Annotated in this window: 57 protein-coding genes and 1 pseudogene (2 of these 58 only partly in view); 19 read left to right on the forward strand and 39 right to left on the reverse strand. The window is 54.6% G+C overall.

The window, feature by feature from the left end:
• Window positions 1-122: the 5' end (the start) of an NAD-dependent epimerase/dehydratase family protein gene (locus B9K09_RS00235; RefSeq protein WP_087514891.1), read on the reverse strand. The gene continues 844 nt to the left of window position 1, outside the view; only the first 122 of its 966 coding nucleotides appear in the window; its start codon is at window positions 120-122; its stop codon lies off the left edge, out of view.
• A gap of 191 nt (window positions 123-313) precedes the next feature.
• On the opposite strand from B9K09_RS00235, the gene B9K09_RS00240 reads away from it, so the two are divergent.
• Window positions 314-1708: a pitrilysin family protein gene (locus B9K09_RS00240; protein ID WP_087514892.1), complete on the forward strand. Its 1395-nt coding sequence runs from the start codon at window positions 314-316 to the stop codon at window positions 1706-1708.
• A gap of 173 nt (window positions 1709-1881) precedes the next feature.
• The gene (locus B9K09_RS00245) at window positions 1882-2895 is read left to right on the forward strand and encodes a DUF5924 family protein (protein WP_087514893.1); all 1014 of its coding nucleotides are present in this window, start codon (window positions 1882-1884) and stop codon (window positions 2893-2895) included.
• A 28-nt stretch (window positions 2896-2923) separates the two neighbouring features.
• On the opposite strand, the gene B9K09_RS00250 is transcribed toward B9K09_RS00245, so the two are convergent.
• The 6 genes from B9K09_RS00250 to B9K09_RS00275 form a co-directional block, all read right to left on the reverse strand.
• Window positions 2924-3292 carry a glyoxalase superfamily protein gene (locus tag B9K09_RS00250; protein ID WP_087514894.1) on the reverse strand — a complete coding sequence of 123 codons (369 nt, stop codon included), beginning with the start codon at window positions 3290-3292 and terminating at the stop codon, window positions 2924-2926.
• Between the two features lie 19 nt (window positions 3293-3311).
• Entirely contained in the window at window positions 3312-4541 is a 1230-nt protein-coding gene (locus tag B9K09_RS00255; RefSeq protein WP_087514895.1) for a nucleoside recognition domain-containing protein, read from the reverse strand.
• A 160-nt stretch (window positions 4542-4701) separates the two neighbouring features.
• Window positions 4702-5163 (reverse strand): inhibitor of vertebrate lysozyme family protein, encoded by a 462-nt coding sequence (locus tag B9K09_RS00260; RefSeq protein WP_087514896.1) that lies wholly within the window; start codon window positions 5161-5163, stop codon window positions 4702-4704.
• A gap of 49 nt (window positions 5164-5212) precedes the next feature.
• Window positions 5213-5377, reverse strand: coding sequence for a DUF1328 domain-containing protein (locus B9K09_RS00265; protein WP_087514897.1), 165 nt, complete (start codon window positions 5375-5377; stop codon window positions 5213-5215).
• A gap of 237 nt (window positions 5378-5614) precedes the next feature.
• On the reverse strand, window positions 5615-6049 hold the full coding sequence (locus tag B9K09_RS00270; RefSeq protein WP_087514898.1) for a PA2169 family four-helix-bundle protein: 435 nt from the start codon (window positions 6047-6049) through the stop codon (window positions 5615-5617).
• A gap of 137 nt (window positions 6050-6186) precedes the next feature.
• Window positions 6187-7023, reverse strand: a complete 837-nt coding sequence (locus tag B9K09_RS00275) for a BON domain-containing protein (protein ID WP_087514899.1) — start codon at window positions 7021-7023, stop codon at window positions 6187-6189.
• A gap of 231 nt (window positions 7024-7254) precedes the next feature.
• On the opposite strand from B9K09_RS00275, the gene algB reads away from it, so the two are divergent.
• Together algB and B9K09_RS00285 are read left to right on the forward strand one after the other, a co-directional pair.
• Window positions 7255-8601, forward strand: coding sequence for a sigma-54-dependent response regulator transcription factor AlgB (gene algB, locus B9K09_RS00280; RefSeq protein WP_087514900.1), 1347 nt, complete (start codon window positions 7255-7257; stop codon window positions 8599-8601).
• Window positions 8598-10385 (forward strand): ATP-binding protein, encoded by a 1788-nt coding sequence (locus tag B9K09_RS00285; RefSeq protein ID WP_087514901.1) that lies wholly within the window; start codon window positions 8598-8600, stop codon window positions 10383-10385. The genes algB and B9K09_RS00285 overlap by 4 nt, the downstream gene beginning before the upstream one ends.
• Before the next feature lie 68 nt (window positions 10386-10453).
• Here the strand turns inward: B9K09_RS00285 and B9K09_RS22885 are convergent, their stop codons facing one another.
• The 6 genes from B9K09_RS22885 to B9K09_RS00310 all read right to left on the reverse strand — a co-directional run bounded on the left by B9K09_RS22885 (window position 10454) and on the right by B9K09_RS00310 (window position 17376).
• Window positions 10454-10639, reverse strand: a complete 186-nt coding sequence (locus B9K09_RS22885; protein ID WP_305882885.1) for a PA3371 family protein — start codon at window positions 10637-10639, stop codon at window positions 10454-10456.
• A 132-nt stretch (window positions 10640-10771) separates the two neighbouring features.
• Window positions 10772-11035, reverse strand: a complete 264-nt coding sequence (locus B9K09_RS00290) for a hypothetical protein (RefSeq protein ID WP_087514902.1) — start codon at window positions 11033-11035, stop codon at window positions 10772-10774.
• A 194-nt stretch (window positions 11036-11229) separates the two neighbouring features.
• On the reverse strand, window positions 11230-12438 hold the full coding sequence (locus B9K09_RS00295) for a hybrid sensor histidine kinase/response regulator (protein ID WP_087514903.1): 1209 nt from the start codon (window positions 12436-12438) through the stop codon (window positions 11230-11232).
• A 2-nt stretch (window positions 12439-12440) separates the two neighbouring features.
• Window positions 12441-13049 carry a chemotaxis protein CheB gene (locus B9K09_RS00300; protein WP_087514904.1) on the reverse strand — a complete coding sequence of 203 codons (609 nt, stop codon included), beginning with the start codon at window positions 13047-13049 and terminating at the stop codon, window positions 12441-12443.
• Complete coding sequence (locus B9K09_RS00305) at window positions 13046-13867, reverse strand: protein-glutamate O-methyltransferase CheR (protein ID WP_087514905.1); 822 nt, start codon at window positions 13865-13867, stop codon at window positions 13046-13048. The genes B9K09_RS00300 and B9K09_RS00305 overlap by 4 nt, the downstream gene beginning before the upstream one ends.
• On the reverse strand, window positions 13867-17376 hold the full coding sequence (locus B9K09_RS00310; RefSeq protein WP_087514906.1) for a response regulator: 3510 nt from the start codon (window positions 17374-17376) through the stop codon (window positions 13867-13869). The genes B9K09_RS00305 and B9K09_RS00310 overlap by 1 nt, the downstream gene beginning before the upstream one ends.
• A 239-nt stretch (window positions 17377-17615) precedes the next feature.
• Between B9K09_RS00310 and B9K09_RS00315 the strand changes: the two genes are divergently transcribed.
• The gene (locus B9K09_RS00315) at window positions 17616-18014 is read left to right on the forward strand and encodes a response regulator (protein WP_087514907.1); all 399 of its coding nucleotides are present in this window, start codon (window positions 17616-17618) and stop codon (window positions 18012-18014) included.
• Window positions 18015-18130: 116 nt separating this feature from the next.
• Entirely contained in the window at window positions 18131-18541 is a 411-nt protein-coding gene (locus tag B9K09_RS00320; protein WP_087514908.1) for a DUF1330 domain-containing protein, read from the forward strand.
• A gap of 65 nt (window positions 18542-18606) precedes the next feature.
• Here B9K09_RS00320 and B9K09_RS00325 read toward each other — a convergent pair whose 3' ends face one another.
• From B9K09_RS00325 to B9K09_RS00350, 7 genes and pseudogenes are all read right to left on the reverse strand, one after another.
• Window positions 18607-19383: an N-acetylmuramoyl-L-alanine amidase gene (locus B9K09_RS00325; RefSeq protein ID WP_087518914.1), complete on the reverse strand. Its 777-nt coding sequence runs from the start codon at window positions 19381-19383 to the stop codon at window positions 18607-18609.
• A 32-nt stretch (window positions 19384-19415) separates the two neighbouring features.
• Window positions 19416-19532, reverse strand: a pseudogene (locus tag B9K09_RS22900) (hypothetical protein); the annotation flags it as partial.
• Between the two features lie 292 nt (window positions 19533-19824).
• The gene (locus tag B9K09_RS00330) at window positions 19825-21897 is read right to left on the reverse strand and encodes a GGDEF domain-containing protein (protein ID WP_087514910.1); all 2073 of its coding nucleotides are present in this window, start codon (window positions 21895-21897) and stop codon (window positions 19825-19827) included.
• Window positions 21898-22776 (reverse strand): endonuclease/exonuclease/phosphatase family protein, encoded by an 879-nt coding sequence (locus B9K09_RS00335; RefSeq protein WP_087514912.1) that lies wholly within the window; start codon window positions 22774-22776, stop codon window positions 21898-21900. It lies immediately after the preceding gene.
• A 25-nt stretch (window positions 22777-22801) separates the two neighbouring features.
• Entirely contained in the window at window positions 22802-23431 is a 630-nt protein-coding gene (locus tag B9K09_RS00340) for a thiol:disulfide interchange protein DsbA/DsbL (RefSeq protein ID WP_087514913.1), read from the reverse strand.
• A 165-nt stretch (window positions 23432-23596) separates the two neighbouring features.
• Window positions 23597-24202 carry a cytochrome c gene (locus B9K09_RS00345; protein WP_087514915.1) on the reverse strand — a complete coding sequence of 202 codons (606 nt, stop codon included), beginning with the start codon at window positions 24200-24202 and terminating at the stop codon, window positions 23597-23599.
• A 46-nt stretch (window positions 24203-24248) separates the two neighbouring features.
• Window positions 24249-24539: a cytochrome c5 family protein gene (locus tag B9K09_RS00350; RefSeq protein WP_087514916.1), complete on the reverse strand. Its 291-nt coding sequence runs from the start codon at window positions 24537-24539 to the stop codon at window positions 24249-24251.
• Window positions 24540-24809: 270 nt separating this feature from the next.
• Between B9K09_RS00350 and yihA the strand changes: the two genes are divergently transcribed.
• A complete protein-coding gene (gene yihA / locus B9K09_RS00355; protein ID WP_087514918.1) occupies window positions 24810-25469 on the forward strand; it encodes a ribosome biogenesis GTP-binding protein YihA/YsxC in 660 nt (219 codons plus the stop codon).
• A 348-nt stretch (window positions 25470-25817) separates the two neighbouring features.
• On the opposite strand, the gene polA is transcribed toward yihA, so the two are convergent.
• Window positions 25818-28619: a DNA polymerase I gene (polA, locus tag B9K09_RS00360; RefSeq protein ID WP_087514919.1), complete on the reverse strand. Its 2802-nt coding sequence runs from the start codon at window positions 28617-28619 to the stop codon at window positions 25818-25820.
• A 166-nt stretch (window positions 28620-28785) separates the two neighbouring features.
• Here polA and B9K09_RS00365 point away from each other — a divergent pair, with 166 nt between their 5' ends.
• Window positions 28786-29070, forward strand: a complete 285-nt coding sequence (locus B9K09_RS00365) for a DUF2782 domain-containing protein (protein WP_087514921.1) — start codon at window positions 28786-28788, stop codon at window positions 29068-29070.
• 44 nt (window positions 29071-29114) lie between these two features.
• Window positions 29115-30065: a homoserine kinase gene (locus B9K09_RS00370; protein WP_087514922.1), complete on the forward strand. Its 951-nt coding sequence runs from the start codon at window positions 29115-29117 to the stop codon at window positions 30063-30065.
• Between the two features lie 58 nt (window positions 30066-30123).
• On the opposite strand, the gene znuA is transcribed toward B9K09_RS00370, so the two are convergent.
• The gene (znuA, locus tag B9K09_RS00375) at window positions 30124-31080 is read right to left on the reverse strand and encodes a zinc ABC transporter substrate-binding protein ZnuA (protein WP_087514923.1); all 957 of its coding nucleotides are present in this window, start codon (window positions 31078-31080) and stop codon (window positions 30124-30126) included.
• A gap of 66 nt (window positions 31081-31146) precedes the next feature.
• Between znuA and B9K09_RS00380 the strand changes: the two genes are divergently transcribed.
• The 7 genes from B9K09_RS00380 (at window position 31147) to B9K09_RS00410 (ending at window position 36928) form a co-directional block, all read left to right on the forward strand.
• Window positions 31147-31632 (forward strand): Fur family transcriptional regulator, encoded by a 486-nt coding sequence (locus B9K09_RS00380; RefSeq protein WP_087514925.1) that lies wholly within the window; start codon window positions 31147-31149, stop codon window positions 31630-31632.
• Window positions 31629-32420: a zinc ABC transporter ATP-binding protein ZnuC gene (gene znuC / locus B9K09_RS00385; protein ID WP_087514926.1), complete on the forward strand. Its 792-nt coding sequence runs from the start codon at window positions 31629-31631 to the stop codon at window positions 32418-32420. The genes B9K09_RS00380 and znuC overlap by 4 nt, the downstream gene beginning before the upstream one ends.
• A complete protein-coding gene (gene znuB, locus B9K09_RS00390) occupies window positions 32420-33208 on the forward strand; it encodes a zinc ABC transporter permease subunit ZnuB (RefSeq protein WP_087514928.1) in 789 nt (262 codons plus the stop codon). The genes znuC and znuB overlap by 1 nt, the downstream gene beginning before the upstream one ends.
• 79 nt (window positions 33209-33287) lie before the next feature.
• Window positions 33288-34136: a hypothetical protein gene (locus tag B9K09_RS00395; RefSeq protein ID WP_087514930.1), complete on the forward strand. Its 849-nt coding sequence runs from the start codon at window positions 33288-33290 to the stop codon at window positions 34134-34136.
• A gap of 253 nt (window positions 34137-34389) precedes the next feature.
• On the forward strand, window positions 34390-35397 hold the full coding sequence (locus tag B9K09_RS00400; protein ID WP_087518915.1) for a methionine ABC transporter ATP-binding protein: 1008 nt from the start codon (window positions 34390-34392) through the stop codon (window positions 35395-35397).
• Window positions 35397-36062 carry a methionine ABC transporter permease gene (locus B9K09_RS00405; protein WP_087514931.1) on the forward strand — a complete coding sequence of 222 codons (666 nt, stop codon included), beginning with the start codon at window positions 35397-35399 and terminating at the stop codon, window positions 36060-36062. Before B9K09_RS00400 ends, B9K09_RS00405 begins: the two co-directional genes overlap by 1 nt.
• Before the next feature lie 92 nt (window positions 36063-36154).
• Window positions 36155-36928, forward strand: coding sequence for a MetQ/NlpA family ABC transporter substrate-binding protein (locus B9K09_RS00410; protein WP_087514933.1), 774 nt, complete (start codon window positions 36155-36157; stop codon window positions 36926-36928).
• 87 nt (window positions 36929-37015) lie between these two features.
• Here B9K09_RS00410 and B9K09_RS00415 read toward each other — a convergent pair whose 3' ends face one another.
• On the reverse strand, window positions 37016-37891 hold the full coding sequence (locus tag B9K09_RS00415) for a LysR family transcriptional regulator (RefSeq protein ID WP_087514935.1): 876 nt from the start codon (window positions 37889-37891) through the stop codon (window positions 37016-37018).
• A 112-nt stretch (window positions 37892-38003) separates the two neighbouring features.
• Here B9K09_RS00415 and B9K09_RS00420 point away from each other — a divergent pair, with 112 nt between their 5' ends.
• Window positions 38004-38429 carry a VOC family protein gene (locus B9K09_RS00420; RefSeq protein WP_087514937.1) on the forward strand — a complete coding sequence of 142 codons (426 nt, stop codon included), beginning with the start codon at window positions 38004-38006 and terminating at the stop codon, window positions 38427-38429.
• Between the two features lie 52 nt (window positions 38430-38481).
• Here the strand turns inward: B9K09_RS00420 and B9K09_RS00425 are convergent, their stop codons facing one another.
• The 5 genes from B9K09_RS00425 to B9K09_RS00445 are packed head-to-tail and all read right to left on the reverse strand — an operon-like array spanning window position 38482 to window position 42436.
• Window positions 38482-39117 (reverse strand): SCO family protein, encoded by a 636-nt coding sequence (locus tag B9K09_RS00425; protein ID WP_087514939.1) that lies wholly within the window; start codon window positions 39115-39117, stop codon window positions 38482-38484.
• 11 nt (window positions 39118-39128) lie between these two features.
• The gene (gene cyoE, locus B9K09_RS00430; protein ID WP_087514940.1) at window positions 39129-40028 is read right to left on the reverse strand and encodes a heme o synthase; all 900 of its coding nucleotides are present in this window, start codon (window positions 40026-40028) and stop codon (window positions 39129-39131) included.
• Window positions 40029-40044: 16 nt separating this feature from the next.
• A complete protein-coding gene (locus B9K09_RS00435; protein WP_087518916.1) occupies window positions 40045-41103 on the reverse strand; it encodes a heme A synthase in 1059 nt (352 codons plus the stop codon).
• A 30-nt stretch (window positions 41104-41133) separates the two neighbouring features.
• Complete coding sequence (locus B9K09_RS00440; protein ID WP_087514942.1) at window positions 41134-41730, reverse strand: hypothetical protein; 597 nt, start codon at window positions 41728-41730, stop codon at window positions 41134-41136.
• Window positions 41705-42436, reverse strand: a complete 732-nt coding sequence (locus tag B9K09_RS00445; protein ID WP_087514943.1) for an SURF1 family protein — start codon at window positions 42434-42436, stop codon at window positions 41705-41707. The genes B9K09_RS00440 and B9K09_RS00445 overlap by 26 nt, the downstream gene beginning before the upstream one ends.
• Window positions 42437-42523: 87 nt before the next feature.
• Here B9K09_RS00445 and B9K09_RS00450 point away from each other — a divergent pair, with 87 nt between their 5' ends.
• On the forward strand, window positions 42524-42727 hold the full coding sequence (locus B9K09_RS00450) for a twin transmembrane helix small protein (RefSeq protein ID WP_087514945.1): 204 nt from the start codon (window positions 42524-42526) through the stop codon (window positions 42725-42727).
• Between the two features lie 41 nt (window positions 42728-42768).
• Here B9K09_RS00450 and B9K09_RS00455 read toward each other — a convergent pair whose 3' ends face one another.
• The 4 genes from B9K09_RS00455 to coxB are packed head-to-tail and all read right to left on the reverse strand — an operon-like array spanning window position 42769 to window position 46973.
• Window positions 42769-43656 carry a cytochrome c oxidase subunit 3 gene (locus B9K09_RS00455; RefSeq protein ID WP_087514946.1) on the reverse strand — a complete coding sequence of 296 codons (888 nt, stop codon included), beginning with the start codon at window positions 43654-43656 and terminating at the stop codon, window positions 42769-42771.
• Between the two features lie 34 nt (window positions 43657-43690).
• Window positions 43691-44245, reverse strand: a complete 555-nt coding sequence (locus B9K09_RS00460; protein WP_087514948.1) for a cytochrome c oxidase assembly protein — start codon at window positions 44243-44245, stop codon at window positions 43691-43693.
• Window positions 44246-44254: 9 nt separating this feature from the next.
• On the reverse strand, window positions 44255-45844 hold the full coding sequence (gene ctaD, locus B9K09_RS00465; protein WP_087514949.1) for a cytochrome c oxidase subunit I: 1590 nt from the start codon (window positions 45842-45844) through the stop codon (window positions 44255-44257).
• Between the two features lies 1 nt (window position 45845).
• Window positions 45846-46973 carry a cytochrome c oxidase subunit II gene (coxB, locus tag B9K09_RS00470; protein ID WP_177408616.1) on the reverse strand — a complete coding sequence of 376 codons (1128 nt, stop codon included), beginning with the start codon at window positions 46971-46973 and terminating at the stop codon, window positions 45846-45848.
• Between the two features lie 533 nt (window positions 46974-47506).
• On the opposite strand from coxB, the gene B9K09_RS00475 reads away from it, so the two are divergent.
• Window positions 47507-48163, forward strand: coding sequence for a hypothetical protein (locus tag B9K09_RS00475; RefSeq protein WP_087514952.1), 657 nt, complete (start codon window positions 47507-47509; stop codon window positions 48161-48163).
• A 62-nt stretch (window positions 48164-48225) separates the two neighbouring features.
• Here B9K09_RS00475 and B9K09_RS00480 read toward each other — a convergent pair whose 3' ends face one another.
• From B9K09_RS00480 to B9K09_RS00510, 7 genes are all read right to left on the reverse strand, one after another.
• On the reverse strand, window positions 48226-48936 hold the full coding sequence (locus B9K09_RS00480) for a carbonic anhydrase (protein WP_087514954.1): 711 nt from the start codon (window positions 48934-48936) through the stop codon (window positions 48226-48228).
• 272 nt (window positions 48937-49208) lie between these two features.
• Complete coding sequence (locus B9K09_RS00485; protein WP_087514956.1) at window positions 49209-50150, reverse strand: carbohydrate kinase; 942 nt, start codon at window positions 50148-50150, stop codon at window positions 49209-49211.
• Between the two features lie 84 nt (window positions 50151-50234).
• On the reverse strand, window positions 50235-51716 hold the full coding sequence (xylB, locus tag B9K09_RS00490) for a xylulokinase (RefSeq protein ID WP_087514958.1): 1482 nt from the start codon (window positions 51714-51716) through the stop codon (window positions 50235-50237).
• 37 nt (window positions 51717-51753) lie between these two features.
• The gene (tal, locus tag B9K09_RS00495) at window positions 51754-52707 is read right to left on the reverse strand and encodes a transaldolase (RefSeq protein ID WP_087514960.1); all 954 of its coding nucleotides are present in this window, start codon (window positions 52705-52707) and stop codon (window positions 51754-51756) included.
• Window positions 52708-52722: 15 nt separating this feature from the next.
• On the reverse strand, window positions 52723-54204 hold the full coding sequence (locus tag B9K09_RS00500) for a mannitol dehydrogenase family protein (RefSeq protein ID WP_087514961.1): 1482 nt from the start codon (window positions 54202-54204) through the stop codon (window positions 52723-52725).
• 9 nt (window positions 54205-54213) lie between these two features.
• Window positions 54214-55326: an ABC transporter ATP-binding protein gene (locus tag B9K09_RS00505; RefSeq protein ID WP_087514963.1), complete on the reverse strand. Its 1113-nt coding sequence runs from the start codon at window positions 55324-55326 to the stop codon at window positions 54214-54216.
• A gap of 15 nt (window positions 55327-55341) precedes the next feature.
• Window positions 55342-55705, reverse strand: the 3' end of a protein-coding gene (locus B9K09_RS00510) for a carbohydrate ABC transporter permease (protein ID WP_087514965.1). 470 nt of this gene lie beyond the right edge of the window; only the last 364 of its 834 coding nucleotides appear in the window; its start codon lies off the right edge, out of view — the gene reads right to left on this strand; its stop codon occupies window positions 55342-55344.

Here is a 55705-nt window from a genome sequence, read left to right on the forward strand (position 1 = left end):
CCAGTGCGGCTCTGTGGCCGTATATCTGCTGCGATGAGCGTCCAGTCCGGATGTTGAACCGATAATTGGCGCAACAGCTGCTGACCAATAAAACCAGCAGAACCAGTGATTAAAACGCGCATAACACTCTCCAAGGAACGACAATTATGACTCTCCGCGACAGCCATCCATTGCTCTGTAACGTCTTACTCACCCGTACAGACTAGCCATAGCTAGCCGCGGTGACAGTGGCAATTCTAGCCACCGAAAGTGGCGAATCGCGACGCGAGTGTTATGCAGGTATGCTGGTAGAGAGCTTGTTAAGGGGGGCTTCATGGCGAAAACGTTTTTATTCAGCCTGGTTGCGGGTTTATGGCTACTCACGGGCACTAGCGCCAGTGCTGAGGACCATCTGCAGGTTGAGGGTTACGCACTCGAAAACGGCCTGCAGTTGCTACTTAAACCTACGGCTGAGCGCCAGCACGTCGCTATTCGGCTGATTGTGGGTGTTGGCTTTGACAACTTTTCATGTGCCCATAAAGAGCTTCCACACGTACTTGAGCACTTGCTTTTCAGCGGTATCGATAAGCACGACGAAGTAGATTTGGAAACGCAGATGCAGGCGTTGGGCGGTGAATGGAATGCGTACACGCGTGATACCGACACCACTTTTGTGATTGAGGCACCGGCTGAAAATCAGCGGGCTGTACTTGATCTGCTTCTGGCAAGCCTGACTCAAAGTCACTTCACCGAGAAAAAGCTTGAGTCTGCAAAAAAGGTCATCGAACACGAGAACGGTGGGCATTACTCCAATTTGCAGCGCCTTATCGACCAGCAAAATCTCAGCCGCGAAGCTAATCAGCAATTAGCCGTTGAGCTGGGCTTGGCCTGTACTGAGAAAAATAATGTCAGCCAACTCTCTCTGCAGCAGTTGGAGCAGCTGCAAAGCGATTGGTACGCGCCCAACAATATGACCCTGATTGTTGTGGGCGGGCTTGATCCACGGCTACCCGCATATCTGGACCGTCAATACGGTGCGATTCCGCCACACGACTTGCCGCAAGCCATCGAGTTACCCCAGGTTAGCCGCAAAGCCGAGCCGCGTCGTGAGCTAATAACCCGTCTAGTCGGTGAAAACGCCAGCCTGCACTGGATATTTCCAGAACCCTGGGTTGGCGCCAATGACTACGAGGTCTGGGAGCTGATCAGCGACTATATCGACTGGAAGCTCTATGAAACGCTGCGCATAGAACACAACCTCAGTTATGGCCCGAGCTCTGAGCGCAACGTTTTTGGTAGCACCAGTTTTTTCAGTCTCAATGGCACGTTGGAGCGCGGCGACCTTGATGTTGCTGAAGAGGCGCTGCGTGAGCTAGTCGCTACGCTGAAAAAAGACGGTCTGAATGAGAAAACCTTTTTGCGTTTGCAGACTGCCGCGGTCGCCAAGCAGGAGTGGGGTGTGCAAGGCAATAGTGCAATCGCTGATTACTACTGGGGTTCGCTCGCCGACTATGAAAATGGCCGTTTCCGTGATCCGGCCGAGCGCCTTAAGAACGTTACCTTCAAACAAGCCAATCAAGCCTTGAAGCAGCTGCTTGAACAGCAAGGTTATATCCGCATTGAGAAACCATTGCTCACCGCCAATGGTCTGTATCTTTGCTTGGCTGTAATGGCGGGTTTGCTGTTGCTTGCGTTCCTCGTCGGACGCTTGAGTAAACGCTCAAGCTGAGCTGGCGTATTGCATCGGATGAGCCAAACTGAATAGCGCAGCAGTATTGATTGCCAGTGCTTTGCAAGCGGCGTGTGGCTGAGTATCCTGCGCGCCTAAACAACCGTCTGAAGGGACTCAGTCATTTTTGAGGCGGCCATTGGCCTCATGATTTTTGCGAATGCGACCCTTCAATGCAAGCTTGGATGAACCGCCTTACCCCGCTCATTGCCTTGGCTCAACGGCATCCGGGCCTCATCGCGATTTTTGGTTTTTGCTCTGGCGTTGCCAGCTTCTTTTTAGTTAAGCGCCAAGCTGAGCTAGCGCAGGTCCTGGCGTTGGTGATGCTGGTGAGCTGGTTGTGGCTGGTGCTCGGAAGCCTCTTGCGCGCGCAGATCGCCAAATGGTTCGGCTTTAAAGTCCCGCTGTCATTGCTGCGCTATGCGACCCAGTTGATCCACCAGGAAAGCCTGTTCTTTGTCCTGCCATTCTTTTGGATTACCACGACTTGGAACAGCGGCCAGATGCTGTTTAGTGGCCTGTTAACGGTTGCTGCTTTGGTCTCGATCATTGACCCGCTGTATTACAAATGGCTTGCGCCGCGTCGTTGGCTGTACCTGATGTATCACAGCCTGACTTTGTTCGCGCTGCTGCTAACAGCGCTGCCTATCGTGTTCAAGCTGACCACTGAGCAAAGTTACGAGCTGTCGCTGGCTATCGCCGCGCTGTTGTCCTTTCCGAGCCTGATGGGGATCATCACGTTCCAGCGCTGGTGGCGGGTCTTGTTACTTGTCGGTGCAACGTTGCTGTTGGTTGGGTTCGGGTGGCTGGCACGGGTTTGGGTACCGCCGGCAACCTTGTGGCTCAATGAAGTGGCGGTGACGACTGAGTTTAATGATCAAGAGCGCGCGCCAGGCAAGAGTCTTGATGAACTGAGTGTGGCTGAGCTGCGAGCTCAGGGCTTATATGCTTACACCGCGATCAACGCGCCGCGTGGCCTCAATGAGCGTATTTATCACGTGTGGCGGCACAACGGCCATGAAGTCGAGCGCATTGCGCTGGACATCCATGGCGGTCGGGAAAAGGGCTATCGGGCTTGGACGCACAAACAGAACTTCCCGGAAGACGCTACCGGGAAGTGGCAGATCCAAGTCCTCACCGAGGCCGGACAAATGATCGGTGTGCTGCGTTTTCAGGTTGAGCCCTGAATGAATATACGGTGCGTAAGACCGCGGATTAGCTCGGCTCTGACTCGGTAAACACCAAGCGATTGCCGAAAGGGTCATGCACGGTCATATCTCGCGAGCCCCACGGCGTGGCCTCGATGCTTGGCCGGGCGTTGGCATACTGTTTAGCCAACAGCAGTTGCTGATAAGTATCTAACTTAGAGGTTTCGATACGCAGCGCAGCGCCCGGGCAGCAGTCGCCATGGTGTTCTGAAATATGCAGCAAGCAACCGTCTTTCGATACCTGCATATACAGCGGCAGATCTTCGCTGAAGCGGTGTTCGAAATCGAGCTTGAAGCCGAGAAAGTCGAGATAGAACGCCTTGGCTTTGGCAGCATCAAAGCTACGTAGAATGGGTATTGCTTGTTGTAAAGCCATAATCGTCACCTTTGAATAATTAACCAAAGAACCAGTAACATACGCTGATTGCCGCAATCACTCCGGCAAGCTCCGCCAACAAGGCGCAGCCAACAGCATGGCGCACCCGTTGGATGCCCACCGCGCCAAAGTACACCGCCACTACATAAAAGGTTGTCTCGGTGCTGCCTTGAATGGTCGCAGCCACCAATGCAGGGAAACTGTCGACGCCTTGGCTTTGCATGGTTTCAATCAACATTGCCCGCGCCGCACTGCCAGAGAACGGTTTGACCATCGCCGTGGGCAGTGCTTCAACAAAGCGCGTGTCCCAGCCCGCATAGGTAAGTAACCAGCGGATGCCGTCCAGGCCCATATCCAGCGCCCCTGATGCGCGCAATACACCGACCGCACAGAGCATCGCCACCAGATACGGCAGCAGGCTTTTGGCAACGTCGAAACCTTCCTTGGCGCCCTCAACAAACTCTTCGTACACCGCTACTTTCTTGTAGGCGCCCAAGACCAGAAACAGCAATACCACGCCGAACAAGGTGAGATTGCCGACCAATGATGACAGGGCGGCCAGCGCTGTTGCGCTCATGCCGCCGAGCACCGTCATAAACGCGCCGAGCAACAGTGCCGCCGGCAGTAGATAAGCCAGCACTACAGGGTCCCACACGCGCAGCCGCTGCATCGCTGCGACCGAGAGCAGGCCGACCAGACTCGAGGCGCTGGTAGCGAGCAGGATTGGTAGAAACACCAGGGTTGGGTCGGGTGCGCCTTGTTGGGCGCGATACACAAAGATAGTGACCGGTAGCAACGTCAATGACGATGCATTGAGGACCAGGAACAGGATTTGTGCGTTGCTTGCCACGGTCTTGCTCGGGTTGAGCTCTTGCAGCGAGCGCATGGCCTTGAGGCCAATTGGCGTGGCTGCGTTGTCCAGCCCCAGGCCATTGGCGGCGAAGTTCATGGTGATCAAGCCAAGAGCAGGGTGACCGCGTGGTACTTCTGGCATAAGCCGCGCAAATAGCGGGCCGAGCATTCGTGCCAAGGCATCGACCAGTCCGGCTTTTTCAGCAATTCGCAGCATGCCCAGCCACAAGGTCAAGGTGCCAAACAGCACAATCATGACTTCGACCGATAACTTGGCCATGGCAAACAGGCTTTCGACCATCGCCGCGAACACCGCAGGATCATCACCAATCAGCCAGCGCGACACCCCGGCGACAGCAGCCACGATAAAAAAACTTAGCCACAGGCCATTGAGCATGCTCGGTCTCCCTCGTTCAGTGCGCGAATAATAACGCGCCTTAAGGGCGACGGGGTCAGCATATGAGTCATGGGTGAGAAGTTACTGCGTTGCGGTTGAGACGACCGGCGCTGTGATCAGCGCCTTGGCCTGCATTGCCGCGGGGAGCGGCATGCATCGGTTAGTACCAGTTAGGATCTTTCTTCAGTTGCTCTTGCAACATCTGTTTAATCCCTTCATCTGGTTCGCCCAGCCACTCTTGTGTGGCGTACTTGCTTGGGGCTTTATCTTTCGGCAAGGCCTCAGGCAGCTGTACGTAGAGGGCGTAAGCGTCGTCTTTGTCCCAGCTGAAAGCAACATACAGACGTTGGTTCAAGCAGTTTTGCGCCTCACATATCTGGCCAACCAGGAACTTGTCGCCATCTTCTTCGAGGGCTTTCATCGGCGGTGCAACACCGTCGAGATTCATGATCCACTCTGGCAAACGTTCTTGGTGCTCAACTAAATCCTGCCAAGTTTCCTGGTATTGCGGATCAGTTTTAAGCAGTTCGTTGAGGTGAAATTCGGTATCAGTGTCAGCGGCCAAGGCCGCTGCACTGCCGCCAAACATCAGGGCGGCAGTGAGCGTCTTGAGAACGTTCATAGTGGCTCCTTTATGCATGTGCTGAATCCTCAGTGCTTGACCTTAAAGGTCAGCCCCGTGGACGACGGCCCATGATGAACGAGACAACGAAGAGCACCAGGAACACAATGAATAGAATCTTCGCGATACCTGTTGCGGTGCCTGCGATACCACCGAAGCCTAATACTGCAGCGACAATGGCGATGATCAGAAAAGTAATTGCCCAGCTTAACATGGCGTTTCTCCTTGATTTTAGTGGGTCCGGCGGTACATCAGTTGTTACTAACCAAGAACATTGCAGAGGTTGTGCCAGCCTTGGTAAAAAATAAAATTCAGCTAAAACAGTGACTTAGAAACAAATGGTGAATGCTTGAAGCGTGCATCCTGCATGGTTGGTCTTCTGGCTCAGGCGTTTTGCACGATCAGCCTGGTCAAAAAGCGGAGCGTCCCTGCTCCCCCATCACACACTTACTTACTGGATCGATTGCTTCAGGTTGCGCATGCGGTCATGGCATGCACGCACTTTCGGCATCTCTACAGCAAGTAAAGCTTTGACATCGGGCTCTGCGTCTTTGAGTGCATCTTCAAAGGCATGCAGGATTCGGTCTTCGGCTTCTTCGAGCTGGGAGACATAAGTAGCCTCTTCATCGCTCGATAATGTGGCGCGTGCGTCGGCGTAAACCTCACGCATCTTGCCCATCATGGTGCCGCCGGTTGCCGGGGTTGTATCGTTGGCCGCAACTTTGACTGCCAGCGCCTCGATGATTTGCGTTTTCACGGTTGAAAGATCACGAAACATGGTCTGTAAACGGACATCTTTCACTTCAGTGATCGCATGCTCGTAAAAGCGCTTACCGTCACGGGTAATTTCGATCAGTTCGTTCAGCTGTGCTGTTTTAGTGCTCATGTGTATCTCCTTCCATTTGACGGCTGATCGGTTGACCAGCGTCTAAAATCTGTACGTTTAGTGGTGCGCGACCAGTGGTGCGCGACTAGTGGTGCGCGACTAGTGGTGCACAAAATTAAAGGTGCGCGATACGTGAGTTAGCCTTCGATCCGCAGGGCATCGGCATCAACGCCACGTACGCCGCGAATGTCACGTGCGGTTTCAACCGCAAGGCTTTTGGCGGCACTGCTCAATACCGTGCCGCTTAACTTGACTACGCCCTCGTTGGTCTCAACATTGATGGCGAATGCATCAAGGTTGCGGGTGTAGACGAAGCTCGACTTAACTTTGCTGGTGATCCAGGCATCGCTAATGGCTGCGCTGGCATCGTTAGCAGCGTTTTTTGCTTCGGTTGCAGTGCTGTCGGCTTTACTGATGCTCAGGTGGTTGAACACCTCACGTACACCTTCGGTGTTTGTAGCCAGACGACCAGCCAGTTCCTTGGCGGCAGGGGTCTTGGCGTTACCGCTGAGCGTGACGGCGCCTTCTTCGGTTTTAACGCTGATATCCAAGCCTTCGGTGTTGGTGTTCCAGAGCAACTTGGACTTCACCGTGGCGGTGATTCCCGCATCATCTAAGCGGTTGGCCAAGGTTTTTGAGTCTTTGCCCTTAGGTTTGACGTTGTTGTCGATTTTGAGTTGGTTATCGACTTTTTTGATACCGTCGATACTCAGTGCAACCTGCTCAGCAAGATCGCGCTCAACTTTGCTTTCAACGGTACCGGTCAGAATCGCGGTGCCGTTTTCAACCTCGTTGTCGATGCTGAAAGGGTTAAGATGACGATTCAGCGCCATTGCGGTCCAGATCGAGCCTTCTTGACGTGCTTCGCTCAGCTCTTGGCTCACATCTGTTTCTGCAGCATTGGCTGCCAGTGGGGTCAGGGCAAACATGCCAACTGAAGCCGCTGCCAATACCAGGGTTTTTAACGTGTGCATTTTGTTCCTCCGTACTCTGTGCAAGCAGTCCGCGTTAGGCGGTTGTTGGAAGGAACATCGCAAGCCCTGTGCCAGCTTTTTGAAAAATATTTATTTGTTATAAAACAAAGGCTTATATATTAAATAGACAAGGTGCCAGCATGCAGCCTGCAAGATGCGGCCATACTGGCCGTGCAACTTGCACGGTTTCACATTGACTAATTTTACGTACACCTTGGAATGGAGCCTTTAATGGACGCAGTAGAACCCAAAAACGGTCGTATTTTGTTAGTTGATGATGAGTCAGCAATTCTGCGCACCTTCCGTTATTGCCTTGAAGATGAGGGCTATAACGTTGCTACCGCCAACAGTGCTGCGCAGGCCGAAGCGTTGTTGCAGCGACAAGTGTTTGATGTGTGCTTTCTCGACCTGCGTCTGGGCGACGATAACGGCTTGGATGTACTCACGGTAATGCGCGTGCAGGCGCCGTGGATGCGTGTAGTGATTGTGACCGCGCATTCGGCGATTGATACCGCCGTGGATGCAATGCAGGCGGGTGCTGCGGATTACCTGGTTAAACCCTGCAGCCCTGAACAACTGCGTGTGGCCGCGGCTAAGCAAGTGGAAGCCCGGCAGTTGGCGGTGCGCCTCGAAACTCTCGAAGGTCAGGTCCGCAAGCGAAAAAACGATATCGACTCCAGCAGCCCATCGATGATGGCTGTGTTGGAAACAGCGCGACAGGTGGCGGTTACCGACGCCAATATTCTGATTCTCGGCGAGTCGGGCACCGGTAAAGGGGAGTTGGCGCAGGCTATTCACCGTTGGAGTCGGCGGGTCAAAAAGAGCTCGGTGACTATTAACTGTCCGTCGCTGACGGCCGAGTTGATGGAAAGTGAATTGTTTGGCCACACCAAAGGGGCTTTCACCGGTGCCAGCGAGAGCACGCTGGGCCGGGTTAATCAGGCCGACGGCGGCACACTGTTTCTCGATGAGATCGGTGACTTCCCGCTGAGTTTGCAGCCTAAATTGCTGCGCTTTATCCAAGATAAAGAGTACGAGCGTGTGGGTGACCCGGTCACTCGCCAGGCGGATGTGCGAATTGTCGCCGCGACCAACCTCAATCTTGATGAAATGGTTCGTGAAGGACGTTTTCGTGAAGACTTACTCTACCGACTTAATGTCATCACCTTGAAATTACCCGCCTTGCGCGAGCGCACTGAAGATGTGTTGGCCTTGGCTGATCGCTTTCTGGCTCGCTTCGTCAACGAGTACGTTCGGCCAGCGCGTGGCTTCAGTGAGGAGGCGTTATCGGTGCTGGCCAATTATCCTTGGCCTGGCAACATCCGTGAGTTGCGTAACGTAGTCGAGCGCGCGAGCATTATTTGCCAAGAAGAGTGGGTGCAGGTAAGTCACTTGGGGCTTAGCGAGGGGAGCAATAATCAGGCGCCCCGTGTTGGCGGAGCGATGAGTCTTGAGGAGCTGGAGAAAAGCCATATTGCGGCAGTTATGGCCAGCAGCGAGACCCTCGATCAAGCAGCGAAGTCACTCGGTATTGACGCTTCCACCTTGTACCGCAAACGCAAGCAGTACGATTTATGAAACTGCGCACCCGGCTATTCATCAGTGGCAGTGCGCTGCTGACTGTGGCGTTGATTGGTTTGATTTTTGGGATGATCAGCGTCTGGCAGATCACCCGTGTGCAAAATCAGGCGATGACTCGCAACCTCGATATCATCAATGCCACTCTCGGGTTTCGTCAGGAGATGGGCACACAGGTGATCTTGCTGCTTGAAGATGAGCTGGATGCGCTGGCGATTAAAGAATCCAACATTCGCTTTCACAATTGGCTGGCCATTGCCAGGCAATACAGTGTGACGGAAGAAGACCGTCAGGCGGTTGCTGAAATTGCTCGCGCCTATAAATTGTTCGGCAAGCTGCTCGACTCACCGGCCAACCTGCGCAGCAACCTGCTGCATGACGATCATTTTGCCCACGCGCTGCAACGTCTGCGTGACCTTATCAATGGGGTACAACTGCGTTACGTTGATGCGGTGCAAAATGCGCAGAAAGTCTCGCGAGAGAGAGCAACGGTGGTCACGGCATTACTCGGCTTGATTGGGCTGGCCTTACTGATCATTGGCTTTATTACCGCACATAGCATCGCTAGGCGGGTGGCTCAACCGATTGAGGCTCTGGCCAGTGCGGCTGACCAGATAGGCCAGGGTGATTTGCAAATTTCTCTGCCACAGTCCCCGGTTGACGAGCTTGCGGCCTTGAGTCACCGCTTTGGCCTGATGGCTGACTCCTTGCGCCAATTCAAGAACAGTAATGTTGCCGCCTTGATGGCTGAACAGCAGCGTTTACAAGCGGTGCTCGACAGTATCGACGACGGTCTTTTGATGTTTGATCGCAACGGTTTACTTGAGCACTTCAACCCGGTTGCTGGGCGCCAGCTTGACTGGAGTCATCAACGCATCGGTGAACGTCTCGATCAGGCGCTACAAAAAGAGGGATTCAACGCGCAGATACAGAGTGTTTTGCAGGGTAAGACATTGAAGTCTGCACTCGACGATTTGCAGGTTTATGCACAAGGTGAAAATCGTTTGCTGAGCTATAGCCTGACTCCGGTCAGCCAGGCGCAAGGCGGCATTCTCGGTGCGGTCATGGTGTTGCGCGATGTCACCAAGCAGCGTGCATTTGAGCGTGCGCGCAGTGAGTTCGTACTGCGTGCTTCGCATGAGTTGCGCACGCCGGTTACAGGCATACACATGGCTTTTGCGTTGCTCCAAGAACGGCTCAAGTTTGACCCGCAATCACGCGAGGAAGACCTGATGCAAACAGTGGACGAGCAGATGCAGCGGCTCGTTGACCTGATTACTGATTTGCTGAATTTCTCGCGCTATCAAAGTGGTGTGCAGAAGCTTGAGCTGGCCCCTTGCAACTTGGTTGGTCTGGTCAGTCAAGCCGAACAACGTTTCGCCCGTGAAGCGGCTGAAAAAGGTATTAATTTACTCTGCGAAGCTGATGAGCATCTGCCTGAGGTGCCGCTAGACCGTGGCCAAATTGACCGTGTGCTCGACAACCTGATGGCTAACGCCTTGCGCCATACTGACGCTGGTGGTGAGATTCTGCTGAATGTGCAGATTGAACATGAAGCTCTGATCATCTGTGTCAAAGACGATGGCGACGGCGTGTTGTTTAGTCAGCAGTCACGGATATTTGAACCCTTTGTCCAGGTTGGCAAACGTAAAGGCGGGGTAGGGTTGGGGCTGGCGCTGTGTAAGGAGATCGTGCAACTGCACGGTGGCCATATCAGCCTTGAATCGAAACCGGGTGAGGGTGCGCTGTTCTGCATCAACTTGCCGATTCGTTCACTGGAATAATGAGCGTGATAAAAAATGCCGGATACCCATAAGAGGTATCCGACATTCAAGCGTAGCTGTAAGCCAGTTCAGCGCAGTACGGGATCAAATTTAATCCGTCGACCTAATGCTAGCGCCAGGGTTGTAGCACACAGCGAAAGCGCGAATGTGCATTTAAGCACTGCGCTGCTCTCGGCGCCGGAAAAAACATCCAGCAGTAAAACCGTACCGCTTAAAACAGTCAGAACCAGTAACCCCAATGCAGTCTTTGACATAACCCCTCCGGTGCACGTTACTCGTTACGTGCTCAAACAAATATTCGGTCAGTGCGCCTCACTTGTACCAACTGTCACAGCGGGTACTGGCGCCTGATGGATTCGATAATGTTGGTTTGATGATGCAGTGGCTTAAAACACCCAGCGTTGGTTGGCGTTGGGTGTTAGCTCGACTTGCAACGGTGCCTGCTGCTCATCTGCATCCGCCGTGGGCAAGAAAGCGGCAGTGCGTGCTGCAGAATTGGCAAATGACTCGTGCTGAAAGGTTTTTGGCGCTGACGGCACTTGGATCTGGGCGTTAACCTTGGCGCCGGTATCAAGAGTCGGAGCGGTTGATGCAACTGCACCGCTGATTACAACTGCTGCAGCACTAAGCAAGTTCAGTACAGTATTCATCGCGGTTGCACCCTATTTAATATTTTAATGATGCAGGGTGTTTTGCAGGCAGCGTGCCAACTGACTTCCATGATTAATTTGTTATAAATCAATAAGTTACAAGTCTGCTATGTGCTGCGCAGATTGCAGTTTGCATGATTGCTCATTGCTGGCATTGCAAATTGCACGACCCGCCTGATTTTTTGCCTTGATCCTCAGCTATCACTGGGCGAAGTGCTTGCCTCCAATGGCAAGGTAACCGCAAACATGGCACCTTCACCTTGCCTACTCGCAACGCTGATCTGCCCCTGATGGGCAGTGACAATTTGCTCCGTGATAAACAGTCCAAGCCCCAAACCTTGCGCAGACTGGTTGGTGTTGACCCGTTCAAACTGTCCGAAGATACGTTGCTGGTCCTGCTCGGAGATTCCCACGCCGTGATCCTGTACCTGCAGATAGGCAAATTGGTTGTCGGCGAACACCCGCACAATAATTGGCTTCTTGGCGCCGTAACGCATGGCGTTGGTCAGTAGGTTAATGATCACCTGCTCAATTCGAAAAGCGTCCCAGTTGCCGACAACCCCGGTGGCAATGTCGCTGCTCAGCGTGCAGCCAGATTCATTGAGTTGAGCGCTGTAGCGATCCAATACTTGCTCGGTTAAATCGCCAAGATCAACCTGTGCTCGCCGTATCGACAGTTTGCCGGTGCGAATTCGTGATACATCGAGAATGTCTTCGATCAGGCGAATAAGACTGGTGATTTGCCGCTCATCACGGCTGTTCATCGCCAGCAAGCGATCCGCGGTGAATGCCTGCATATTGCCGCTTTCAAGGTGCATTTTGCGCAGTTGATTATCGAGGATCAGGCCATTAAGCGGCGTGCGCAGTTCGTGAGAAACGATCGACATAAAGTCATCACGCATGCGTACCGCAAGCTTCAATTCCTCTTGTGTACAGCGCAATTCACTGAGCAGGGTTTCTTGCTCGCGACGGCCCTTTTCAAGCGCATTGACCTGAATATTGATGGCTTGGCGTTGGCGGTCCAGGTCGGCGAATACCGCAACCTTACTGGTCACAGCCTGTACATCCAATGGTTTTTGCAGGAAGTCCACCGCGCCGGTCTCGTAGCCTTTGAAGGCATAGTTGAGCTCACGGCCAGCAGCGCTGACAAACACGATTGGGATGTTCTTGGTTTTCTCAGTACCACGCATTAACTCAGCGAGTTCGAAGCCATTCATGCCGGGCATCTGGATATCAATAATCGCCAGGGCAAACTCGTGTTGCAGCAACAGGCTAAGTGCTTGTTCACCGCTCTTGGCGTGGAAAATCTGCCGACCTTCGCCGCGAATCAAAGCGTCGAGTGCCAGCAGGTTCTCTGGGATGTCATCGACGATCAGTAGTTTTGTAATGATCTTGCTCAGCATGCTTAAGCCGTTTCCATTTCAACGAGCAACGCTCGAATTTCCGCCAACCCGGCGACTACGTCTGGCTGATGCAGGGCCAGCGCTGCCAATGGCATGGTGGGTACATGTGCATCTTGTGGGTCTTGCACGACAGTAAAACCGCCAAGTCGCTTGATTGTTGCCAAACCTGAGGCGCCATCCTGATTGGCGCCCGTCAATAAGATGCCTGCCAGATTGGCGCCATAAGCATCAGCCGCAGACTCAAAAAGAATATCAATCGAGGGGCGTGAAAAGTACACCGGCTCCTCGCGGCTATAGGAAAAGCTGTGGTCAGCCTCAATCGACAAATGGTAGCCGGGTGCAGCGAAGTACAACGTACCCGCTTCCAGTGGCTCAAGGTTCTCGGCTTCTTTGGCGGGGAGGCCCAGGCGTTTGCCCATGACTTCTGCCAGCGCGCTATTGTGGTTATCCGGTAGGTGTATAACCACGGCAATGGGCAACCTGGGGTGAGCAGGCAGGTTGGCAAAAATGGTCAGCAAGGCGCTTACGCCCCCCGCAGATGCGCCGACTACCAACGCCTCGATAGTTGTCGGGTGTTTGGCCAGCGCGGCTTGCCAGTGGCTCTGGATCATAGTTTGCGAAAAACCCGATCGGCTCTGCTCAGCGCTTCGAAGCTGTGCACATAAGTTGAGAAATCGATGCTTTCCTTGCTGCCCAAACCGAGAAAACCACGGTGACACAGCGACTCATGGAATAGACCGAGTGCCCGGTCTTGTAGCGACTTGTTGAAGTAGATCAGCACATTGCGGCATGACACCAATTGGGTTTCGGCAAACACGGTGTCGGTGGCCAAACTGTGGTCAGCGAAGGTGACGTTGGCGCGCAGTGATTTATCGAAAATCACCCCGTCATATGCGGCGGTGTAATAGTCAGAAAAGGCCTTGAGTCCGCCAGCTTTCTGGTAGTTTTCGGTGTAGCTGCGAATGTTGTTTAAACCAAATATGCCGCGTTCGGCACGCTCCAGTGACACTGGGTTGATGTCGGTCGCATAAATGATTGACCGCTCAAGCAAGCCTTCTTCCTTGAGCAAAATCGCCATTGAATATACTTCTTCACCGGTGCTGCACCCGGCAATCCAGATCTTTAACGACGGATAAGTGCGCAGGAGTGGCAGTACGTTCTGACGCAGTGCCAGAAAGTAGCTTGGGTCGCGGAACATCTCGCTGACCGGAATCGTTATGTATTGCAGCAACTGTATGAACATGCCAGGTTGATGCAGCACTTTTTCTTGCAGAGCAGAAATGCTCTGGCATTCGAGCTGTACCAATGCATGACGCACGCGGCGCTTGAGCGAAGCCCCGGAGTAATCGCGAAAGTCGTAATTATATTTGAGATAAATCGCCTCGATCAGCAGGCGCAACTCAATATCGTGGGTACGCTCAGGTGCCATCAAATACGTTCCAGTTTGGGCATCCACACCCGGATCAAGGAGAACAACCGTTCGAGATCAATCGGCTTGGCCAAGTAGTCATTGGCGCCGGCTCGCAAGCAGCGATCCTGGTCATCCTTCATTGCCTTGGCAGTCACCGCAATGATCGGTAATTTGCGCCAGCGCGGGTCTTTGCGAATGATTTCGGTGGCTTCATAACCATCCATTTCCGGCATCATAATATCCATCAGCACCAGGTCGATGTCATCAAACTGGTTAAGCTTTTCAATCGCCTCGCGGCCATTGCAGCCAACCTCAACCACAGCCCCTTTTTGTTCAAGGGCATTGGTCAGGGCGAAGATATTACGCACGTCATCATCGACCAGCAGGATGCGCCGTCCTTCGAAGACTTTGTCACGGTTGCGTGCAGTTTTAAGCATGGTCTGGCGCTCTGTGGATAACTGCGACTCGACCTTGTGCAGGAACAGCGTGACTTCATCAAGTAGGCGTTCCGGAGAACGCGCGCCTTTGATGATGATCGACTTGGAGTATTTCATCAGGTCTGTTTCTTCGTCTCGGGTCAGGTTACGCCCGGTGTAGACGATGACCGGAGGAAAGGCGCGGATATCTTCAGCAGACATGCGTTTAAGCAGTTGATTGCCCTGCATGTCAGGCAACTTGAGGTCGATGATCATGCAGTCGAACACCGTCGTGCGCAGCAGGTCGAGTGCCTGCTGGCCAAACTCGACTGCGGTGATCTCAATATCGTCATCACCAATCAGATGGCTGATGCTCTCGCGTTGTAGGGCATCGTCTTCAACCAGCAGCACACGCTTAACTTGTTGCGAAAGCTTGGCTTCGAGCTTGGCAAATACCGCCTTGAGGTGTTCACGGGTGGTGGGTTTGACCGCATAGCCAATGGCACCCAGCTGCAAGGCCGCTTCAATACGGTCTTCAACTGAGATCACATGTACGGGGATATGGCGGGTCAGCGGGTTGTTTTTCAGGCGCTGCAATACCGTAAGGCCGGAAGCATCGGGCAGACGCATGTCGAGCAAGATGCCTTGCGGCAACAATTTCGAAGCCAACTCCACGCCTTCGTCCGCGCCATGGGCGACCAAGCAGTTGTATTCAAGCTCGTGGGCCAGGTCATAGAGAATCTGTGCGAATTTCGGCTCATCCTCAATCACCAGTACGCAGCGCCCAGCTTCTGGCAGCTGCTCGCGGTCATCGGCAAAGCGTGGCAACATCACCGGCTCGGTCACAACCGGCACGGGCACAGATGCCTGAGCAATTTTTATTGGCTGTTGTACAGGCGTTGCAGCTGGACCTGAATTTAAGTCCGTTAGTGCGTTGGCAGCTGTTTCGTCATAGGTTTCCGGTAGCAGCAGGGTAAAGGTGCTGCCCGCTCCTGGTGTGCTGACGATGCTGATCGAGCCGCCGAGCAATGCCGCGAGGTCACGTGAGATCGACAGCCCCAGTCCTGTGCCGCCGTAGCGCCGGTTGATTGCGCCATCCGCCTGGCGGAACGCTTCAAAAATGCTTTCTTGCTGATCTTCGCGAATACCGATGCCTGAGTCTTCAACGGCAAAGGCAATACCCGCGCCCGGCTGGCGACTCACGGTCAGCGTGACACAACCTTTTTCTGTAAATTTGATCGCATTCGACAGCAGGTTTTTCAGGATCTGCTCAATACGCTGCTGGTCGCTGAAGATTTCATCCGGCACTCCAGCCAGTAACTCGATAGTGAACTCAAGATTCTTGTCATTGGCCAACGGCTCAAAGACATTGCGCATGCCTTCGATCAGACGTTCGAGCTTCACATCATGCAGGCGAACTTCAAGCTTGCCTGCTTCAACCTTGGAAATATCAAGGATGTCATTGATCAGGTTGAGTAGGTCGTTGCCTGCTGAGTAGATCGACTCGGCAAACTTGGTTTGCTCGGCAGTCAGGTTGCCCTGCGGGTTGTCAGCCAACAGCTTGGCTAAAATCAGCGAACTATTAAGCGGGGTGCGCAGCTCGTGCGACATGTTGGCGAGGAACTCAGACTTGTAAAGACTGGCGCGTTGCAGCTCTTGCGCGCGCTCCTCAAGCAGCACCTGCACACGGCCCAGCGCAGTATTGCGTTCGTCGAGGGTGTCACGTTGCTCCGCTAGAATTTGCGCCTGATCTGCCAGTTGCTCGTTGGTTTGCTCAAGCTCAGCCTGTTGAGTTTCAAGGTATGCCTGTGATTCCTTGAGTACTTGCGATTGCTCTTCAAGCTTCTCATTCGCGGTGCGCAACTCTTCCTGCTGTACCTGAAGCTCTTCGTTTAGCTGCTGGGTTTCTGAGAGTATTTCTTGCAGGCGCTGGCGATTGCGCACCGAGTCAATCGAGGTGCCAACCGGCTCGGCGATCAACTCAAGGAACTCGCTGACGCGTGGTGCAATCGGCTGTAAAAAGCCCAGTTCGAGCACGCCATTGACCGAGTAACCGTTGCTGATCGGCAGCAGCACAATACTCACCGGCGCAGTACTGCCCAGCCCGGAGCTGACTTTTAGGTAGGCGTTCGGAAGGTTATCCAACTGCAGCAGTTTATTTTCGCTGGCAGTCTGGCCAACCAACGTCTCATTACTGGTGAAGTTCTGCTCAGCATTCTCCAGCTCCCGGCTGAAGCCATAACTGGCGATGCGGCTAATATCGCCCTGTTCCGAGCGCACGTAGAAAGCGCCAACGGAAGCGTTCAGGTAAGCGGTTAAGCAGCTCAGTACATTGCGGCCTAGCGCCTGTAAGTTTGCCTGCCCGAGAACTTGTTCCGCCAACAGGCTTTGGCCGCTGCGCAGCCACGCCTTGTGCTCAATGATCTCGGTACTTTGGCGCTGCTGGTCGAGAATTTGTGCATGTTGCGCCGCCAGTCCAAGAAGATCGCGACGTCCAAAATAGGCCAGTAAACAGCTCAGCGTCAGGCTGCCCAATATGTAGAGCAACACATACAAGGTTACTGAGTCGTTGACTTGCTGGTTGCGCTGATGACGGCGCTGCTGCTCGATTTGGATAAAATTGTCATATTCTTCACGGGCGCTGTCGGTAATGTGCTTGCCACGGCCTGAGCGCACAGGGTTTCTGATGTCGGCATTTTCCTGACGCAATTTGATCAGCCCCGTCGCGTAACGATCCCAATCCTCATGCAAGGCTTGAATGCGTTCTAAGCGCGCACTCTGATCCGGATCATCCTTGAGCATTTTCTCGAGGTTTTCTAGCTCAACTTTGATCAGAGGCCGAGCTTCTTCGTAAGGCTGCAAGAAGTCGTTTTCACCGGTGATCAAGTAACCGCGCAGCGATGTTTCCAGGTCAATCGTCAGTTTGATTGACTGGCTGGCGCTGCTTATCACCTGATCGGTATGGTCGACGGTTTTTTGCGTGTTGATCAGGTAGGCAATCAAACCAATAAAAAATACAGCAGTGGCTAAACCGATAACGAGTGGCAGCGCAATATTGCGGCGAACGAGCTGGCGAAAACTCTGTTCGCTGTTGGGTGCTGACTTGGTCATGGTTTGCCCCAGGCTTAAAAATTCAGATTTTGCAGTAATATGCGTTAATAATCATACTTAAGAACAGTGACTAATTAGAAAATACGAGAACCACGCCAAGCCCTTTTGAAGGGGTTGGCTCGCGCAGATCAGAGCATGACAAAGCTGCGCAAGCAGTTGACGCCAGCGCAGTTCGTTTCACTGAAGACTCTAACCTACAAATAAACTTCGCCACTTGGCACAAACGACAAGGCCCGCATATGCAAAATAGGACCGACGCCTTCAGCGGAAATCTGCATACCATTCTAGTGGTTGAAGATGATGCGGTGGTCAGAGCTTTGACCCTCGAAGTGCTTGAAGCGTTCGGCTATCAAGTATTCGGTGCTGAAGATGGTGGTACGGCCTTGAGTATTTTACGCGGCGAGCAAGCACTGAACCTGTTGATGACCGACATTGGCTTGCCGGATATCAGTGGCCTTGAGCTGGCCGAGCAAGCCTTGACATTACGCCCTGGTATTGCGGTTTTGCTTGCTAGCGGTTACGACACCCAAGAGCATCAAAGTGTGCGCAACATGGCGGGTAATGGCGCAGTTGCGACTATCACCAAACCCTTCCAGCTGGATCAATTGCGCAGCGTCCTTCAGGCAATGCTTGGCTAATAACGCGCGAGAACTGTGCACTTTGCTGGCAGTCGCCCCATAAGCCAGATCAATTAGCCTTGACCCAAGCTGAGGGTCAGGCATTGTTGGTTCAGTATCTTTGGGGACAACTAATTATGCCAAGCCTGAATCCAAGTCGTGAGCAACTTGCTGAGTTTGCCGAGCGCATGCCCGACAACACGCCGATCCTGATGCTTAATCTGCTGCGTTTTAACGCACAAGCCAGTTATCCCGAGGGCAGTGAGCACACTCCTTGCACTGGCCAGCAAGCGTATGCGACCTACAGCAAGACGGCCCTGAAGAAAGTGCAGGGCGTAGGTGGCAGTGTTGAGTTGTTGGCCAATGCCCATGTCGCGCTGATTGCGCCGAGTGATGAGCAGTGGGATCAGATGTTGTTAGTGCGCTATCCGTCGAAACAAGCGTTTCTGAGCATGATCAACGACCCACAATATCAAGCCGTTACCGTACACCGCACAGCTGCGCTGTCTGACTCGCGCCTGATTGGCACCACTGCTGTAACTGACTAGTCGCCAGGCTTCAGCCTTCAGCTCAGCGGGCGGGCAAGCTTCACGTTGCCACACCCCGCGCATCTTCAAAGTTTGCTGTTGAGCACCAGCAGCATGGCGGCGGTTTCAGCATCCGCTTGGCCGGCATAATTGCTGGGCCGATACTTCATCTGAAACGCGGCGAGCACCTTGCGGGTTTGTGCGTCGAGTTGGCCGTTCTCGATGATCTCGTAGCCTTGACGCGCCAACTGGTGCTGGAACCAGCCGATGTTCGGCAAGTTGGCCGCCAGTTGCACTTGTTTGCGCGCGACTTCGTTGGCATCCGGCCACGGCACCAAGCCTTCATCGGCGAGGCGCTTCCACGGGAAGTACGGGCCTGGGTCGACCTTGCGCTGCGGCGCCACATCGCTGTGCCCGATAATGCTGCCAAGTGGAAGCTCGTGACGTTTAACTATGTCTTTGAGTAAAGCGATCAGCGCTTGAATCTGGGCCTCTGTATACGGCTGCCAAACCCGGCCAGAAGGCGTGTCGGTGTAGCCCTTGTTGACCAATTCAATGCCGATCGTAGTGCTGTTGAGCCAGGTTCGGCCTTTCCACGAACTGACCCCGGCATGCCAGGCGCGGCGGTTCTCATCAACCAGTTGGTAGATGGTCGCTGGGTTCGAGTCGATCAAGTAATGGCTGCTGACATCCTGGGTGGTAAGCAGCTCCAGGGAGCGCGACAAATTGGTTGAGGTGTAATGCAGCACCACAAATTGCACACGGCTATTTTGCCCGGTTGCGGTATAGCTTTTGTCGATGCTCGGGCCGCCGGCGCAACCGGCAAGCAAGACCAACATCAAGGAGATGCAGAATAATTTCATGATTTGATATGTCATACGTTTTGCAGGTTATTCAGGGTCGGCTCAGCGTCTGGCAGGTCGCCCAGCATGCTTTTTTTGCTGGGGAGTATCAGGCGCATGGCGACAACGAAGAGGATGATGGTGACTGCAATCGCCGTGATCTCACGCGACCGGCTAGCGACAGCATGGCTTGGGTCGACGTTGAGTCATGTAGGTCGCGGTGTTCGCGAACGGGTCAGTCACCAGAAATATCAAAACCGAGATGCTTAAAGATCCATGCATCACTCCATCATCCTTGGGCTAGTTTAGCCATCTTCGGCGCAACAGTCTTTGTCGGCCGGGTTTTAATTCAATCTGGGTGGATCCACCCCGTTGTCACCCTACAACGAGTTTGCCGGTCTTGAGGGCGCGCGATGCTGCCCGGTGGCAAGCGTTAGCGGAGGCGAAGCAACGTTTGTGTTCCTAGCCCTGTTCGACACGGTTGCGCCCCAGGTTCTTGGCGCGATACAGCGCTTGGTCAGCGCGCTCAAAGACTTCGTCGCTAGGCTCATCTTCGGCAAAGGCGCTGATGCCTGCCGATAAGGTGATCGTGACCGGCTCGCCCTTGAAGTGAAACGGACACTTTTCAATGGCGCTGCGCAGGGTTTCTAACAACTGCAGACCGCCTTCCAACGGAGTTGACGGCAGCAACACGACAAACTCCTCACCCCCGAACCGGGCGATGAAATCAGACTTGCGCATGCGTTTTTGCAGCTCTCCGGCAATGATTTTAAGCACCTTATCGCCAGCCAAGTGTCCGTAGTCGTCGTTGATTCGTTTGAAATGGTCAATGTCGATGATCGCCAGCAACAAGTGGCCGTTGTAGCGCTGCCAGCGAGCAAGCTCAATTTCCAGGCGCTCGCCCCACGCTGCGCGATTTGGCAATCCAGTGAGTGGGTCAATCAGGGCTTTTTGCCGCTGTTCTTCCATGTGCTGGCGGAAACCGGTCGCTTCTTGCTCCATGCTTGCAACACGTTCAACGAGTGCCTGCAAGTGCTCAGTAACTTGCCGCTCACGTTCATCGCGCTGGGATTGATACTGCTCCATGGTGCCAAGCAAGCCACTGAGACGGTTCTCAACCAGGCCTTTGAGGTTGCTGAGGTCGGTGGCTTCTTGCACGCTGACATTCAGGCCATCAACCTGCTCGCGTAACTCTGTATCTAATGCGCGCTCGGTATTAACGGCCTCAACGTAGCCCTCATGAGTCTCTTTGAGCGAACCCTGAAAGTGGGCAAGACGCTCGTTGAGTTGCTTTAGATAACCTTCAAACTCACGTTGACCAACATCTGCGATGACGCGCATCAGTACCGCAAGGTCATCGAGTACCGGGACCAATTCATACATGTTCAAGCCTGCGCGGATACGCGTGCTTAATGCCTCGGCTTGCGACTGGTGATGCTCGGGCAGCGGCAGTTCGGCAAGCAGATCGAGCAGGGTTGCTTCAACGTGGTCAGCAATTGCGCTGTACACCGGCTCGGGTTCTTGCTGTTGGGCAGTCGTTTCAATCTGCTGTGCATGGTCCGGTGGCGCGAGCTCGTGCTGCGCCTCTGTGTACACAGGTACTTCGGGCTCAGTATTTGTAGCGGTCTCAGCAATGATCGGCTCTAGGGCTTCTTCATGAAGCTCTATGGCAGGCGTATGGGCGCCGACAGCGGTCTCAAATGGTTCTTCGCTCGCTGCTGGCGCTAGCTCGTTTGCTGCGGGCTGATCTTCATGCTGCTCGCTTTCGAGTTTGCTGTCGCTGTCTGCCGTTTCCAGTGAATATTGGGCCTGTGTCGCAACTGTAAGCGGTTCAGGTATTTGTTCAGGCTCAGGCTCCAACGTGGCAGAAGGTTCTACCAGCGCCACGGCTTCATGCATGTTCTCCGCGGGCGGCAGTGGCTGTGCGGCTGAGGCGTGGCTCGGCGCGGGGGCTGGCAACGCATCATTCGACTCTTGCGGGGCGTTTGCGATTGCCGGTGCAGTCGCTACAGATTGCGGGTTGCCAAACAGGCGTTGCAGTAAACCGGGGCGTTGGCTGTCCTTGTTCTCCAGTGCAGCCAGTGTTTGTTGTTGCAGTCTGCTGAGTTCGGTAAGGAGTCCGGGTAGCTCACTGGAGTGTTCATATGAGCGTTCGAGCTTCTTGGCAAAAGCTTTTAATGGTTTGCTTACTTCGCGTGGCGGCTCAAGGCGAAACAGTTGATCAACCAGTGCGGTCAAAGCGGCGGTAATTCGTTCAGCACGTTTTTTACGCTGCTTTTCGGATTCGAGAACCGTGCGCTCAAGGTGCGGGATTAGGTTGGATAGACCGGCGTCGATATCATTTTTACGCAGTACGGCACGTAAATCCTGCATGCATTGGTCTACCGCTTTATCCGCGCCTTCTGCTGCGAGGCTGCTACGCACCAGGCCACGGCGCAGCAGGTCGAGCCGCATATCCCAGCTGCGCTCTAGCTTTTCTTGTTGCTCGAGACCGGATAGATACTTGTCTTTCCAATGATCAGCATCAGTGCTCATTCAAGGTTTCCGCGCGGATGATGTAATTACCATAGGCGGCTTTGCGGCGTTACGCGTGTTCGGTAAGCTAATCTCAACGGCAACCGGTAAATGATCAGAAATAGGCTGAGCCAGAACCTCAACGCGTTTCAATTCAAGTGTCGGGCTGAGCAAAATATGATCAAGGCAGCGCTGAGGACGCCAGCTCGGGAAGGTTGCATTAACTTGTGGCGCCAATAGGCCCAGGTCGCGCAATGGCGAGTTGAGCAGCAAGTCGCTGGCATGGGTATTCATATCACCCATTAAAATGTGATGGCGATAGCCGCTGAGTAATTCGCGGATATAGGCCAGTTGCCGTGTACGCGTCCGAGCGCCCAATGAGAGGTGCATCATGACGACTGCAATTGCATCATCGCCTTCGCCAATGCGCAGCAGTATTGCTCCGCGACCTGGCGGGCCGGGCAGAGGGTGATCTTCTATCAAGGTCGGGCGAATACGGCTCAACAATCCGTTGCTGTGCTGGGCAAAACGTCCCAGGTTACGGTTAAGTTGTTGATACCAGAAAGGAAATGCGCCGAGTTGGGCAAGGTGCTCAACTTGATTGATATTGCCTGAGCGCAAGCTGCCACCATCGGCTTCTTGCAAGGCCACCACGTCGTAATCGGCCAGTAGCACGCCAATACGTTGCAGATTCAGTGAGCGCCCCGCATGGGGCAAGATGTGCTGCCAACCACGGGTCACATAGTGGCGATAACGCTCGGTACTGATACCTACCTGAATATTAAAACTGAGTAGGCGTAAGCAGTCGTTTTCAGGCCATTCGTTTATCGGTTCACACGCCAAATTAACTTGCGGGTCACACAGGTTGATTTGGCGCGTCTTTTGCCAGCGGCGCAGCATGACTAACGCCTCGGGGCCAGCGCGCTTATTGCGCTGCCCGCTCCTTGGCGATCAGGTGGTCAGCAACTTCAAGCGCTTGCTCTGGGCCACCCGAGCTGCTGATGTCAAAACGGTACTTACCGTTGACGATCAGAGTGGGTACGCCGCTGATCTGGTAGGCCATGGCCAGTTTCTTATCCTTCTCCATCTGGCTCTTCACGCCGAAGGAGTTATAGGTTTTGAGAAACTCTTCACGGTCGATGCCGAGACCAGCCAAGTAGTCAGCCATCTCTTCTGGAGTGGCCAGCTTCTTACCCTGGTTGTGGATTGCATCGAATACTGACGTATGAACCTGATGCTCTACACCCATGCTTTCAAGGGTGATAAACAATTGACCATGAACATTCCAAACACCGCCGAACATAGCAGGAACGCGGACGAAGTTGACGTCATCAGGCAACTGCTCGACCCACGGGTTGATGGTCGATTCAAACTGGTAGCAATGCGGGCAGCCATACCAAAACAGCTCAACTACTTCGATCTTGCCTGGCTTGGAGACCGGTACAGGGTTTGACAACTCAACATACTGTTTGCCGGCTTCGATTGGTTCAGCGTGCGCCGAAAGGCCAAACAGGCTGGCAGTGACCAGGGCGGCGCTAAGAATTAGGTTACGCATGCAAAACTCCTTGAACAAAAAAGCGATGTCTAGCGGTAGATCACAGGTTCGTCAGTTCGACCGGTAGTCTTTTGCGAGGTTCCAGCCATTGTAGCGGCGTAACAAATAGAAAAGGGTGGCCTTTGCCACCCTTTTTTAACACTTCATTTCAGCAGTGTACGCGACTCAGTGCAGGCCTTGCACGTAACTTGAAATGGCAGCGATGTCTTTATTGCTCAACTTGGCAGCGATAGAACGCATGGTCATTGCGTCGCCATCGTTGGTGCGGTTGCCTTCACGGAAGTCAGTCAGCTGTTTGGCAACATAGGTTGCGTGCTGGCCGCTTAGATGTGGGAAGCCAGCAGCAGCGATACCCGCGCCATTGGGTGAGTGGCAACCGATGCAGGCTGGCATGCCTTCTTCCAGTTTGCCGCCGCGGAACAAGGCCTCACCGCGCTTGACCAGTTCAGGGTCAGCAGCGCCGACACTCATTTTCTGGCCGGCGTAAAAGGCAGCGATATCAGCAATGTCCTGCTCTGAAAGGTTATCCAGAATACCGGTCATTTCGACAACGGTACGGTCACCGTTCTTGATATCGTGGATCTGCTTGAGCAAGTAGCGCTCGCCTTGACCCGCCAGTTTAGGAAAGTTTGGGGCTGGGCTATTGCCGTCAGGGCCATGACAGGCGCCACATACAGCGGCTTTGCTCTGACCAGCAGTAGCGTCGCCGGCGGCATGCGCCAAACCAGTGATACCAAGGGTCAACAGCAGACTCACGAGTACTTTGTTCATCAGCTAATCCAATAACGGCTAAGAGAGAAAGAGTAATAGACCGGGTTTATTCAGTCATCAATTTGATGACCGCTTTGTAATCCTCGGCCGTGCAGTCCATGCACAAACCGCGTGGCGGCATGGCATTCAGACCATTGGTAACGCTCGCAACCAGAGCGTCAGTACCTTTGGCCAAACGCGGCTCCCACGCAGCCTTGTCGCCTTTTGTAGGCGCCATAGGCAGTTGACCGTTATGACAAGCAGCACACGCTTTCGCGTAAACAGCTTCAGGGTCTTGGGCAGCCTGGGTGTTTAATGACAGTGTCAATACACCTGCAGCTAGCAATATTTTTTTCACGAGATCAACCTCATCAGGGAGGGAACGTCCTGCATTCTATGCGCAGATAAACTTATTCGTTCCCGTGCACACTTAGCCAAGTAAAGGACAAAGCGCACACAAAATCTGCGGCATTATATACTGACGGGACTGAAACGGAAACGACGCGACTTGCCCGATGCAGCTATCACAGGCAGGATGCGCGCAAATGTCGCAAGGGCCACACCCATTCGTGGCGCAAAATATGCGCCGCACCCGCCCAAGCTCTTACCGGATATACCAGGCAATTAAATGCAATTAAAGAACCCGATCATCGGCTTGTGTCAAAAAGCCACCTTCCAGATCAGCGCCGCAAAGGTTGATCAATGTCCGTCCGATCACGGTCATGAAGTGGCATTTGCTGGGCGTTCCAACGCAGGCAAGTCGAGCGCGTTGAACACCATCACGCACGCGAGTCTAGCGCGAACCTCGAAAACCCCGGGGCGCACGCAGTTGCTGAACTTCTTCCGTCTGGATGACGAGCGGCGCCTGGTCGATTTGCCAGGTTATGGCTACGCCAAGGTGCCTATTCCGCTGAAGCTGCACTGGCAAAAACACTTGGAAGCATATCTGGGCAGTCGTGAAAGTCTGCGTGGGTTGATTTTAATGATGGACATCCGTCATCCGCTCACCGAGTTTGACCAATTACTGCTCGACTGGTCGAAAGCCAGCGGTATGCCGCTGCATATTTTGCTGACCAAAGCTGACAAGTTGACTTTTGGTGCAGCCAAGAACGCGCTGCTGAAGGTTCAGCAAGAAATTCACAAGCGTTGGGGCAAGCAGATCAGCATTCAGCTGTTTTCCGCACCCAAGCGTCTGGGCGTTGAAGATGCGCAAGCGGTGCTGGCCGAATGGTTGATGTTGAATGAGTCTGAGGCAGAAGCGTCGTCGCAGGACGAAATCGAAGACTAAAGCAGCGTGTGAGTGATGGCGGGCTCGCTGGCAGCAGCCCAGTTGTTACACGGCTTTTAGGGTGTGTGGACTTTTCTTTAGGCAAAAAAAACTCCGAGCTTCATATGGGGAGGGAGAAGTTCGGAGTTTAAGGGTCTGAACCGCTAGGGCGGGGTTCAGATGTCTGCCAACACTTAACACAACAAAGGAGCATGAATGGCTTTGTGGGCCATTCATAAACTCTGACTGGTTGCTTGAAAAGAAAGTTCAGTCGTTTTTAAAAAACTTTTAGTCATAAGCCTATATTCTTAATAACTTTGCGGTCTGCATCACGGACGCTATTTCGCGTCCGTGCTTGAGGCCGCGTTATCAGTGGGCTTCGTCCCAGTTGTTACCCACTCCGACCTCGACCAATAGCGGCACATCGAGTTCTGCGGCGCCGCTCATTTGCTGTTTTATTTGCTCGCTAACCTGATCAACCAGATCTTCGCGAACCTCAAGCACCAATTCATCGTGAACTTGCAGGATGACTTTGGCATCCAGCTTTGACTCAGTCAGCCAGTTATCCACCGCAATCATCGCGCGCTTAATGATATCGGCGGCTGTGCCCTGCATCGGGGCGTTAATTGCCGTGCGTTCAGCGCCTTTACGCAGTGCCGGGTTTTTCGCGTTGATCTCAGGTAAATAAAGGCGTCGACCAAAGATGGTCTCAACGAAGCCTTGCTCAGCGGCTTTTTCGCGGGTGCTCTCCATATACGCCAAAACACCCGGGTAGCGGGCGAAATAGCGGTCTATATAGGCTTGCGACTGTTTGCGGTCGACTCCAATCTGCTTGGCCAGGCCGAAAGCGCTCATGCCGTAGATCAGACCGAAGTTGATTGCCTTAGCGCTGCGCCGCTGGTCGAGGGTGACATCATCAAGCTCAACACCGAATACTTCGGCAGCGGTAGCCTTGTGCACGTCCAGGTCGTGGCGGAATGCGTCGAGCAGGCCTGCGTCCTGTGCCAGATGGGCCATGATGCGCAGTTCAATCTGAGAGTAGTCAGCCGCCAGCAGTTTGTAGCCTTTGGGGGCGACAAAGGCTTGGCGAATGCGCCGGCCTTCTGCGGTGCGAATCGGAATGTTCTGCAGGTTCGGATCACTCGACGACAAGCGCCCAGTGGCCGCAACGGCCTGATGATAGCTGGTGTGGATGCGCCCCGTGCGCGGATTGATCTGCTCCGGTAAGCGATCGGTGTAGGTGCTTTTTAGCTTGCTCAGGCTGCGGTATTGCATCAGCACTTTGGGCAGCTCGAAGTCTTGTTCAGCCAACTCGGCAAGTACGGCTTCGGCGGTGGATGGCTGACCTTTGGCGGTCTTGCTGATGATTGGCAGGCCGAGTTTCTCGTAAAGAATCACGCCGAGCTGCTTGGGCGAGGCCAGATTGAACTCTTCGCCAGCGATGTCGAAAGCCTGGCGTTCAAGCGCTACCAGCTTTTCACCCAGCTCACGGCTTTGCTCGCCAAGTAGCTTGGCATCAACCAAGGCGCCCTGACGTTCAATACGTGCCAGCACTGGTACCAGCGGAATTTCAATATCACTGAGCACGCTGAGCAGGCTCGGCGTGGCCGAAAGTTTCTCCCACAGCGCCTGGTGCAAGCGCAGGGTTACATCTGCATCTTCAGCGGCGTAGGGCCCGGCTTGTTCGAGAGAAATCTGGTCGAAGGTCAGCTGCTTGGCGCCTTTGCCAGCAATATCTTCAAAGTGGATGGTGCTGTGGCCGAGGTACTTGAGCGCAAGGCTGTCCATATCGTGACGCGTTGCCGTGGAGTCGTACACGTAGGACTCCAGCATGGTGTCAAACTTGACGCCCTGCACGCTGATTGGCGTCGAGGCATTGGCCAGTATATTAATGTCGTACTTGGCGTTCTGGCCGACTTTGGCTTTATTCGGGTCTTCGAGGACCGGCTTCAATGCCTTGAGCACAGCGTCGCGATCCAGTTGCGTCGGTACACCCATGTACGAGTGCGCCAGCGGCACATACGCCGCTTCACCTGCGCTGACCGCGAATGAAACGCCGACCAATTGCGCCTGTTGGGCGTCAACGCTGGTGGTTTCGGTATCAAAAGCGATGAGCTCAGCTTTATTGAGCTTCTCAAGCCAGGCGTCAAAGTCGGCCTGCTCAAGTACGGTCTGATAACCGCCTGCTGCGGATACTGCATCGCTGGCATCTGCCGGTGCGTCGGCGACATCCGCTGGCAGGGCAAACAGGTCATTGGACGGCGCCGCTGCTACTTTGGCCGCTACCGCTTTGTGCTTGCGTTGCAGTTCATCGCGCCAGGTTTTAAATTCGAGCTCTTCATACAGCTCAAGCAACTGCTCTACGTCAGCGGTGCCCGGGTGGAGTGCCTCGATCTCAACGTTGAGTTCGACGTCGAGCTTGATGGTTGCCAACTGATAAGACAGGTAAGCCATGTCGCGGTGTTCTTCGAGCTTGGCTGGCAAGCCTTTGGCTCCACGAATTGGCAGCTCAGGGACTTTGTCGAGATTGGCGTAGATCACATCAAGGCCGCCACCGATACCTACTAATAAACCCAGCGCGGTTTTTTCCCCGACTCCAGGCACGCCCGGAATGTTATCGACCTTGTCGCCCATGAGCGCGAGGTAGTCGATTATCAACTCAGGACCGACCCCGAATTTCTCTTTAACGCCTTCGATGTCGTAGACGCTTCCGGTCATGGTGTTGACCAAGGTAACGTGCTTGCAGACTAGCTGCGCCATGTCCTTGTCACCGGTGGATATCACCACATCGCGGCCTTCACCCGCAGCTTTACGTGCCAGCGTGCCGATTACGTCGTCGGCCTCAACGCCTTCAACGCAGAGCAATGGCAAGCCCTGTGCGCGCACGCTGGCATGCAGCGGTTCGATCTGCACGCGCAGTTCATCCGGCATGGAAGGGCGGTTAGCTTTGTATTCGGCAAACATTTCATCGCGGAACGTGCCGCCTTTTGCATCGAAAACTACAGCAAAAGGGCTGTCTGGATATTGCTTGCGCAAACTCTTGAGCATGTTCAGCACGCCCTTGACCGCACCCGTGGGCAGACCTTTTGAGGTGGTCAGTGGTGGCAATGCATGGAAGGCGCGGTACAGGTACGAAGAACCGTCGACCAGAACCAGAGGGGTTTGACTCATGAGCAGGTTTAACCTTTTGACGGGGGCAGTCTTAATGATGTTCGAGCGTAAACAGGGTAGCCGAACTGCACGCAGTTTTTCTAAAACCGACGAACAACAATTAACCCTATAGACCGACTAACCACTAGAATGACTGCATTGTTGACTACAAAAGGACAAGGTTACCATGCGCATACTTAACTGCCTGTTACTGGCTGGTTTGCTTGGCTTTGGCGCGACCGTGGCGCATGCCGAAGATCCGGTCAGTGCAGAACCGGACGTAACCATCCGTCAAGAAGGCGATCGCACGGTGCAGGAGTACCGGGTTAACGGCTTTCTTTATGCGATCAAAGTAATTCCAAAGAACGGCAAGCCGTACTTTTTGGTGCGCTCTGATGGTAGCGACGGCAATTTCATCCGTTCCGACGACCCTGACATGCTGATTCCTGCATGGGAAATCTTCAGCTGGTAGTCGAGCAGCACCGTTAACGTTTAAGGCGCAAAGGCAGTTTTGACATGTCCGTGTTTACCCCTCTGGAACGTCCAGAGTTAGAAGTATTTCTCGCCCCTTACGGTTTAGGTCGCCTGCGCGACTTCCAAGGTATTGCTGCGGGCAGTGAGAACACCAACTTTTTTATCAGTCTGGAGCAGGGCGAATACGTCCTGACGCTGATTGAGCGCGGCCCAAGTGCAGATCTGCCGTTCTTTATCGAGCTGCTTGATGTGCTGCATGAGGCGGGCCTGCCTGTGCCTTATGCGTTGCGCACAACCGGCGATGAAGCGCTGCGCAGTTTGGCTGATAAGCCCGCACTGCTGCAGCCGCGCTTGAGTGGCAAACATATAAGCGAGGCGAATGCTCATCACTGTCAGGAAGTCGGCGAGTTGTTGGCGCGTATTCACTTAGCCACACGTGCACAGCCAATTCTTCGCAAAAGTGATCGTGGTCTCGACTGGATGCTGCATCAAGGGCCAAAGCTGGCCGAGCAATTGCCAGCAGAGTCAGCTGAGTTGCTTAATGCGGTGCTGGCTGAAATTAACCAGCACAAGGCGCACATTCAGGCGTTGCCACAGGCGAACCTGCATGCTGACTTGTTCCGTGACAATGTGTTGTTTGATGGCCCGCACTTGGCTGGGGTGATCGACTTTTACAATGCTTGCTCAGGACCGATGCTGTATGACCTGGCGATCACTCTCAATGATTGGTGCTCAGGGCCAGACGGCCAGCTTGACTTGCATCGGGCGCGAGCCCTGCTTGGCGCATACGCCACGTTGCGTCCGTTCACCGCCGGTGAGGCTGAGCTTTGGCCAGCCATGCTGCGGGTGGCTTGTGTGCGATTCTGGCTGTCGCGGTTAATCGCCGCAGAGTCATTCGCCGGTCAAGAAGTGCTGATTCACGACCCGGATGAGTTTCGTCAGCGTCTGAGCCATCGCCAGCACGTCGATTTGCACCTGCCGTTTGCCCTGTAAGTAAGCGATGCCTGCGCTAAAACGCAGGCAAACGGTTGTCTTCGTGCAGTGTCTTGGGCTATTTCGCTGCCGGCAAATTGCTCAGGCATTGAGTCAGGTCGTTGGCCAGGTTATCCATCAACGTTTCGTAGCCTGTTGCGCTGGCGCTCAACTCAGCGCCCATTGGGTCGAGTACGGCTAGATTCACAGGCAAGTCTGCGGTCAAGGTTTTGGCCAGGCGCGGCACAAATGGTGGCTCGCTGAATACGCAAGCTGGCCCCGCCTCTTGTAAGCGCTCGCGCATCGCGTCGACATGCCTGGCGCCTGGCTGCACCTCACCCAAAACGCTAAATACGCCAGCATGTTCGAGGCCATAGGCGTTTTCGAAGTAGTTATAGGCCTCGTGGAAAACAAAGTAGGGTTTGCCTTCGGCTGCGATCAGGCGGTTTTTTAGACGGGCATCGAGTGTTTTCAGACGCTCGCTGAATGCGGCTAAGTTGGCTTGATAACGCTCGGCGTTTGCAGGGTCGGCGGCACTCAAATCAGCGGCCATACGTGCTGCAATGACCTGAGCATTGACTGGGTTCAACCACAAATGCACATCAAGGCTGCCCGGCTGATGGTCATGATCGTGCTCATCGGAGCTATGATCGTGCGCCTCATGCGCCTCATGCGCCTCATGCATATCGGGCTCGTCGAAATGCTGCAGTTTTAGTCCCGCGAGCGTTTGTACGGCAACACTGGGTCGTTCACGTTGGGCCATTACCCGTGGCAGAAAGCTCTCCAGTTCAGGGCCAATCCAGTACATAAGTTGGGCATCACGCACGCGGCGAATGTCCGAAGGGCGCAGCGCGTAATGATGCGGTGAGGCGCCAGGCGGAAGCAGTACATCTGGTTTGCCTACGCCATCTTGCACGGCTGCCGCAATCAGTTGCAGGGGTTTGATACTGGTCAGCACCTGCACCTCTGCTTGGGCTGCGGCGCTGCATAAGAAGGTGGTCAGAAATAAACAGATGGCAGAATTGACACGCAACACGATAAATACTCGATAAGAACCAAAGAGGTTATATAATAACGTCTCTCAACCAAAACGTCGCCGCTCATGACTCAAACGCCACTAGCATCTCGTCCCCACGACCATTCGCACTGCGTGAGCCATGCTTTGGCTGAAGCAGAGCATATCTGCTTGCGCCAAGGCACGCGTCTGACTGCGTTGCGTAAACGCGTGCTGGAACTGGTCTGGCAAAGTCATAAACCGCTCGGTGCCTACGATATTCTCGGCGTATTGAGCGACGAGGACGGTCGCCGCGCTGCGCCGCCTACGGTCTACCGTGCGCTGGATTTTCTGTTGGAAAACGGCTTGGTGCACCGAATCGCCTCGCTTAACGCATTTGTTGGCTGTAATCAGCCAGAGCATGCGCATCAGGGCCAGTTTCTGATCTGTCGCGATTGCCACGTGGCGGTTGAGGTTGAGCACGAGAAGATCAGCCAAGCGATTCTCCATAGCGCCAAAAGCATTGGCTTTACGGTCGAAAGCCAAACAGTCGAGGTGGTTGGTTTGTGCGCGGCCTGCCGGGAGCCCAAATGAGTGGCGCGCTGATTCGGCTTGAAGATGTCGGCGTTCACTTTTCTGGTCAAGCGGTGCTTGAAAACGTGCAGCTCAGCGTCAGCCCAGGTGAAATTGTTACGCTGATTGGACCTAACGGCGCGGGTAAAACAACGCTGGTGCGCGCTGTGCTCGGGCTGCTGAAAATCGATACCGGCAGCGTTTGGCGTAAGCCTAAGTTGCGCGTTGGCTACATGCCACAGAAGCTGCATGTGGACGCCACTTTGCCGCTCACCGTGTTGCGGTTTTTGCGTTTGGTGCCGGGTGTGGATCGGCGCAAGGCGCTGGCAGCATTGGCTGAAGTGGGTGCCGAGCACGTTATCGACAGCCCATTGCAAACCGTCTCCGGCGGAGAGATGCAGCGGGTTTTGCTGGCGCGGGCGTTGCTGCGTGAGCCTGAGTTGCTGGTACTTGACGAGCCCGTCCAGGGTGTTGACGTGGCTGGGCAAGCTGAGCTGTACCGGTTGATCACTCGCCTGCGTGACCGTCATGGTTGCGGCGTGTTGATGGTTTCCCATGACCTGCACCTAGTGATGAGCACCACCGACAACGTGGTCTGTCTGAATCGCCATGTCTGCTGTTCAGGGCACCCGGAACAAGTCAGCGGCGACCCCGCATTTGTCGAGCTGTTCGGTCAGGATGCCAAGAGCCTCGCGGTTTATCACCACCATCACGACCATGCGCATGACCTGCATGGTGGCGTTGTCATTGACACCCCTCATGTACATGGCCCCGATTGCGGGCACGCGCCGGGGAGCGCGGAAAAATAATGGCTGATTTTTTAATTAACGCGCTGGTTGCTGGGTTGGCATTGGCGCTGGTTGCCGGCCCGCTCGGTTCGTTCGTGGTATGGCGGCGCATGGCCTATTTCGGCGATACGCTGTCACATGCGGCGTTGCTCGGCGTTGCGCTCGGCTTGATGCTCGATGTGAGCCCAATGTTCGCGGTTACCGTCGGCTGCGTGCTGATTGCGGCGCTCTTGGTGACCCTGCAAACCCGTCAACCATTGGCCTCTGACACCCTGCTCGGGATTCTGGCGCACAGCACCTTGTCCCTCGGTTTGGTGGTGCTGAGCTTTATGCATGACGTGCGCATTGATTTGATGGGCTATTTGTTTGGTGATTTGCTGGCTGTCGGCCCGACTGATTTAGCCTGGATTCTCGGCGGCAGCGCGCTGGTGCTGGTGCTGTTGGCGATACTTTGGCGGCCATTACTGGCAATTACCGTGCATGAGGAGTTGGCCAAGGTCGAAGGGCTGCCGGTGGCGGCGATTCGTCTGAGCCTGATGCTTCTGATTGCGGTAGTGATTGCGGTGGCGATGAAAATCGTCGGTGTACTGCTGATTACCTCGCTGCTGATCATTCCGGCCGCCGCCGCCCAGCGTCACGCCCGAACGCCGGAGCAAATGGCTTTCGGCGCGAGTCTGCTGGGTATTGTTGCGGTGTGCGGTGGGCTGAGTCTTTCCTGGTTCCAGGACACGCCTGCCGGGCCTTCGATTGTAGTCTCTGCCGCCAGCCTGTTTTTGCTCAGCTTTGTGTTGCCCAAACGCCATGCTTGACACTTGAGTGGTAGATTCGTGGTCTACCGCCTTGCTGGTGTAAACTTGCGTGTTTTTTGTTCAATTCGAGACTAACAGCATGATGTCTTTAGCGTTGCGTCGCCTGTTTATCGTTGCGACTTTGCTGGTTTTGGCGGCCTGCCAACATGCGCCTCAAGAGGCTGCTAGTGTGCCGACTGACGCGCAGGTCAGCGGTTTCAATCAGCTCGACCAAACCCTTGCCGCCGGTGATCTGGCCGCTGCTGAGCAGCAACTCGATGCCTTGAAGGCCAGTGCCGCAGGCGACACGCGTCTTGACTCCTACCAGCGACAACTGGCCGAGGCGTATCTGCATCAAGGCCAGCAAGCCCTGCAAAGTGGCGATCTACATACCGCAACCACCGCCCTTGGCCGTGCGCGTAGCATGATGCCGCAAGCCCCCGCGCTGACCACTGGCCTGGATGGTGCTATCGCCAAAGCCCGGGAGACCGAGCTTAGCGCCGCGCAAGAACAGCGCGCAGCAGGCGCCAAGGCTGAAGCTGCCCGTCTTGAGCAAGCGCAACTCCTGCGTCAAGCAGCCGAAACCCAAGCGGCGGTGTTGGGTGTTGCGCGTTTGGCCGAACCGCCAGTGGGCAATAGAACTCCGGGCAAACCCAAGGCGCAATTGATCAATCCATCCGAGGCCAACAGCCAAGTATTGATGCCGATGCTGGATAACCACGACAACGACAGCTTGCGCCGCCTGCTCGACAAAGCGGCTTCTGATGTCGTGCTCTTCAACTGCGCCGCACATCTTCAGGTTCGCGAGAGTAAAGATTATCCCTGGGTTGCAGCATTGCTCAACGCACGGATCAAGCGGATTGACCCCAATTACAACGCGAGCCTGAGCTATACCATCAAAGCAGATTCGGTACCGCGTCTGGTGCTAAGCCCACGGCCGAAGTTTTAAGCGGTCCAACAGCTAGCAAGCAGTGCCCGCAAGCCGCATAGCCACACCGCTCTGGTGTGGGTAAGCAGTCAATCGCTAGCGTGCCCTGTATTAATTGGGCGACCCGCTAAACTACGCTGAATATCATGATCGTTAGTTCGATTTAGTTATAACCATAGGTCTACAAAGATTTTTGAGACCTATAGAGCAGCGGGTAAACTACGCAACCTTTTTGCGCTTACCCCGCAGCTTGAAGACCCAAAAGGTTTACCGCGTGATCAATTTTCAACAGGTCCATAAGGCGTACCACGTCAATGGCCAAGCGATAACGGCGCTACAGCCGACCGACTTGAACATCGCCCGTGGCGAAGTGTTTGGCATTATCGGCCACTCCGGTGCCGGTAAAAGTACCCTGCTGCGTTTGATCAACCGTCTGGAAGAGCCTTCCGGTGGTCGCATCGACATTGATAGTGAAGAAGTCACGGCGTTGGACGCCAACGGCTTGCGCGGTTTCCGCCAGCAAGTCGGAATGATTTTTCAGCACTTCAATTTGCTGTCATCGAAAACCGTTGCGGACAACGTGGCCCTGCCGCTGAAGCTGGCAGGCAAGCTGTCACGTGCCGATCTCAACAAGCGTGTTGCCCAGTTGCTTGCCCGCGTCGGCTTGAGTGACCATGCGAAGAAGTATCCCGCGCAGTTATCCGGCGGCCAGAAGCAACGTGTTGGTATAGCTCGCGCATTGGCCACCGAGCCGAAAATCCTGCTCTGCGATGAAGCCACCAGTGCGCTTGACCCGCAAACAACCGCATCGGTCCTGCAATTGCTGGCTGAGATTAACCGCGAACTGAACCTGACTATCGTGCTGATTACCCATGAAATGGATGTGATCCGCCGTGTATGTGACCGCGTCGCAGTGATGGACGCGGGCGTTATTGTCGAGCAAGGCCCAGTGGCGGACGTGTTTTTGCATCCGCAGCACAGCACCACCAAGCGCTTTGTGCAGGAATCCGAGCACGTTGATGAACAAGAGCAGCGCGATGATTTCGCCCATGTTGAAGGCCGCATCTTGCGCCTGACCTTTCAGGGTGACGCCACCTATGCTCCGCTGCTGGGCACTGTTGCCCGCCAGACAGGTGTTGATTACAGCATTCTTGCCGGTCGTATCGACCGTATCAAAGACACCCCATACGGCCAGTTGACCTTGGCCCTGACCGGCGGCGACCTGGAGGCGGCGATTGCTTGCTTTGCCGCGGCTGACGTTCACTTGGAGGTACTGCGTTAATGGAAAGCCTATTTCCAAACGTCGACTGGGTCGAAATCTGGCAGGCCAGCCTCGATACCCTGAGCATGCTCGGTGGTTCTCTGCTGTTTACCGTATTGCTTGGTTTGCCGCTCGGCGTGTTGTTGTTCCTCACCAGCCCACGGCAGATGTTCGAGCAAAAAGCTTTTTACGGCCTGCTTTCGTTGCTGGTTAACATACTGCGTTCGGTGCCGTTTGTGATCCTGCTGATTGTGATGATCCCGGTAACCGTGGTGATCACCGGCACTTCACTCGGTGTTGCCGGTGCCATTCCACCGCTGGTGGTTGGCGCGACGCCGTTCTTCGCTCGATTGGTTGAGACCGCGTTGCGTGAAGTCGATAAAGGCATTATCGAGGCGACTCAGGCGATGGGCGCAACCACCAAACAGATCGTGATCAACGCGCTGCTGCCAGAAGCCTTGCCCGGGATTTTCGCGGCGATCACCGTGACTGCAATTACCTTGGTTTCTTACACCGCGATGTCCGGCCTGATTGGCGGCGGCGGTCTTGGCGACCTCGCAGTACGTTACGGTTATCAGCGTTATCAGCCAGACGTAATGATGGTCACCGTGGTGCTATTGCTGATTCTTGTGCAGATTCTGCAAACCGCCGGTGACAAGCTGGTGGTGCATTTTTCACGCAAATGATTGCAGCAAGTTCACTCAAGTTACCCAATAGCTTAACCAACAGAATAGTGCGGTTATCAGCCGCCGCTTAACATCCTACAAGGAGATAAATGATGAAAAAGTTGCTCGTTGCTGCTGTCGCAACTGTTGCGGCCTTTGCCGCGCAGGCTGAAACCCTGAGCGTCGCGGCTACCGCTGTCCCGCATGCTGAAATCCTCGAATTCGTTAAGCCAACGCTGGCCAAAGAAGGCGTCGATCTGGACATTAAAGTGTTCACTGACTACGTCCAGCCAAACGTACAGGTTGCCGAAAAGCGTCTGGACGCCAACTTCTTCCAACACCAGCCGTACCTCGATGAGTTCAACAAGAGCCGTGGCACCAAGCTGGTAAGCGTTGTTGGCGTTCACGTTGAACCCTTTGGTGCTTATTCGACCAAGCACAAGAGCCTCGACGAGTTGCCACAAGGCGCAATCGTGGTTATCCCGAACGATGCAACCAACGGCGGTCGTGCGTTGTTGCTGCTGGAAAAAGCTGGCCTGATCAAGCTGAAAGATTCGAACAACATCCTCGCGACACCAAAAGATGTGGTTGAGAATCCGAAGAGCCTCAAGTTCCGTGCACTCGAAGCCGCAACGCTGGCACGTGTTCTGAGCCAGGTTGACCTTGCGCTGATCAACACCAACTACGCGCTGGAAGCCAAGCTCAACCCAACCAAGGACGCTTTGGTGATCGAAGACAGCAACTCGCCATACGTTAACAATCTGGTTGCCCGCGAAGACAACAAAGACAGCCCAGCCATGCAGAAATTGGCCAAGGCACTGAACAGCCCTGAAGTTAAAACCTTCATCGTTGAGCAGTACAAAGGCGCGATCGTTCCAGCGTTCTAATCAATTGCTGCAACCATAGCCCCATGAAAAAGCCGCTCTTTTAGAGCGGCTTTTTTGTGCCTGAAATCTATGGTTTTAGCGGTGTGCTCAGGTGTTAGCAGTTGCAGTTGCTTGGGCTAAGCATTCAAGCAAGCAATCGAGCGCTGGCTGGCGCTGGGCACGGCGTAGCAATGCAACCAGTTCGCGGTGAAACGTTAGCGGGCCCAGCTCTATTACACGCAATTGTGTCGGCCGTTGCAGCCATAAACCCGCGCGAGGGATCAGCGATACGCCCATGCCGTTCTCAACCATGCGCACGATGGCTTCAAGCTCATCCAGCTCCAAGGTATCGTGCACATCAATATGCTGCTCACGCAGAAACTTACTCACCAGCCTGCCGCCGAACGAGCGCCGGTCGTAACGGACGAAGGGTTGTTCAGCAAGTATCTGTAGCGGCTCATCGGCGCTGACGGACAAAGGGGTAATCAGCACAAACGGCTCGCGCGCCAAGCTGACTTCGAGCAGTTCCTTGGGTAACTCAAACGGTGGCTTGATCAGCAGCGCGAGGTCAATTTCGCCCGCATCGATCTGGCCGAGCAGGTTCAAGGATACCCCGGGGATTATTTTTACATCGACCTGTGCCGCCTGAGCACGGAAGCTCGGCAATGCGTCGGGCAGCAAGCCGGTTTGAACGCTGGCAATTGCCCCAACCTTTAACTCGCCACGCCATTCTGCCAGCCCTGTCGGCAGAGCCATTTGCGCAAACAGGCCGAGCATTTGTTCAGCCAGTGGCAGGGCATGTCGGCCTGCGGCATTAAGTACTGCCGCGCGCCCGCTGCGGTCAAACAAGCGCAGGCCCAAGCCCTGCTCAAGCACGCGCATTTGTGCGCTGACCGCCGATTGCGTCAGGCCTGCGTGCTGACCCGCAGCAGCGAAGGTGCCATGTTTTGCGACCAGTAAAAAAGTTTTCAGCTCGCGGAGCATGAGCGTCTCGATTGATCAATTTTATTTGAGCTTGGGCGCAATAATATTCGCTTTTAATCATTTTTGCTGTAGCTAAACTGAAACGATTGGTTAACCTCAACAGGATATCTGTATGGCTCTCGCCCCGTTCCACTTGGCTATTCCGGTTTATGACTTAAAAGCTGCTCGGCACTTTTATGGCGAAGTGTTTGGCTGTCCCGAGGGGCGTAGCAGCGACCATTGGGTTGATTTTGACTTCTTTGGCCACCAGTTGGTCATCCACGAAAGCCCAAAGACGGACTCGCAAAGCCAGGCACAGAGTAACCCTGTCGATGGCCATGACGTGCCGGTGCCGCATTTTGGTGTGGTGCTGGGCTGGCAGGATTGGGAACAGCTGGCTGAACGGTTGCGCGAACGGCAGACCGAGTTTGTGATTGAGCCTTATGTGCGCTTCAAAGGTCAGGTCGGCGAGCAAGCCACCATGTTCTTATTTGACCCTTGCGGTAATGCGCTTGAGTTCAAAGCTTTCAAAGACCTCTCGCAGATGTTTGCCAAGTAAACCTCTGCCGGCCAGGCGCAAACCGCAGCGTGAGTTTGCGCAGGCCTTGCTATCAATCTTTCTGCGTCAAAAGCGTTGGCAGTTCAGCCGCGAGTTTTTGAATATTCAGCGGTGAGCGAATAAAGCCACGCTGCCTGCCGTCTGGCCCAATAATCACCAGATTGCCGCTGTGGTCAACGGTGTAGTTGGGCTTGCTGGTGTCGGCTGGAATAAACGGAATGCTGACTCCATTAGCCAGTTTTTCGATGGTTTTTTCTTCACCGGTCAGGCCCATGAAGCTTGGGTCAAAGTAACCGAGGTATTTCTTCAGTTGTTCCGGCGTATCCCGATTCGGGTCAACGCTGACCAACACCACGCGCAGATTGGCTATGGCCTCTTCAGGCAGCATTTTTTTCAGTTCACGCAGCTCCGCTAATGTTGCCGGGCAAATGTCCGGGCAAAAGGTGTAGCCGAAGAACAGCAGGCTCCATTTGTCTTTGAGCTGCTCGGTCTGGAATGGCTTGGCGTTTTGGTCAATCAATTCGAGATCCGGCACGTCTCGGCCCTGAGGCAATAAAACGATACCGGCATCGAGCAACTTGGTCGGGTCGGTCTGCCCCTTGCTGCTAAGCACCTTGTTGACAGTGAGCCCCAATACCAGAGCAATGACGGCGACAAGAACAAAAACGGTAGTCTGAGTACGGGTCATGGCACCAAAATCTATAAGTTGAAGAAGAAGTAATGATCCACCAGCAACGCGATGAACAACAGAAACAGGTACCAGATACTGTACTTGAAGGTGTTGATTGCCGCGTGCGGTTTGCTGTCACGGTACAACACCACTGACCACTGCAGAAAGCGTGCACCCAAAACCACTGCGCAGACCAAGTACAGCAGGCCGCTCATGTGGATAGCGTAAGGCAGCAGGGTAACGGCGAACATCATGCAGGTGTAAAGAATGATGTGAACCTTTGTGTAATGTTCGCCGTGGGTGACCGGCAGCATTGGGATATCGGCTTTGGCGTATTCCTCTTTGCGGTGGATGGCTAGCGCCCAAAAGTGCGGCGGCGTCCAGGCGAAGATAATCAATACCAGCAGCAGTGGTTCGGCGCTGATATGCCCGGTGACTGCAACCCAGCCCAACAGCGGTGGCGCTGCGCCAGCCAAGCCGCCGATGACTATATTCTGCGGCGTCGCACGTTTCAAAAAGCCGGTGTAGAGCACTGCATAACCGAGCAGCGAGGCGAGCGTCAGCCAGGCAGCCAGTTCGTTAGTAAATGCCAGCAACAGTGACATTCCGCTTATGGCCAAGAGCAATGCAAAGCTCAGCGCCAGAACAGGTGACATGCGTCCAGACGTTACGGGACGTTTGTGGGTGCGAGCCATGATCGAGTCGATACGTCGGTCAACCACATGATTCACTGCGGCCGCAGCTCCTGCGCATAAACCAATGCCGAGGTTGCCGAAAATCAATACCTGCCAGGCCACGCCCGCTCGCGTCGCGAGAAACATACCGACCAGTGAGGTGATCAGCATCAGCACCACGACACGTGGCTTGGTCAGTTCGAGAAAGTCACGCCAGCTCAGGTGTGTCGCTTGTTCGCGTAATAGAGTTGCCATGCGGTTACCCCTTTTCTTATGCGTTAGACGCTCGTACAACGTCTGACTTTTGCAGCAAAGCTGTTTTCGCAGTTGCGGCCCGTGCGTAAGCAGTTGCCGGAACGCGGACGCAGTAATTAACCAGGACCATGCACATCAGTAGCACCGCGCCGCCGGCGTTATGCGCCACTGCAACCAGCAGTGGTAGGTGAAAAATGACATTGCTGATGCCTAAACAAACCTGCACAGCAAGCGCGAGCAAGACGCCAGTCGCCAGCCGTTTTAGCCGCGCCGCGCGTAGTTGCCAAGCTAAAAGCAGGAGCATGCAGGTGACGAGCAGAGCACCGACACGATGGGTCATGTGGATCGCTGTGCGCGCGTCACTGTCGAGTTGACCGCCAAGATAATTCGGGCCGATGTGCTGGCTGAGGTGAAAGCCATTAGCGAAGTCCATTGCTGGCCACCACTCGCCATGACATTTGGGCAAATCCACGCAGGCGACTGCGGCGTAATTACTGCTGACCCAGCCGCCCAGTGCAATTTGGCCGATAACCAAGGCCAATGCTGCGCCAGCAAGCAACCTTAAACGTGGCGGGATTGAGGGGATTGTCGGTGCCTTACCCGATAGCCGCACGGTGAGTAAAAATAACAAGCTCAAGGTGGCAAAGCCGCCAAGTAGATGCAGGGTCACCACTTGTGGCCAAAGCTTGAGGGTGACCGTCCACATGCCGAAAGCGGCTTGCACAATCACTAGCCCAAGTAACAGTAACGGCAGTTTTACCGGTTGCCCAGCTCGCCCATGTTGCCTAAGGGCATGCACCGCTAAACCCAGCATCACTAAACCAAGGGTGCCAGCAAAGTAGCGGTGAATCATTTCTGCCCAGCCCTTGGCGACCTCCACCGGTGCAGCTGGGAATCGCGATTGGGCTAGCCCTTGCGCGTGTTCGCTCATGGGTACGCCGATAAATCCGTAGCAACCTGGCCAGTCCGGACAGCCGAGCCCTGAGTGACTTAGGCGCGTATATGCACCCAATATCACTACAACGGCTGCAAGCAATGTGGCAAACAATGCAAAGCGATAGCCCGGTTTAGTCATCATGCACACTCCCTAAGTGCAAATCTGCTTTCAGCCAATGCGCGACAGTTTGAGCAAGTGCTGCAAGTCTTTTAGTGTTTCTTTGCCGTTGTTGTTGCTGTCATAACGCAGCACCAGATTGCCGTGTGGATCGACAATCCACAGTTGCGCCTCTTCGGCCTTGGCGCCGGTTAGTTGCAGGGTTTTCTGGTAGCGAGACAACTCCAGCGAATGCTGGGCAAGTTGTGGATATTCACGTTTGAGCTGATGGTCGTAATCACTGCTAACCGGCTGGCTGGTGGCGAGCGTATGAGTGGCTCGGGTGGCGTCGCGGTTAAGGCCGATGTTGATTTGGCGCGCTAGAAATACCAGCTTCTTGCAGTCTTCCGTACAGGCATTGGGTGCGGTCACGAGTAGCTGCCAGCGTTTATCCTCGGCGCCGTTAACACCGAGGTTTTCGAGGTTTTCCCCGGTACCAAGGAGCTCGCCGTGGTAGTTGCGGCTTTCTGGTACCCAGAAATTGCCGTAAAACATGGCCGTTGCCAGCACCATCGGACCAATCACGATGGCCAGTATCAGCAGCAGCTGTAAGCGCCCGGTAACCCGACTTCTTGGCGTTGTATCAGGCATGGTGATGCTTGGGTTCATTGTGCGGCTCCCGTGCGTTATGCACACCTAGGTAAATGAACAATCCGATTAGGGTCAGCGCCAGTGCGAACCACTGCACGGCGTAGCCAACGTGTTTGTCTGGGCTCATCGATACCACTGGCCACTGCGTTTCAAATGCAGCGGGCCCGGGTTCAATTCGCAGCTCATTAGCCAAGCCTGCTCGACCGAGTTGTTGCCACAGGGTTTTGGCGTCGACTTTGGTGATCAGTCTTGGCCAAGCGCTACTCGCGGCAACGTCCTGTAGTTGCAGACCATCACCCAATGACACATAGACCGTTGCATTGAGGTGCAACCTTGAGTCCGGGGTGTCGAACGCTGGAGCTATTCGCCGGTCGGGCCATGGCAACCAACCGCGGTTAAGCAGTACCCATAAGCCGCTGATTTGATCGTAAAAGGGTTGCAGTACTTCAACGCCTGCGTGGCCGTCACGAATACGGTTATCCAAGAGCAGGCTGTGCTGGCTATCGAAGGAGCCCTGCAACTTGACCCGCACGTAGGCTATGTCCTTTTGGCCTTCAAGCTGGTTCAGGCTGATCGGCGCGGAGATTTCTTGCAGTTGATGAGCGGCCAGCATTTGCCTTTTTTGTTCGGCTCGGTCGAGTTGCCAAACGCCCAGACCCACCAGCACGGGCAGCAAGATAAGCACTGCTATGCCTGGAATAACGCCCGGACGAAAGCCGATCATGACATCTGCCTAAGTAACCCGACGAAGCTGGCTATACTGTTTGTTGAGTGCATTTCACTCCCCCCGGAGCCATCTAAGGAGTCACGCATGCTTAAAGCCGCGATCATCCTGCTACTGCTTGCGACCCTGGTCAGCTTGTTCAGTGGCCTGTTCTTTTTGGTTAAAGATGAAGGCCATGGCTCGCGAGTGGTCAACTCGCTGACCGTCCGAGTTGGTTTGACCGCTGCAACCGTAGCGCTTATCGCTTGGGGTTTTTACAGCGGTCAGTTGGTCAGTCATGTCACTTGGTGATCCCTTCCTGAACCTTCAAAAAGTAAGTCCCCGGCTCTTCGTCAGAGCACGTAGACGAAGATAAACAAGCCAAGCCAGACCACATCCACGAAGTGCCAGTACCAGCTGGCTGCTTCAAACCCGAAGTGTTTCTCCGGGTTGAAGTGCCCCTTCATCACGCGCATCAACATCACGAACAGGATCAGTGCGCCCATGGTGACGTGCGCACCGTGGAAGCCTGTGAGCATAAAAAATGTTGCTCCATAGATCCCTGAACCCAGAGTCAGGCCCAGGTCGTTGTAGGCTTCGTAGTATTCGTAGGCTTGTAAAAACAGGAAGAGCACACCGAGCACCACGGTGAGTGCAAGCCAGGCTTTGAGTGCGCCGCGCTTGTCTTTTTTCAAGGCATGGTGAGCGAAGGTCACGGTGAAACTGGAACTGACCAGCAAGATGGTGTTGATCAATGGCAGGTGCCAAGGGTCAATCACACCGCTTGCAGGCGGAAACAGTTTTGGATCGGGCGTGTTCAGCAGTGGCCAAGTGAACTGGAAGTTCGGCCACAGCATATTGGCAACGCCTTTAGCACCTTCACCGCCGAGCCAAGGTCCGGCAAGGTGGCGAACATAGAACAGTGCGCCGAAGAATGCGGCAAAGAACATCACCTCGGAAAAGATAAACCAACTCATGCCCCAGCGAAACGAGCGGTCCATCTGTGGGCTGTAGAGCCCTTCGTGACTTTCTTTGATCACGCTGCCGAACCAGCCAAACAGCATGTAGGCGAGAAACAAGCCGCCAATAAAGAAAATCAGTGGGCCATGCGAATCGGGGCGCTCGGCAGACATGTCATTGAACCAGGTGCCAACCCCGTAAACGCTGATCAGCATGCCAAAGGTGGCAATGATTGGCCACTTGCTTTGTGACGGTACGTAATACGTTTCGTGAGACGCCATCTTTGTTCTCCTTATTAAGGCGAAACTACGCTCATTACTTATGACTAACCTGCGCGACCGGTGGGATGCGGGCAGTGACATCAAACAAGGTGTACGCCAGCGTCAGGTGATGCACGTCGGCGGGTAGATCTTTATCAACGATAAATCGCACCGGCATTTCAATTTGTTCGCCGGGCTGGAGGATTTGCTGGGTGAAACAGAAGCACTCGGTTTTATGAAAATAGGCAGCAGCCTTGGACGGTGCAACGCTTGGAATTGCTTGAGCCGTCATCGGTTTATCGGTTGGGTTACTGGCCACAAACACCATCTGGTTGGTTGCGCCCGGGTGCACCACAATGTCATCCGCCATCGGTTTGAATTTCCAAGGCATGTCGACGTTGTTGGTGGCCAGAAACTGCACCCGCACCTGACGTTCGTTGTTTTCAACTTGAGCACCTTCAAAAGCTGAGCCGCTGATTTTGCCATTAATGCCGAACGCTTGGCACATCACGTCGTAAATCGGCACCAGTGCAAAGCCAAAAGCAAACATGCCCACCACCACGCCTAATAGGCGTAGCACAAGACGGCGGTTGGGCATTGGGCTGCTCATGCGAACTCCTTATTTAACTTCAGGTGGCGTGGAGAAGGTGTGGTAAGGCGCAGGCGAAGGAATCGTCCACTCCAGGCCATCAGCTCCATCCCAAGGCTTGGCTGGCGCAGGTTTGCCGCCGCGAATGCACTTGATGACGATGAACAGGAACAATAGCTGTGTGGCGCCGAACATGAATGCCCCAATCGAGGACACCATGTTGAAGTTGGCGAACATCAGGTTGTAGTCCGGAATCCGTCTTGGCATGCCAGCAAGACCGACGAAGTGCATCGGGAAGAACGCCATGTTCATGCCGATGAAGCTCATCCAGAAATGCAGTTTGCCGAGGGTTTCGTCGTACATGTGCCCAGTCCACTTCGGCAGCCAGTAGTAGGCTGAGGCGAAGATGCCGAAGATCGCGCCGGGTACCAGTACATAGTGGAAGTGCGCCACTACAAAGTAGGTGTCGTGGTACTGGAAGTCAGCGGGTGCAATCGCCAACATCAGACCGGAGAAACCACCGATGGTGAACAGGATGACGAACGCTACAGCGAACAGCATCGGCGTCTCGAAGGTCATTGAGCCTTGCCACATGGTGCTCGCCCAGTTGAACACCTTGACCCCGGTGGGCACGGCAATCATCAGGGTGGCATACATAAAGAACAACTCACCGGTGAGCGGGATACCCACGGTGAACATGTGGTGCGCCCAGACGATAAACGACAAGAAGGCAATCGAGGCTGTCGCGTACACCATCGAGGTGTAGCCAAATAATGGCTTACGCGCGAAGGCTGGAATGATTGCGCTGACGGCGCCAAACGCCGGCAGAATCATGATGTACACCTCAGGGTGACCGAAGAACCAGAACACATGCTGGAACAGCACCGGATCACCACCACCGGCCGCACTGAAGAAGCTGGTGCCGAAGTGAATATCCATCAACATCATGGTTACGACACCCGCCAACACTGGCATTACCGCGATCAGCAGGAAGGCGGTGATTAGCCATGTCCAGACAAACAGCGGCATTTTCATCAATGTCATGCCGGGGGCACGCAGGTTAAGGATGGTCGCAATCACGTTGATCGCGCCCATGATTGAGCTAACCCCCATCAAGTGAATGGCGAAGATGAAAAACGTCACGCTTTCAGGTGCGTAGGTTGTCGACAGCGGGGCATAAAAGGTCCAGCCGAAGTTCGGCCCGCCGCCCGGCATAAACAACGTACTGATCAATAAAGCAAAGGCTGCAGGCAGCAACCAGAAGCTGAAGTTGTTCATGCGCGGCAGGGCCATGTCTGGCGCGCCGATCATCAGTGGCACCATCCAGTTGGCCAGCCCGACAAATGCAGGCATTACTGCACCGAAGACCATGATCAGGCCGTGCATGGTAGTCATTTGGTTAAAGAATTCCGGCTGCACGATTTGCAGTCCGGGTTGAAACAACTCAGCACGAATAACCATGGCAAAGCTGCCGCCAAGCAGGAACATGGCGAAGCTGAACCACAGGTACATGGTGCCAATATCTTTGTGGTTGGTGGTCAACACCCAACGCATCAGGCCTTTAGCTGGGCCGTGGTGATGGTCATGTCCTGCATGACCGTGGTCGATCACTGCACTCATGTCATTGCTCCTCGGCTTGCTTGAGCTCTAGCACTTCTTTGGGGGTGACCATATCGCCTACCTTGTTACCCCAAGCATTACGCTCGTAGGTGACTACCGCCGCGATATCGACTTCAGAAAGTTGTTTGCCGAAGGCTGCCATTGAGGTGCCTGGCTTGCCATGGAAGACAATATCGAGGTGATCCTCTTTTGGCCCCGTGGCGATTTCCGAGCCATCCAGCGCCGGGAACATAGGCGGTAAACCTTGGCCTTCCGCTTGGTGACATGAGACGCATGCGGTGTGGTAAACCTTGTCGCCGCGTGCGACCAACTCTTCAAGCGTCCAGTCTTTCTCGGTCAGCTCTTTGAGTTTTGCCGTTTCGGCTTTCTTTTCAGCCAGCCACGCGTCGTAGTCAGGCTGCGACTTGGCTTCAACCACGATCGGCATAAAGCCGTGGTCCTTGCCGCACAGTTCAGCGCACTGGCCGCGGTAGATTCCTGGCTCATCAATGCGTGTCCATGATTCGTTGATGAAGCCGGGAATAGCGTCCTTTTTCACCGCCAGCGCAGGCACCCACCACGCGTGGATAACGTCGGCGGAGGTAATCAGGAAGCGGATTTTTTGACCCACAGGGACAACCAATGGCTGGTCGACCTCAAGCAGGTAATGTTCGCCTTTTTCAGCCCGGTTGCTGATTTGTTCGGCGGGGGTAGCCAAGTTGCTGAAGAACTCAACATCCTGACCGAGATACTTGTATTGCCATTTCCACTGATAGCCGGTGATCTGGATATCAACGTCTGATTCAGAGGTGTCGTAGATATCAATCAGGGTCTTGGTTGCGGGAATGGCCATCAACACCAGGATGATTAAAGGCACGATGGTCCAGAGAATCTCGACCGTGGTGCTTTCATGGAAGTTGGCGGGTACCTGGCCGGTCGAGCGTCGGTGAATAAACATCGACCAGAACATCGCGCCAAATACTATTACGCCGATGACTACGCAGATCCAGAAAATGGTCATATGCAGGTCGAAGACAGTGCGGCTTACCTCAGTAGCTCCTGGTGTCATGTTGACAGTCCAGCTCGCCTCAGCGGTACTGAACGCCAACCACAGCAGCAGGCCCATCCAAACACGTGGATGTCGCGACATTGCGGGTTCCCCTTATGGTTCTTGTTATCCCGCCGGCGTAGCCTGCGGCAAAGGGATCAACTACCAAGCCCTGGCGCGTGTGAACGGCCTGAGTCTGTGGCAACAACTGTCAAACCCTCTCCGTGCCGAAGCCCGTCCGGTTCCATCAAAGCAGTGCCTATCGCTCTGGAGTATAGTCGGCGACTAGCAGCCCGCAATGTGAAAGCTGAAATGGTTGATACTTCGCAAGGCTCGTCCTAAACCCCACGGACGGCGGGGCTTTGCAAATGCTGTTAGGCAATCGTTATAGCCGGCTGGTATAGAAGTTTTTAAAGTTATGACAATCGCGTCTTAGAGTTAAGCGGACAGCAACTAGGGTTGCAGGGGGCTGTTTGTCCCGGGAATCGGCGAATGTCGAAGCATCTGTAATCGTTAAGATCCACCCTTGTCTATGGAGTGACTACCCACGGGCAGTTGATTGCTGTGCCAGATAATTAATTATTGGCTTGCACGCTGCCACTTAAGTACTAAGGCCCTCGTTAGAAGGAGCTGCCATGAACACCGCTGCTATACGCGAACTTATCAACAAAGCGCTAAAACATGAGGCGAACACCGGCCAACTGGCCGCTCAGTTGGAGACGAAACTTAAAGATATCCACCCCTCGATCCGCTTACCTGAAGCCAACCCTTTAGCGGTGCTTATTGGCTTTGTGACGGCTTATATAGAAGAAGTGCCTCAGGTCATCGACGCGGCGACTGAGGTCGCTCGTGAGGCGGGTATAGAAGATCGAATCAAACCAGTGCTCAAGGTCGCTGAGCAATTCTTCCTGCAACCACCTGAGCTAATGTCGGGGCATGACGGCCTTGATGGTCTGCTTGATGAGGCCTATTTGGCGCACCGGTTGGTTATGGAAGTTAACGACCTGTATATCGCTCACCTCGGCCAACCGCTGATTCCGTTAGATACCACTATTGCTAACTTGATTGCTCACCAATTGATTGGCGAGTCGTTTGCCAATCAATTGGATGAAGCGGTGCATCGCACCGTGCTTGGGATGCTCAATCAAGACAGCTTCAAGCAAGGCTCGGTGGTGGCTTATCGCGAGCGCTTGAGTGCACCGAAAACCGACGCAGCATGGAAGCGTTGGCCGTGCTTTTCGGAGCAGCTGGGCGTTGAGTTGGTGCTGGATGGGCAGCGGGTTACCCAATAAAACGTCGGCGATAATCGTTTTAATAACGATTATCGCCGTTCAGGTGAAGCAACTGTCGTTGCTTAGTCGTGGCGGTAGCGTGCCCGTGGCGTAGCCAGCGGCACCGGACCTTCATCGATTGAGCGGAATTCGCCCAGTTCGGCATCATAAGCGACGATTTCGCTGGTCTCGATATCGTAGACCCAACCATGTACAAATAGCTGGCCACTGGCAATTTTCGCCGCGACTGAAGGATGCGTGCGCAAGTGATCGAGTTGCGCCAGTACGTTTTCTTTGGTCAGTACGCCTAGCGTTGTGTGATCAACGCAGCCGCAATTTTCCGCGACCACCGTTTTCGCGACCTCAGAGTGACGCAGCCAGGCTTTGACCGTTGGCATGCGCTCCAGTGACTCCGGGTTAAGTACCGCTTTCATTGCGCCGCAGTCAGAGTGACCACAAATAATGATGTGATGCACGTTGAGCGCCATGACTGCGAACTCGATCGCTGTTGAAACACCGCCCATCATCTGCCCATAAGGCGGTACCACGTTGCCAACGTTACGCGTGACGAACAAATCACCCGGGTTGGTTTGAGTGATCAGTTCCGGAACGATGCGCGAGTCGGCACAGGTGATAAACATGGCGCGTGGAGTTTGCTCATGCGCAAGCTTCTTGAACAGTTCTTCTTGCTGAGGAAAAACTTCCTTACGAAAGCGTCGGAAGCCATCAACAATGTGCTGCAACGCCTCATCAGCACTCTCTGTTACTGGGGTGTCTACTTGCTTTTTATCCATGCTGCAAACCTCAAGAAAGCCATGGGGATATCGACGCCTGTCGGCTCAGATTGCTCTTGCGCCGTTTTTTCAGGCAAGTACTGGACAGCCAATAAAGTCTACAAGTCACAACTACCGATACCGTACCGAAGCCTAGCAATGGCCCCGGCAAGCAAAGGTGGTGGCTGCGAAGTCTAGGTTCTGACCGCCGAGTTTACCGATCTGTTGCATCAGCAAAAATGCTTTTTGTAACGTCATTTAGCTGGGCTGTTGAAGGCGGCAGGGCACACGATTTATAGGCCTTTGACTTCGGCCCAGAAAGGTAAATCAGGGCCGGTACGCGAGCAGGTAATGGCCGCCGCGCCTACGGCCAGTTTGAGCATCGCGTTGATTTGTTCGCGGCTGATCGTGGCCAGTCCAACGGGTGAGTCCAGATCATTGCGCTGCAGGTAAGCGAGCAGCGCGGCCTGAAATGTATCACCGGCGCCTACCGTGTCACGGGTGATAACAGGTGCTGCCGGTACGTCCCAGTGACCGTGCTGATGACTGAATACGCTTGCGCCCTGTTGGCCACGAGTCAAGAAAACCAGTTGGCAGCGTTCACTTAGCCAACTGTTCGCCAGTGCTTGAGGGTCTTGTTCTGGGTAGAGCAACGCAAGGTCTTCATCGCTGACTTTGATCATGTGTGCGTAGTTAACGAAGGTTTCGACACTCCGGCGCCACAGGGCAATATCCGGTTGTGGATTAAGCCGCACATTGGGGTCGTAGCTGATCAAGCGCTGCTGGTGCTGTGCCTTGACCAACTCAAGCAGCGTATCCGCCACCGGTTTCACCACCAGCGAGTATGAGCCGATGTGAATGCCGCGTACGTGTGCATCAAGCTGCGGTATATCTTCGCAGTGTAATTGGCGGTCCGCACAACCTTCGCCGCGAAAAGAGTATTGCGGTGAGCCGTGCTGGTTAAGCCCAACCATGGCCAAGGTAGTGGGTGCATCGGAGCCGACCAGATAGTCAGCGGTAACACCTTCTTCAGCCAGTACACGACGCAAGCGCAGGCCAAAGTAGTCCGTCGAAATACCGGTGAACAGTGCCGACTCAACACCTAAACGGCGCAAACCAATCGCCACATTGAAGGGGGAGCCGCCAGCCACTGCCTTGAACTCAACCTCGCTATTGCGCGGGCTGGGCTCGACACTAAAAAAATCGAATAAAGCTTCGCCACACACCAGATACATGAGCTGCTCCACGCAGATATAGCGCTCAGTCATTGCACTGTTGCGACCAAGCAGCCAAGTTAAAAATGTTTACTGAGAAACCGTTCAGGCACTCTTTAGCTGTTCACGATAGCGGTGATAGACATATTCATACTGCGTACTGCGTTGTGGATCAGGGACTGTGCGGGTGTGATCATCAAGGCGTACGCAGGCATTGCATAGCTGTTCCAGTGAAACAGCTTTGCCGCCTAATTGGGCCACGCACCAGGCTGCCTGAATCGCCGCGCCGAGCGCTGCCGCTTCAGTGTGTTCAGGGCATACCAATGGTGTTGCCATGATATCGGCTACGGCCTGCCGCCACATTGGGCTTTTCGCCGCGCCGCCAATCAAACGGATATCGCGGCTCTGAATGCCGCTGTCACGCAACAGATCAAGGCCATAGCGTAGGCTGAATAATGTGCCCTCGACCACTGCGCGGCAGAGGTTGGCGCGATTGAGGTTTTCACTGGTCATGCCGCTGAGGCTCGCTGTTGCATGGGGTAACGCAGGCACACGTTCGCCGTTGAAAAACGGCATCATCAGCAAGCCTTCTGCGCCGATTGGAGCAGCATTCACCAGGTTGGCAAAGTCATCCAGTTTGAGTTCCAGCAGTTGCTGAATCAGGCCGCTGGCGCTGGTTAGATTCATCGTGCAAATCAGCGGTAGCCAGCCTCCAGATGACGAACAAAAGGCCGCTACTTGTGGGTGTGCGCTAATCACTGGCTGATCGCCATAGGCATACAAGGTGCCCGAGGTTCCGAGGCTCATGGTGATCGCCCCAGGGCGGATATTGCCGGTGCCGATTGCACCCATCATATTGTCGCCACCACCACTGGCAACGATGACATCAGGGTTTAGGCGCAAGCGTTCGGCGACCTCTGTACGCAAGGTGCCGACAGGCTGGTCGGAGCCGATCAACTCAGGCAATGCCTTGATCAAGCGCCCGGTCGGATCTATATGCTCCAGCAGTTCGGTGTCCCATGTACGAGTGCGAATGTTGAAGTAACCGGTCCCAGAGGCATCACCGTACTCACTGCAGCAGCGTCCAGTCAGCCAATAGTTGAGATAATCGTGCGGCAACAGAATGTGAGCAATCTGGGCAAACAGATCGGGGTGATTGCGTTGCGTCCAAAGTAATTTGGACACGGTATAACCCGGCGCAATCGCCACGCCGAGGCGCTCGATGGAGCCTTTTTCGCCACCTAAATCGTCAAGCAGTTGCTGGTTTTCTGCGGTCGACTCGGTGTCGCACCAGAGCTTGGCCGGGCGCAGTACATGCCCCTGTTTATCAAGCAATACCAGGCCATGTTGCTGGCCGGAAACCGCCATGCCTATGACCATTTGGCCGCTGATACCTGCTTGCTGCAAAGCTGCTTGTGTAGCCTGCTCCAGGGCTGTAAGCCATTGATCGACATGTTGCTCGCGACGGCCATTGGCGCCACTGATCAACTGGTGTGAAGCACTGCCTTGGCCCAGAACCTCGCCAGTTTCAGGGTTGAGGATCAGTGCTTTAGTGCCCTGTGTCCCGCAGTCGATACCTAAATACATACGTGCCTCTATAGCGCTTACAGCAGCCTGAACATGCTCAGTGCAATGCCTGGGTGACCAGCGCTGCTAGTTTGAGATGGTCGGCATGGAACTGGCGTATGCCTTCGGCAAGTTTCTCGGTGGTCATGGCGTCTTGATTCAATGCCCAGCGAAATTGCTCTTCGGTGAGGACACTTGGACGCGGCAGGCGCGGATGATCGTCAGCCATTACGGCGTTGACCTGAGCCTCTTGCTGAGCCAGTTGTTCGAGCAGGGCAGGGCTGATAGTCAGGCGGTCACAACCGCTAAGCGCCAGCACTTCGCCGATGTTGCGAAAGCTTGCAGCCATAACCACGGTTGGGTAGCTGTGTTGCTTGAAGTAGCGATAGATATCGCGCACCGAAAGTACGCCGGGATCGTTCTCGGCGTTGAAGTTATTGTGCCCCGCGGCTTTAACATGCCAGTCGAGAATTCGCCCCACGAAGGGGGAAATCAAATACACCCCGGCTTCGGCGCAGGCGCGTGCTTGCGCTTGGTTAAACACCAGCGTCAAGTTGCAGTGAATGCCTTTCGACTCAAGCACGCGCGCTGCTTGAATACCTTCCCATGTGGCTGCGACTTTGATCAGGATACGCTCAGCGCTAATCCCTAGCTCGCGGTATTGAGCAAATAAATTGCTGCCACTTTCGACCGTCGCGCAAGTATCAAACGACAGCGATGCCGGCACTTCGGTCGAGACTTTGCCCGGCACTTGCTTGAGGATTTCCAGGCCCATCAGTACGGTCAGTCGATCACACGCAGTGTTGACGATTTCTGCGGGCGTGGCATTTTCGCGGGCCCAATTCAGGGCGGCAGCGAGTTGCTCTGAGTAATGCCCGGACTGCAGTGCCTTGAGAATGATTGACGGATTGGTGGTCGCGTCAGCTGGCTGGAACCGTTTTATTGCTTCTATATCGCCGGTATCGGCAACTACAGTGCTGTGCCGCTTGAGTTGTTCGAGCATGCTTGGCATAAGGTTGCGCCTCGTCTAGTGAGAGTCCGCAAGCAGTGCTTGCAAGGTGCCGGTTACACCCAACGTGCGCAGGCGATGAAGGTTGCGTTCAAAGGCCTGAACAAATGCAGGCGAGGCCGCCAGTTCTGGGCCGAAAATGCTTTCTGCGCCTAAAACCCGCGCAGTCAGTTGCGCATCGTCGCTGACTAGCGTGCGGCAATAATCTGCACGCGGGTCGATGATGGTGTATTGCTCCCCTTGCTCATCAACCTCTTTGAGGTACAGCGCCCACGCCGCAACGACCAGCGCGGCAGAGTCCAGCGGCTGGCCCTCGGCGATTAACTGGTTGAGCGTCGGTACGATAAATTTAGCGAATTTTGACGAGCCATCCGAACACACACGCTCAAGCTGATCAGCAATTGCCTGATTGGAAAAGCGCTCAATCAAGGTGTCTTTGTAAACACTTAAATCAATCCCTGGCACCGGCGCCAATTGCGGCGTCACATCGACATCCATAAAGCGTCGGATGTAGCCACGCATCAACTCGTCGTTCATGGTTTGGTGAACGAAGCGGTAGCCTTTGAGAAAACCCAGATAGGTCAGCGCCAGATGGCTGCCGTTAAGCAGCTTGATCTTCATGTCTTCATAGGGCGTGACGTCGTCGGTGAACTGCACGCCGACTTTTTCCCACGTGGGGCGACCGTTGCAGAACTTGTCTTCCAGCACCCATTGCACAAAGGGTTCGCAGACCACGGGCCAGGCATCTTCAACGCCGTACTTTTCGGCAAGTTCCTGGCGATGGCTGTTCTTGGTCATCGGAGTGATGCGATCAACCATGGCGTTGGGGAAGCTGACGTTAGTTTCAATCCAGTTAGCCAGTTCGTGGTTCAGCAGGTGTGCAAAGCTGAGCAATGCCTTGCGCGTAACCGCGCCGTTATGTGGCAGGTTATCGCACGACATTAAGGTGAACGCCGGAATGTTCGCGGCACGGCGTTGGGCCAGCGCTGCGCAGAGAAAACCAAACACGCTGCGCGGTGACTGCGGGTGCGCGAGATCATGCTGGATCTGCGGCAGGGTGGCCATAAACTCACCCGTGCTGTCATCCATGCAATAGCCGCCTTCGGTAATGGTCAGCGAGACAATTTTTACCTGTGCCTCACTGAGCTTGTCGATCAACGCCTGCGCTGAGTCTTCAGCCAATAGCATGTTGCGGATCGAGCCTATTACGCGGACCTCGGCACCGGGTTCATCCGCCAGTTGCACCAAGGTATATAAATGGTCTTGTTCGGCCAGCGCGTCGCGCATTGCGCGGTCTTCCGCGCGTAAACCCACACCACAGATTCCCCACTCAGCGGCTTCGCCCTGGTTAATCAGCGCGTCGGTATAGACAGCCTGATGCGCCCGGTGAAAGCCGCCGACACCAATATGAACAATGCCTTCAGCAACATCTGACGGGTGTTCGCTAGGTTGGCCAATATCAGCTGCAAGCTTGGATAAATTCTGGCGGTTGAGTTTCATCGGAATTCCTTAGCAAGCCGCTGACGCTGCTGATTGAATGCGTTTGTCGACGGCCTTGCCGCTGTCGTCAAACAGGTGGCAGTTCGCAGGATCGAAACCAATATCCAGGGTTTCACCGAATTTAGGCGCAAAGTCGCCGCGTACTCGCACGGTGAGCATTTCCCCTGACTGGCTGCGTACGTGGCAGTAGGTGTCGCTCCCAAGGCGCTCGCTGACATCGGCGGTAACGCTGAATATGCCTTCGCCAGCTGGCACGATATTCATGTGTTCAGGGCGAACCCCCAACGTCACTTCACTGCCGGGCGCAAGTGGCGTGACTATCGGCAGGGTTATGCTGGCACCGGCTTCAAGTTTGACCTCGCACGTGCCGGCCGTAGCCTGAGCCACGCGTGCGCGCAGAAAGCCCATGGTCGGTGTGCCCAGGAAACCAGCAACAAACAAATTGGCGGGATGGTGATAAAGCTCAAGCGGTGAGCCGACTTGTTCGACGCGTCCGCTGTTCAGCACCACCACTTTGGTGGCCAGCGTCATGGCTTCGACCTGGTCGTGGGTGACGTAGATCATTGTTGCTTGCAGATCCTGATGCAGGCGCGCCAACTCCAGACGCATCTGCACGCGCAGCGCCGCGTCAAGGTTGGACAGGGGCTCGTCGAACAGAAAGATTTTCGGGTTACGCACAATCGCCCGGCCAATGGCTACCCGTTGACGTTGCCCGCCTGACAGTTGCTTGGGCTTACGCTCCAGCAATGGATCGAGTTCGAGGATGCGTGCAGCGCTTTCAACCTTTTGTTTAATTTCTTGCTTGGGCGCTCCTGACAGGTCGAGGCCAAACGACAGATTTTTGCGCACGGTCATATGTGGGTACAAGGCGTAAGTCTGAAACACCATGGCCAGGTCACGCTTGGCCGGGGCAACCTCGGTGATGTCCTTGCCGTCCAGCTCCAGGTTACCGCTGCTGACATCTTCCAGACCGGCAATCAAGCGCAGCAGGGTTGATTTACCGCAACCCGATGGCCCGACAAACACTACGAACTCGCGATCATGAATATCCAGGTCGATGCCCTTGATGATCGAGAACCCTTCAAATTCTTTCTTCAGATTGCGTACTTTTAGATCAGCCATTACAGAATCCTTTTGTTATTTGACGGCGCCGAAGGACAGGCCACGTACCAGTTGTTTCTGGCTGATCCAGCCAAGAATTAGAATCGGCGCACAGGCTAGGGTCGAAACAGCTGAAAGCTTGGCCCAGAACAGGCCCTCGGGGCTTGAATAGGAGGCGACCAGCGCGGTCAGGGGCGCGGCTGCGGATGAAGTCAGATTGAGTGACCAGAACGCCTCGTTCCAGCACAGAATCAGCGATAGCAGCATGGTCGAGGCCAACCCGCCTCGAGCAATTGGCAGCAACACACGGCTGATTTCCTGCAGCGTGGTTGCGCCATCCAGACGTGCGGCTTCGAGGATGTCGACCGGGATATCCTTGAAGTAGGTGTAAACCATCCAG

The organism is Pseudomonas sp. M30-35 (genome assembly GCF_002163625.1).
Classification (GTDB): domain Bacteria; phylum Pseudomonadota; class Gammaproteobacteria; order Pseudomonadales; family Pseudomonadaceae; genus Aquipseudomonas.

What these genes read in the sequence shown, in the direction of transcription:
- B9K09_RS00425 (WP_087514939.1), bottom strand. Translation starts at nt 39,117, where the DNA reads ATGACCCGTACTCAGACTACCGTTTTTGTTCTTGTCGCCGTCATTGCT.
- B9K09_RS22885 (WP_305882885.1), bottom strand. Translation starts at nt 10,639, where the DNA reads ATGTCAAAGACTGCATTGGGGTTACTGGTTCTGACTGTTTTAAGCGGT.
- B9K09_RS00340 (WP_087514913.1), bottom strand. Translation starts at nt 23,431, where the DNA reads ATGCGTAACCTAATTCTTAGCGCCGCCCTGGTCACTGCCAGCCTGTTT.
- B9K09_RS00450 (WP_087514945.1), top strand. Translation starts at nt 42,524, where the DNA reads ATGCTTAAAGCCGCGATCATCCTGCTACTGCTTGCGACCCTGGTCAGC.
- B9K09_RS00290 (WP_087514902.1), bottom strand. Translation starts at nt 11,035, where the DNA reads ATGAATACTGTACTGAACTTGCTTAGTGCTGCAGCAGTTGTAATCAGC.
- polA (WP_087514919.1), bottom strand. Translation starts at nt 28,619, where the DNA reads ATGAGTCAAACCCCTCTGGTTCTGGTCGACGGTTCTTCGTACCTGTAC.
- yihA (WP_087514918.1), top strand. Translation starts at nt 24,810, where the DNA reads ATGCAATTAAAGAACCCGATCATCGGCTTGTGTCAAAAAGCCACCTTC.
- B9K09_RS00505 (WP_087514963.1), bottom strand. Translation starts at nt 55,326, where the DNA reads ATGGCTGATCTAAAAGTACGCAATCTGAAGAAAGAATTTGAAGGGTTC.
- B9K09_RS00405 (WP_087514931.1), top strand. Translation starts at nt 35,397, where the DNA reads ATGGAAAGCCTATTTCCAAACGTCGACTGGGTCGAAATCTGGCAGGCC.
- B9K09_RS00445 (WP_087514943.1), bottom strand. Translation starts at nt 42,436, where the DNA reads ATGATCGGCTTTCGTCCGGGCGTTATTCCAGGCATAGCAGTGCTTATC.
- B9K09_RS00380 (WP_087514925.1), top strand. Translation starts at nt 31,147, where the DNA reads ATGACTCAAACGCCACTAGCATCTCGTCCCCACGACCATTCGCACTGC.
- B9K09_RS00395 (WP_087514930.1), top strand. Translation starts at nt 33,288, where the DNA reads ATGATGTCTTTAGCGTTGCGTCGCCTGTTTATCGTTGCGACTTTGCTG.
- B9K09_RS00240 (WP_087514892.1), top strand. Translation starts at nt 314, where the DNA reads ATGGCGAAAACGTTTTTATTCAGCCTGGTTGCGGGTTTATGGCTACTC.
- algB (WP_087514900.1), top strand. Translation starts at nt 7,255, where the DNA reads ATGGACGCAGTAGAACCCAAAAACGGTCGTATTTTGTTAGTTGATGAT.
- B9K09_RS00475 (WP_087514952.1), top strand. Translation starts at nt 47,507, where the DNA reads ATGAACACCGCTGCTATACGCGAACTTATCAACAAAGCGCTAAAACAT.
- znuC (WP_087514926.1), top strand. Translation starts at nt 31,629, where the DNA reads ATGAGTGGCGCGCTGATTCGGCTTGAAGATGTCGGCGTTCACTTTTCT.
- B9K09_RS00260 (WP_087514896.1), bottom strand. Translation starts at nt 5,163, where the DNA reads ATGAACGTTCTCAAGACGCTCACTGCCGCCCTGATGTTTGGCGGCAGT.
- B9K09_RS00370 (WP_087514922.1), top strand. Translation starts at nt 29,115, where the DNA reads ATGTCCGTGTTTACCCCTCTGGAACGTCCAGAGTTAGAAGTATTTCTC.
- B9K09_RS00265 (WP_087514897.1), bottom strand. Translation starts at nt 5,377, where the DNA reads ATGTTAAGCTGGGCAATTACTTTTCTGATCATCGCCATTGTCGCTGCA.
- coxB (WP_177408616.1), bottom strand. Translation starts at nt 46,973, where the DNA reads ATGTCGCGACATCCACGTGTTTGGATGGGCCTGCTGCTGTGGTTGGCG.
- cyoE (WP_087514940.1), bottom strand. Translation starts at nt 40,028, where the DNA reads ATGGCAACTCTATTACGCGAACAAGCGACACACCTGAGCTGGCGTGAC.
- B9K09_RS00485 (WP_087514956.1), bottom strand. Translation starts at nt 50,150, where the DNA reads ATGTATCTGGTGTGTGGCGAAGCTTTATTCGATTTTTTTAGTGTCGAG.
- B9K09_RS00415 (WP_087514935.1), bottom strand. Translation starts at nt 37,891, where the DNA reads ATGCTCCGCGAGCTGAAAACTTTTTTACTGGTCGCAAAACATGGCACC.
- B9K09_RS00310 (WP_087514906.1), bottom strand. Translation starts at nt 17,376, where the DNA reads ATGACCAAGTCAGCACCCAACAGCGAACAGAGTTTTCGCCAGCTCGTT.
- B9K09_RS00270 (WP_087514898.1), bottom strand. Translation starts at nt 6,049, where the DNA reads ATGAGCACTAAAACAGCACAGCTGAACGAACTGATCGAAATTACCCGT.
- tal (WP_087514960.1), bottom strand. Translation starts at nt 52,707, where the DNA reads ATGCCAAGCATGCTCGAACAACTCAAGCGGCACAGCACTGTAGTTGCC.
- B9K09_RS00300 (WP_087514904.1), bottom strand. Translation starts at nt 13,049, where the DNA reads ATGATCCAGAGCCACTGGCAAGCCGCGCTGGCCAAACACCCGACAACT.
- B9K09_RS00320 (WP_087514908.1), top strand. Translation starts at nt 18,131, where the DNA reads ATGCCAAGCCTGAATCCAAGTCGTGAGCAACTTGCTGAGTTTGCCGAG.
- B9K09_RS00250 (WP_087514894.1), bottom strand. Translation starts at nt 3,292, where the DNA reads ATGGCTTTACAACAAGCAATACCCATTCTACGTAGCTTTGATGCTGCC.
- xylB (WP_087514958.1), bottom strand. Translation starts at nt 51,716, where the DNA reads ATGTATTTAGGTATCGACTGCGGGACACAGGGCACTAAAGCACTGATC.
- B9K09_RS00435 (WP_087518916.1), bottom strand. Translation starts at nt 41,103, where the DNA reads ATGACTAAACCGGGCTATCGCTTTGCATTGTTTGCCACATTGCTTGCA.
- B9K09_RS00455 (WP_087514946.1), bottom strand. Translation starts at nt 43,656, where the DNA reads ATGGCGTCTCACGAAACGTATTACGTACCGTCACAAAGCAAGTGGCCA.
- B9K09_RS00275 (WP_087514899.1), bottom strand. Translation starts at nt 7,023, where the DNA reads ATGCACACGTTAAAAACCCTGGTATTGGCAGCGGCTTCAGTTGGCATG.
- znuB (WP_087514928.1), top strand. Translation starts at nt 32,420, where the DNA reads ATGGCTGATTTTTTAATTAACGCGCTGGTTGCTGGGTTGGCATTGGCG.
- B9K09_RS00295 (WP_087514903.1), bottom strand. Translation starts at nt 12,438, where the DNA reads ATGCTGAGCAAGATCATTACAAAACTACTGATCGTCGATGACATCCCA.
- B9K09_RS00325 (WP_087518914.1), bottom strand. Translation starts at nt 19,383, where the DNA reads ATGAAATTATTCTGCATCTCCTTGATGTTGGTCTTGCTTGCCGGTTGC.
- ctaD (WP_087514949.1), bottom strand. Translation starts at nt 45,844, where the DNA reads ATGAGTGCAGTGATCGACCACGGTCATGCAGGACATGACCATCACCAC.
- B9K09_RS00365 (WP_087514921.1), top strand. Translation starts at nt 28,786, where the DNA reads ATGCGCATACTTAACTGCCTGTTACTGGCTGGTTTGCTTGGCTTTGGC.
- B9K09_RS00315 (WP_087514907.1), top strand. Translation starts at nt 17,616, where the DNA reads ATGCAAAATAGGACCGACGCCTTCAGCGGAAATCTGCATACCATTCTA.
- B9K09_RS00500 (WP_087514961.1), bottom strand. Translation starts at nt 54,204, where the DNA reads ATGAAACTCAACCGCCAGAATTTATCCAAGCTTGCAGCTGATATTGGC.
- B9K09_RS00335 (WP_087514912.1), bottom strand. Translation starts at nt 22,776, where the DNA reads ATGCTGCGCCGCTGGCAAAAGACGCGCCAAATCAACCTGTGTGACCCG.
- B9K09_RS00460 (WP_087514948.1), bottom strand. Translation starts at nt 44,245, where the DNA reads ATGAGCAGCCCAATGCCCAACCGCCGTCTTGTGCTACGCCTATTAGGC.
- B9K09_RS00440 (WP_087514942.1), bottom strand. Translation starts at nt 41,730, where the DNA reads ATGAACCCAAGCATCACCATGCCTGATACAACGCCAAGAAGTCGGGTT.
- B9K09_RS00245 (WP_087514893.1), top strand. Translation starts at nt 1,882, where the DNA reads ATGCAAGCTTGGATGAACCGCCTTACCCCGCTCATTGCCTTGGCTCAA.
- B9K09_RS00420 (WP_087514937.1), top strand. Translation starts at nt 38,004, where the DNA reads ATGGCTCTCGCCCCGTTCCACTTGGCTATTCCGGTTTATGACTTAAAA.
- B9K09_RS00410 (WP_087514933.1), top strand. Translation starts at nt 36,155, where the DNA reads ATGAAAAAGTTGCTCGTTGCTGCTGTCGCAACTGTTGCGGCCTTTGCC.
- B9K09_RS00345 (WP_087514915.1), bottom strand. Translation starts at nt 24,202, where the DNA reads ATGAACAAAGTACTCGTGAGTCTGCTGTTGACCCTTGGTATCACTGGT.
- B9K09_RS00255 (WP_087514895.1), bottom strand. Translation starts at nt 4,541, where the DNA reads ATGCTCAATGGCCTGTGGCTAAGTTTTTTTATCGTGGCTGCTGTCGCC.
- B9K09_RS00480 (WP_087514954.1), bottom strand. Translation starts at nt 48,936, where the DNA reads ATGGATAAAAAGCAAGTAGACACCCCAGTAACAGAGAGTGCTGATGAG.
- B9K09_RS00305 (WP_087514905.1), bottom strand. Translation starts at nt 13,867, where the DNA reads ATGGCACCTGAGCGTACCCACGATATTGAGTTGCGCCTGCTGATCGAG.
- B9K09_RS00330 (WP_087514910.1), bottom strand. Translation starts at nt 21,897, where the DNA reads ATGAGCACTGATGCTGATCATTGGAAAGACAAGTATCTATCCGGTCTC.
- B9K09_RS00285 (WP_087514901.1), top strand. Translation starts at nt 8,598, where the DNA reads ATGAAACTGCGCACCCGGCTATTCATCAGTGGCAGTGCGCTGCTGACT.